Genomic DNA, 56,673 nt, shown 5'->3' on the forward strand with positions numbered 1-56,673 from the left:
AAAGGGCCCCACGCGCCCACAGGACAGCCGCGAAGACGGCTTGCGGTCACATCCAGGCGCAGCGCGGCCGCGTTCCAGACGGGCGTGCAGGACTTCGCGCAGTACATCGAGCGCGAGGGTGGAGGCCTCCCCGGTCGGTGCCACGTCGAGCAGTTCCCCGACGGCAGTGGCTGGGTGGTGGAGCGCGCGTTCGCTCATCTGCACTGGTTTCGCCGTCTACGGATCCGCTGGGAGATACGCGACGACATCCACGAAGCCTTCCTCACCCTCGGGTGCGCACTCATCCGCTGGCGACGCTTGAACTCATCCCGATAGGAATTCTCCGACGCTTCTTGCCCTCCGCTCCTCGGCAGCCTCCCCGGCGTCGGTCCCTTCTCACCAGTCCGGCTGGCAGCGAGTCGACGTCGGGGTAGCCGGGTGAGCCGTTGCCTTTGCCAGCGGGGTTCATCAGGTCGCCTTGGCCTACCCGGCCTGCCGTCGGCCTTCGCTGAGGACTGATTGACACACGCCTTCCCCTACGGCGCAGTGACCTTCACCGGTTCCGTGTCGTCCTCGCTGTGCCGCTCGGCCCAGTTCTCCAACGCCGTGCGGCAGGCGTGGTCGACGTGGTGTAGCCCGGAGAGGTCCAGCTCCACGGGGCGGTTCTGGGGCAGTGCCTCCAGAGTGTCGAGAATTTTCGGCAGCCGCAGGAAGGTCGCGTTGCCCGACAGGTATGCCTGGACGGGACCGGCGCCCTTGTCGATGACCTCCAGCTTGACGTGCGAGGCTTGCCAGGCTGTCTTGGCGACCGACAGCGCCAGACCGATCAGGACGCCTTCGAACATGTTGACCGCGACGATCGCCACGGCCGTGACCACGAGAATCAGCGCTTCACCGCGGTACGCGGTCCACAGCAGCGCGACTTGCCGGAACGGGATCAGCTTCCAGCCGACGTGCAGGAGGATGCCGGCGAGCGCGGGCAGCGGGATGAGTTCCAGGACGGACGGCAGGAGTACCGCGAACAGCAGCAGCCACACGCCGTGCAACACGCGGGAAGCCTTGGTCCTGGCACCGGCCTGTACGTTTGCCGAGCTCCGCACGATCACAGCGGTCATCGGCAGCGCGCCGAGCAGCCCGCACACGGTATTGCCGGCGCCCTGCGCCATGAGTTCCTTGTCGTAATCGGTGCGCGGCCCGTCGTGCATCCGGTCGACGGCCGCCGCGCTGAACAGGCTTTCGGCGGAGGAGATCAGTGCGAACGCGAGGATGGTGCCGAGGATGGCCGGCTGGCCCAGCCGGCCGAAGGCGTCGGCGCCCGGCGGCTGGATCGCGCCGAGCAGCCCCTGTACCTCCACCGTGGCGACGGGCAGCCCGAACGCCTGCGAGGCCAGCGTGGCCAGCAGCACCGCCACGAGCGCACCCGGCAGTGCCCGTACTCGTTTCGGCATCCGCTTCCACAGCACCATCACCGCGATGGTGACTGCGCCCACCCCGAGCGAGGTCAGGGCCTCGGTGCTACCGACGGCGCGGAGAAACGCATCAGGCAAGCCCGCGATTTTGTCGATGCCGGACGCCGGTGCCTTGAGGCCCGCCGCCGCGTACAACTGGCCCGCGATGATCACGAGGCCGATGCCGGCCAGCATGCCCTCGACCACCGAGACCGAGATGGCCCGGAACCAGCGGCCCAACTTGAGCGCGCCCATGAGGAGTTGGAGCAGCCCGGCTGCCAGCACGATCACACCGAGCGCGGTCAGTCCGAACTGGCGGACGGCCTCGAAGACGAGCACGGTCAGACCTGCGGCCGGCCCGGACACCTGCAGGCTGCTGCCCGGCATCAGTCCCACGACGATGCCGCCCACGATGCCGGTGACCAGGCCGAGTTCCGCCGGGACACCGGAGGCTACGGCCACGCCGACGCACAGGGGCAGTGCCACGAGGAAGACGACAAAGGAGGCGGCGAAGTCATGCCTGAGATGGGGGAACTTGATCGCAGCATTCATGGCGCCGCTCACAGGGCCTGGAAGGTGTCGGTGTCCGTGTGGTGCGCAAGTACCGAGCCGGTGTGCACCTCGTAGTACCAGCCGCGCACCCGCAGACGCCCTTCGGCCAACCCCTTCTCCACGCAGGGGTACGAGCGCAGGCGCAGCAGTTGAGCGAGCACGTGGTGCTGCACGGAGACGGCGACCGCCGGGTCGTCCGGGTCGTGCGACTCCGGACGCGTCGCGGCATAAGCGAGCCAGTCCCGAACGGCGGGGACGGGGTCAAGGTCATCGCCGCGCACCAGCGCGCCGACAGCACCACAGTGGGAGTGGCCACAGACGACGATGTCCTGGACCCCGAGCACTTCCACGGCGTACTCGATGGTGGCGGCCTCGGAGGTGGGCCGCTCGGGAGCGTAGGGCGGGACGATGTTGCCCGCGGTGCGCAGCTCGAAAAGCTGACCGGGGGCAGCGCCGGTGATCAGGGCCGGTACGACCCGGGAGTCGGAGCAGGTGATGAACAGGACCTGGGGGGACTGGCCTTCGGCGAGTTTGGTGAACTCCTCAGGGCGCTGTCCGAACGTACGGGCGTTGTCGATGAGGGGCTGCATGCGTGGTTATCCTCCTGGCGCGCCATGAGAGCGCGTCGGACGGGCAGGACGGAGAAAGGCGCTGCTTCAAAACCGGGAGCGTCGCCGGGCCCTGGCGTAGGGGCGCGGGGGGCTACCGGCCCGCCAAGACAGCGTTCGCCGCGGGTAACGGCGCTCGGCGTCTACCTGGATAACTCAATTCCGGACCGAGCTTCGGCGACGAAAGAAGAGATCTCGTGCGCATGTGCGAATGCTGCCGCCTGCGGCGGGAACAGACCGCAAGCAGGACGGCAAGGAGGATCGCAAGCGCAGCCACGGCTGCCACACCAGGCAACATCCAGCCCTCCCGCAAATTCGACACCCCTGGCGTACGCCAAGAACCAGTCAACGGTTGGTCAAGAAACACGTTAACCCAACGAAGTTGTTTGCATGGTTAACGCGGCGTGTCCCACTGAAGAGAGACCGAAAGTGCTGGCCTTGTTGGCGCGATCCCGTCCCGAATCTTGAGCGGTTCATCGTCGGCGAGAGCAACCTCGTTTCTCACTGGGGCAGGACCATGCGGGACCCGGCACCGTGACCAGCCGGCACTCACGCCTCCAACTGGGGATTCGAAGTTCCGCACCCACCGGATTGGTGCGAATTCACCGAAAGCCGACACGGAGCGGTTGCCAGGGACACCTCCCCGCCTTCGACCGAACCGAGGAAGCTCGGGGTGCTCACACCGTCGCGCTGCTCCGCATGCCAGGTGCTGGGCGCCCGTGGTGAAACGACTTCCGGCCGGGTCACAGCTTCTGGTCTTCGCGGCCTTCCTGACTGCCGGCGGGAATCTCCTCCACATGCTGCCCGGCGGCCGGTGACGATGGCGGCAGCGTCGGCGAGCCTGTCGGCGCTCCCCGCCGCGCCCAGCACGAGGAGGCGGACGGCACTGGAACTCGCCGCCTCGCTGCCGCAGGGCGTGCGTCACCGCTGCGGATTCCATCCGGGCTGGGCGGTGCGCGCGTACGAGGACCACCTCGTTTGGCTGGCAGGAAGTGAAGATGCGACGGAAGGACGAGACAGACAGGCAAGCAGCACAGGCACGGCTGGTAGTGCCCGTCATGGACGGGAACCAGGGCGAGGTGGTCAACCACAGCTCCGAACCACTGCTTGAACTGCGGATTATCAGGGCCGACGCCGACCAGCCCAACGGCGGTCCGGTCGCGGGCAGGCTCCCCTGGCCCTCATCCTCCTGGGACCTGTGGGCGTCTCGCTCTTCTTCGTACTCAGCGGCTTCGTGCTGAGCGTCTCGGCGCGGGAGACGGACACGGCCGGCGCGTTCTGGCGCCGGCGGCTGAGGGGGATCCACCCCAACCATCTGGTCATCTGGGCCGCCGGCATGCTGCTCCACCAAGGGGCGGGAATGCCACGCAACGACAACGGCTTCCCTCCCACCACACCCTCGCCTCTCGGTGACTTGACCAACGCTCTCCTGATCAACACGCTCATCCCGCTGCCGCAGTTCGCGACAAGCGGCAACGATGTGACCTGGCCCCTCACCTCGAGCTGCTGTTCTACCTGCTGTTCCCGCGCCTGATCCCGCTCATCTCCCGGCTTCACCGAAAGCAGCTCCTCGCCGCCGCCGCGGGCGCGGTTGCCGCGGCCTGGACAGTCCCGTTGGTCTCGCTGCGACCGGCAGGCCAGCGGCTGACCCACGCCTCCTGGGTGGAGAGCTCACCGACCTGCATATCGGATTCGCATACGCCTTCCCGCCACCACCCCGGCTCCCCGAGTCCATCCTGGGCATGGTGCTGGCCCGACTGCACGCCACCGGGTACACACCCCGGATCGGCGTCCTCCCTGCGTTGCGCTGCTCGGCGCATGCCTGCTGACCGGCATCGGGGTACTCCCCTGCCTTCCTGTACGCCGCGAGCACCGTCATCCCGGTAGCACTGCTCATCTCGAGCACGGCAGCACTGGACACACGGGGCACCAAGTCGCTACTGCGCACGCCGGCCCTTGTGCTCCTGGGCGAGATCTCCTACGCCTTCTACCTCGTCCACCGCCCGTACCGGCAGCCCTCACGCACTACACACCATGGGGAACGGCGGGCACCATCTGCGTCGGCTTGGTACTGGCACTGCTCGCTGCATGGCTGCTGTACGTACTCATCGAGAAACCCTGCTGCGCGCCGCCCCGGGCGCGGCCGTAGTCGACCTCCACCGTCCGCACCCGGCCGCAGCATGCCCAGTCGGGTCAGGTGCACAACGTCGCACCGACACCCAGGCGCACCGCCTTCTGCTCCGGCCCCAACAGCACGTGTCGGTCCAGGAGGACGGGCAGGTCGCGACGGCGGGCAAGTACGGCGAGCTGGTCCCCGTGGACCAGGCCGGCATCCCCCTCGTCGACCAGGCCCTGGCCCTGTACACCCAACGTGCCAACGGATCGTGAGTACCCCACACGTCCGATCCTCCGGTGCGGTCCTCCGCCGGGCCCTGTGCCCATCGCGGCCCCGGTACGGGGGCCGGCTCACTATCGTGGGGGCTGCCGACCCCTGGAGGGACCACCGTGACGACCGCTCCGGGACACCCCTACGGTGTTCCCCCGATGCCCGGGCGCAGCATTCCCGCCCTACGCGCCGCGATCGCCGCGCACGCTCCTGATCTCCTTGCCGATTTCGAGGCCGGGTGGCGAGCCAAGGTGGCCGACACCTACGACATCGGCGCGGCCCCGGCGTTCCTGGCCCGCTGGTGGGCCGAGTACGCTCTCGCCCGCGACCCCGAGCTCGACAGGCACGTCCGCGACCGTGAAGAGCGTGCCGCGCACTCCACGGACCCGGACAAGGCCAAAGCCCTCCTGGAGGAAGCGGCCACGACCCACCAGCGCGCCGCCCAACTCGGACCCGGCGAGTGAGCCAGGAGTTCACCGGACCGCCCTGGGCCGTCGACTGGACCAAGACCGCCTCCGAGTACCGCGAGACTGTCCGGGGCCGTTCCTGGCCCGGCCGGTCAGAATGCCGTTGGTGTCGGTCCAGTAGGACCGCTCGGCGGGCACGGCCCCGCTGTCCGCTCCGAAGACGGGGGTGCCGTCGAAGACCCAGCGGTGGGTGGAGGATCCGCGCGCGGGCCTCGGCGGCGGCCGGTCTGAAGGAGCCGGGGCTGCGCGCCCTCGCCGTCGCGCACGCAGGCTCGGAAAGGCCAGCTCGGTCGGCGGGAGTTCCCGTGCCCGCCAGCTGGGCGGTCGAGACCGTGGGCTGCTCAGGAGCACCGCTGTTGTCGGCGCGGAGTCGACATCGACGGGGCGTCGACAGGGCCGAGGAAGGAGTGGCCGGGTCAGGGTTGTTCCCGGTCCGTGGTGTTGGTGGAGCGCGGGCGGTGGAGTGCTAGGGCCTGTGTGATGTCGTGATCTGTTGCTGTGTTCCGCCCTCTTCGCGGGGTGGAACTCAATGGGACTGTGAGGGTGACGCGCAGGCAACTCACCCCTGCCCGGGCGCGGCCCGTGCGGTGTTCATCGGCGTGTGCAGCCGGGTGAGACGGCCGGCGGTCCAGCTGAGGTAGACGCCGACGGCGCCCAGCGCCTCGGCGATCCAGGCAAGGTTCTCGATCACGGGCCGCGACACTAGCCGCCCGGACGCCACCCCGCTCGCCCCTGCCCGCACGGCACCCCTTCGGGCGCCCCGTAGGCTGCGCCGACGATGTCCTGGGGGAAGGGAACCGCATGAGGATCCACCTACGTGCCCGCGAGCCGCTGGCCGGCCTGCTGCTGCTGCTCTGCGCCGCCTGCGTCGCGGTCATATCGACGCAGGCGATCGATGGCGGCCTTGCCCTGACGATGCGGGCGGGCCGGGACCACGCGTTCCTGCTCAGCTGGCTGGTCCTGGGCACGCTCACCGGCGCCGTCCTGCTCGGCCTGCGCCGAGGCCAACTCCGCGCGGGTCTGCTGCTCGTCCTCGGCCTCGCGTCGGCACTGTACCTGTGCGCCTCCCCGCTCGTCCTGCTGCTCGGCGGCGGCGCGGAGGAGGAGCGGCGGAGCCCCGCGCCCGGCCGGGACGACCGGGTCCTGGTCGTCGAGGACGGCTCGATCATGATCGAGCCGATCCGGTACGTATGGGTCCACGAGGGCGCATGGCCGCTGGAGCGGCGGTGGGCCGTCGCACGGTTCAACGGTGACACCGGTGAGCAGGAACTCCGCGACGTGCGCTGGAGCGGTCCCCACGTGATCCGGATGACGACCGCCGACGGCACGGTCCACCAAGTGGTCATCTCCCCCGACGGCCGCCCGGAACGCAGGATCAACCTCGGCTGACGGCCCACCCGAGGTCGAGGCAGACGCCCTCAAAGAGCGTTTCGTCCCAGCCAGGGTGGTTGGTAACTCGGTCGCAGACACTTGGTACGGGTAGTCCTGCGTGTGAAGGTCGTGCCGTGTGCGCACCCAGGAAGCGGTTTCGCGCGTGGTCGCCCGAGTGGCCAGGGAGGGGTGATGGAAACGTTCGCAGGGAGACCAGCGCGGCTAGTGGTCGGCAACGATGACGAGGTGCCGCTGATTCTGACACTGGAGCCCTGCGGTGACGTCCATCGGATCTTGCCGAAGGAGGAGTGTGTCGTTGTCACACATTCCTCTGCGGGAGATGGATCGTGGCCCGGGACGCAGCTTGGGGACGAGCCGTTCCAGGTTGACCACCGGCGTGACTCGGTCACCGTGTGGGCCAACAGCCACTGCTGTCAGACCCCGACCGCGGGAGGAAGGGCAGCGCGACGCTCCTCAGCGCGCACCCCGGAGAGAGCGGCCACTTTCGAGCCGACTACTGACCTGTAAGTCGTCTTGTCGTAGGGCTGGCGGTCGGTGATCATCGCGGTATGCCGGAGGTATGAGGTATCCGCAGGGTGGTCTGACCGCGGAGAGGCAAGCATTCCGCGAGCGGGTCCGGATGGAAGCGGTTGCGATGCTCGCCGCCGGACGGGGGCAGCACCGAGGTCGCGAAGGGGTTACGGGTCAGTGTGCGGTCGGTCAGAGGTGGCGGCGGGCTTGGAGGGAGGCCGGGCAGGACGCGGTTCGTTCCCGTGGCCCGGCCCCGCGTCCGAAGCTGAGCGATGGGCCGTTCGCGATACTCGAGGAGGAGCTGGCCAAAGGCGCGAGTGCGCACGGCTGGCCGGATCAACGGTGGACGCTGGCCAGGATCCAGACGCTGATCGGCCGACGGTTCCACAAGAGCATGACGTTGTCGGGCATCGCTGTCGGGCGTCTCCCAGATGCTCCGACGCCAGGCTGGAGCCCCCAGGTTCCGGCCCGTCGTGCCGTCGAACGGGACGATGCGGCCGTGGCCGGCTGGGTGAAGGAGGTATGGCCGCACCTGGAACCACCGCGGCGGCGCTCGGGGCCTGGATCGTTTTCGAAGACGAAGCAGGATTCTCGATGACACCGCCGACCACCCGCACCTGGAGTCGGCGCGGATCCACCCACGTCATCCGGGTCCGAGGCCGTTCCCAGCGCCGTTTCCAAAGCCCCGTCCCCGCTTGAACAACCCCAACGAAACGGTCTTCGGGCTCATTCGTGGGGCCTTGAATAAGTCGATCTGAGCGTCCGGGGTGGCGCGGTGGAAGCCATGGAATCCGGAGGGTGGGTTCTGGGCGCAGCCTGTTCATCCGGCGCACGGGATCGCGGGCGTCGGGCCGAGCGGACCGAGGCCGGCGACTGTCCGGTCGCGGCTGCGCGCCCCCTGCCCTGCTTGCTCCGGCAGACCCAACGACTACAACATTGGCATGGGGCCGGACGGATGGATCGAGTGCGATTGGACCGCATGGCCGGTAGGTCCGAGACACGCCCCGAGGCCGTCTGCCCGCAGCAACCGAGCCGTCGGCGAGACCCGGTGCTCCCCCAGCTTCAGTCCCTGCGGTTGCGCCTCCAACCCCGGAGCCTATTCTGCGGGCGGCCGCCGGCGGACTTGGCCTCGATCAGCCGGTTCAACAGGCGGTACGCAATGTCATGCCCGTAATGATCAGCAAGGTCGACCGCGCCCATCAGGTGCGGCCGGGGGTGCGCGAGAGGCTCGGCCCCGTAGGCCAGAAGAATCACCGTGGATCGACTATCGGCAGTGACGCCGGCCCGGAGTGCCGTGTCCCCTTCCACATCGATGGCGTGCATCAGGAGGGTCATCCCGCAACACACCTCGTTGGGGTCGGCGCCCTCGTCGAGTATCCGCGTCAGGCCGGCCTGATCACCCGACTCCACCGCCTGGTGCATGGGCGTGCAGGCACTGTCGGTCACTCGGACTCCTCACCGAACGACTGGGGTTTGCGCTCCCACTTTGCCGGCTCGCGCAGCTTCGCTTCGCCCACTCCCACCCCGTTTCACGGTACACAACGCCCGCTCCGTTGGGATTCTCCCGTCAAATCCCGTGATCGCCTGGCAGATTTTACATCGGGACGGTATGAGCGGAGCTGGCGCGCTCACGCACGTGCGGGCGTCTCGGCTGGGGCAGACGTCAGGCGGCGAGTATGTTCCACTTGCCGTCCACGCTCCAGAACCCCACCTGCGGGAGGCTGGCCGGCAGGCCGCGACCGCGTCATCGGCATCCGTCCGGCGGTCGACGGTGTGTCCCGGCCGGGTACAGCGGAGCCGACGAGTGGGGCCGGCGCCGCCCACGCGTGAGCCGCCGCTCGGGCGTCGTATGCGTACGACCTCGCACCGTCACCCCCGCCGCATCGAGTTCGCCGGCGCCCCGGGCGGGTAGGAGTCAATCGGGGCACCGCTCGGCCGGCCCGGGGCGCGCGCCCTTGAGTAGCGACTGTCGGACCGGGGTCACCGGTCGGTGTGAGTGACCGACACGATGCGAAGGAACGGGACATGCCGGTGACGCGCAGGCAGCCCGAAACCACCTACCCGCTCGCCCCGCTCACGGCGCGGGACGCCGTGGAACCGAGCACGGAGACCCTCGTCCCCCCGGTCGGCTCGCACAACGAGTGGGACCCCTTGGAGGAGGTCGTCGTCGGCCGGCTCGACGGCGCCGCCATCCCCTCCGACCATCCCGTGGTCAGGTGCAACATTCCGACCTGGGCAGCCAGGTTGCAGGGCGTCGCGGCCGGCCGCCGCTACCCGCGACGGCTGATCGAGCCGGCACGACAGGAACTCGACCGCTTCATCGCCCTACTGGAATCGCTCGACGTCACCGTGCGCCGCCCCGACAGCGTCGACCACACGCGGCGCTTCAGCACACCGGACTGGGCCTCGCGCGGCTTCTGCAACACCTGCCCGCGCGACAGCATGCTCGTCATCGGCGACGAGATCATCGAAACCCCCATGGCCTGGCCGTGCCGGTACTTCGAGACGCACTCCTACCGCACCCTCCTCAAGGACTACTTCAGGCGCGGGGCCCGCTGGACGGCCGCCCCCAAACCGCAGCTGACCGACGAACTCTTCGAGCCCGACTTCCGGCCCCCCGAACCCGGCGAGCCCATGCGGTACGTCCTCACCGAGTTCGAGCCGGTCTTCGACGCGGCGGACTTCGTTCGCGCCGGACGCGACCTGTTCGTCACGCGCAGCAACGTCACCAACCGGACCGGCATCGAGTGGCTGCGCCGTCACCTCGGACCCGGGTACCGCATCCACGAGATCGAGAGCCGCTGCCGCACCCCCATGCACATCGACACGACCTTCATGCCGCTCGCACCCGGGAAGGTGCTGGTCAACCCCGACTACGTGGACGTCGACCAGCTGCCCGGCATCCTGGACGGCTGGGACGTCCTGACCGCTCCCGAGCCCGACCCGATCGGGGAGACCGTGCTCAAGCTGACCTCCCTGTGCGGGAAGTGGCTGAGCATGAACGTCCTCATGATCGACGAGAAGCGCGTGATCGTGGAACGGCACCACACGGCCATGCTGCGCGCCATGGAGGGCTGGGGGTTCGAGCCCATCCCGTGCGACCTGCTGCACTACGCGCCGTTCGGCGGGTCCTTCCACTGCGCCACGCTCGACGTCCGCCGCCGCGGCGCACTCGCCTCGTACTTCGACTGAACGACCACGGGACCGCCCGCCACCCGCCTCCACGTCGGGAAGCGGCCCCAGTCCGTCCAGAAACGTGGGCCGCCGGTGGTCAGCGCACCACGACAGGTCCCTCCGGTAGGCCCGGGCCGCCGACAGGCGGCGGCCCGGGCGAGGACCCGGTACGAGGAGCCGGGGGAGGCGCGCGTGACGGCTTCGACGCCGTGATCACACCGGTCATTGTGTGATCATCCACTGCTTCAGGTGCTCCCTGCCCGAACGCGAGGCGGCAGCGTTCAACCTGCTCGGCCACCTGCTCCACGAAACAGCACATGATCTTGTGGGGGATGACGTGCTCGTCTTGGCTGTGGACGAGAACGGCTTGCTCCAGGCTACGAGTTCACAGACTGCTTCCAGCGCAGATCGAGCAGCATCACGTCATGGAGGTCCGCGCTTTCGCCCCATGGCCGCGCCTCGCCGACCTTGCGGTATCCCCACGCCCGGTAAGCAGCCGACGCGGCCTTGCCCGCCGGGTGGACGTTCAACAGCACCCGCTCGGCTCCGATGCCGTCGAGCAGCGTCTTGTGCAGACACCGCGCAACACCCTGTCCGCGCCACGGTCCGCGCACGGCGAGTTCCATGAGCCCGAAGGTGCGGTGCCCGTCCTCGCGCCGCATGTCGTCGGGCACGGGTTCGGTCAGTTCGTCCCACCACACGGTGTCGGGCCCGAGCGGGTAGCCGTATGCCATGCCGATCGGCTCGGCCTCCGAGGTACGGGCCAAGACAGCGCGAAAGGTGCGGTTGCGAGCCTGTACGGGGAAGCGGCGGAAGGCTGCGGCGACGTCGTCCGCGGTCTCGTTGTACGGAGGCTCCGCGAACGCTTCGCCGTAGATCAGCTTGAACGCGTCCTCGGCCTTCACTGCGGCCGATCCATCCATGCGCCCTATCGCGATGATCCCTTGCTGCGTCATGTGGTCCCCCTCGAACCCTCACGCAAATGCGTTCGCCGCGCACTCGTGGCCGCTGAAACTTCCGGATCTTACCCAGCAAGGGCAGTGCGACGGTGCTGGGCCAGTATGGGCAGACGGTTGGGGAAGGTACAGACGTCGATCACTCGGCTGATCGTGAGCAAGACGCAGCCGGCGCCGGGACGGCCTCACTCAGCTCCACACGCCCGGCGTCGTCCACCGAGGCGTAGTGGCACTGGATGGCGTAGTGGCGGCCTGCATGAACGCGCAGCTCGGGCATGTCCGCAGACTGCCCCAGCTGCCACGTCGGAGTCTCGCGAGTACCCGCTCAGCGCTCGATGCGCGCCCCAACCGGCATTTGCGGGACAACGCTTACGAGCTCGTGCATGGTTGGCGTTGCGACGCTGGATCTTGATCCCTGACCATGTTCATGTGGTGGGGACAGCGACTCGTGCAGCTGTCATCAGCGATCGGCGGATTACAGGTCTGTCGGCCGATGTGATCGCCGAACTCGTCGCCGAGGTAGGTCCGTTATGGCACGAACGGCACCAGGCGAGACTGGAGTCCAGGCCACGCAAGCGAGCCGTTGGCGCCGGCGCAAGTCGTCGTCTCCATGACGTGAACCCAGGGCAACGGCCCTGCCGGCCACCGAGAACGCCGCCCGCCACAACGAGAAGAACCCGCCCCACGCTCCTATCTCCCACACCGCCTGCCCAGGGGTGTCCGGGGTCGGCCGGGGTCAGGTGCTCGGCAACGCGGCGAGCCAGGTCGAGGCACAGGGTGACGGTGCGGCCGACCGTGCGCAGCTGGCCCGCCGCGTCGTGGCGGCCCAGGACCAGGAGCTGCGGGCGCGCGAGGGCGCCTGCCGTGCGGCCGGTGTCCCCCGCACCCCCCGCACGACCACCCTGCGGTGGGGCCCTGCCCCGGACACCCACCGCAGGGCCCCACACCCCCGGCGTCGCTCGATTCGTCAGGGCATTCTTGGCCGAGACGTTCCCACCGGTCTCGTCCCCCACCGGCCCACCCACAGCTCCGAGGCATCGTTCCACCATCCGCATGAGCCCCCGCGTCAGCGCGTTGATCCGTGGACTGGTCGGAGGCACAGGGTCGGCAGCGTGCGCGGCAGCGGACATGCCGAGGGCTGTACCGGCGAGGACGAGAGCGGCGAGTGCGCGCCGAGCGGTGTTGTTCATGTACTGGGCATCCTCGACTCACCACCGCGGCCTACCCTGAAAGGGGCGGCCGGCCGGTGAGCGGCCCCGGCCGTCACCCGGTGGGCACCTGCTCCTCCCCCACTGTGCAGGTGCCCACCACCGTCACGTCAGCGGGTCCCACACCTCAGGACCCCCGCCGCGCCACTCCGCAACCTCCGGGTCGGTCAGGTCGAGGGCGAAGCGGAAGCGGTCATCGTGAAGCTCGGCGTATGGATCACCAACACAAAAACCCGACACGCCAAACTCACCAAGGAGCCGCTCGGCGCCCTCGCGAAGCTGGGCGTGGACTGGGCGCGGTAACGGGGGCAGCGCGCGGGCCCGGATGGAGGTGCCAGGACTGGGCCACCAAGCCGTGAAGCGTACATATCGCGTACGTGAGGCGTTGCTACGGCGTACGGATGGCGGACGGCGGACGGCGTCCGAGTAGGGCGGCTCCGGGAGCGAGGGGCGCACCGAGGCGGCCGCACTGGTTGGCGGGAATACGCAAGAGACAACCGCGGTGGCCACCGGGGCCGCCGAACCACCAGGGGGCATGGCTCGGCTTACGGCCCACACTTGGAAGGCAGAAGCCCCTGCGTCACAATCGCCGACCGCGGTCCACTTCAGCCGCGATGGTCGCCATCTCGTAAAGGCACGCAAAATAGGCGCTACCTACACCGTCGTCACTAATGAGAGGGAGGATTCTACCGAGAGTCTCGATCTTTCCGGGAAAGATGCGGCGGCACCTGTCATCGAGTTGACCGCTCAGGACTGAGGACACACAACCCGCGAGAAAGTCGTCCATGAGCACCATGCATTCCCCCTCCGGCTCCCGGCTATAGAAACCCTGAGGGAAGGGGACAGTCCGGAATTCCTCCCACATGAGCGACAGTTGCCCCAATGACGCTTTCGCCACTTCGGCTCCCATTTTTCCCTATCTGTGGATCTCACAAGCGATTGCAAGACAGTAGATTATACGCGGGGGTGGATTAAGCCACCACCCACCCCCGCCTGTACCGTGTTCATGCGACTGTTGCTCAGCCAGTCGAACCACAAGTAGACAGCAAGTCGCGGCTAACCAGCTGGCCGCCCGCGCGCACTGGTCCCCGCAGCGCTGGGCGTACTCCTCGTTCGACAGGATCAGTGGACCTTGTGGCGAACGCCGAGACGAGCAGTTGTCAATTGCCTTTTGAGCTCGGCTCCTCCGCCTCGGCCTTGGTCTTGGCGAGGTAGAGCACCGCGTAGGGGGGATTGAACCACCTCGCATGCGGATGCCCGATGTGAACCTGCGTGGTGATCGTCGAGTGCTGTTCCGGGCCGCCGGCTAGAAACACCTCAAGTTCGAAGACGATGTCGTCGAGGTCTTCCTCCACGTCGGCAGTCAGTGCGGCGACAGCGAAGTGCAGCACGATCGCACCCGGCCGCGGCTCGACGGCGATACCGAGAAAACCCGGTCCAATGAGTCTCAACGAGGCCTGCCCTGCTTGAATCAGCAGATAATTCCGCCGCAGCAGGTCACGTTCTTCGTCCGCCGTGATCTGCGGGTTGTAGTACTGCTTGGCGGGATGATCCATTCCCGCAGCGTACCGACCCGGCCGAACAGGGTGGACACGAGGAGGAGCCCGGCCTTCGGGTTTACATCAAGGCCGCGCGCAGGATAACCCGCCCCTCCCCCGATATGCAGTTTGCTGCCAAGGACTCAGGCGGCCAGGTGTTATGACCCTCTTTCCCCCTTCCTGACGCTCGCCGAAGGCTAGGTTCGGCTGTGACCGACCAACCCCGCCCGGGAGAAAGAAGGACCATGATGGCCGACGAAATCTGCGACATCGACGAACTGGCGAAGGCCATCGGCGCCGGCATCGCCGAACCGCCCGGCCGCGCCGGGCTGGTGGGCATCGACGGACCGGGCGCCTCCGGGAAGAGCACGCTCGCGGCGCTCCTCGCCGACCGGCTCGACGGCGCGGCGGTCGTCCACATCGACGACTTCTATCGCCCCTCCGCCGAACGCCCGGCGGACACCGACCAGATCGCCGGCAATTTCGACCTCACCCGACTGCTCGACCAGGTCCTGCGGCCCGCCTCCGCCGGCACCATCGTCCGCTACCAGCGCTACGATTGGGACCACGACCGCCTCGCGGAGTGGACCGAACTGGCCCCTGGTACGCCGCTAATCGTCGAGGGTGTACACGCCCTGCACCCGAACCTGGCCGAGGCCTACACCTACCGGATCTTCTGCGACGCCCAGCGAGACCTGCGGCTGCACCGGGGCCTGGACCGAGATGGCGAGGAGGCCCGTCCGCTCTGGGAAGACGAGTGGATGCCGGCCGAGGACCGCTATCTGGCCACGCACATCCCGCAGTCGCGCGCGGACCTCGTACTGGAGAGCTCGGCCCCCGAGGCGACGGAAGGCCCCTCCTTCACCGTCGCCACGCACAACGTCGCTTCTTAGCATCCGAGCTGTCGTCGGCTGTGGCCCCGCCTCCGAACCGGGCCACAGCCGGCCCCAGAGCCTGCCCCACTACCCGGGCGTGCCCCAGCACTTCGGAGGCAATCATGAGCGCAGCCGCGCGCTCCCCCGCCTCACCCCGCGCCGCGCACCCGCACACCGCGCACGCCCGCCCTGCACGCCGTGCCGTGCTGCTCGGGCCAGCCTTCGTCGCCGCCATCGCCTACGTCGACCCGGGCAACTTCGCCACCAACTTCGCGGCCGGATCCTCCCTCGGCAACCAGCTGCTCCGGGTCGTCGCCGGCGCCTCCGCATTGGCGGTCCTCGTTCAGTTCCTCTCTGCGAAACTCGGCCTTGCGACCGGACGCGACCTCGCCTCCCTCTGCCGGGGCCGCTAGCCGCGGCCTGTCGTCGCCGGCCTCTGGGTGACCGCCGAACTGGTGCTCCTGGCAACGGATCTGGCCGAGGTCGTCGGGGGCGTCATCGCGCTCGGGCTGCTCTTCGGTACCCCGCCGTTGCCGGCCGCCCTGATCACCTGTGCGGTGTCCTTCGCCCTGCTGGCCCTGCACTCCCAAGGCATCCGGACCTTCACCCGTGCCATCACCGGACTGCTTGCGGTGATCACCCTCGGTTCCTGTTCAGCATCGTCCGGGCGGGTGTCGACCCCGGCGCCGTCGCGGGCGGGCTGGTCCCGGGCCACCCCGGGCCAGACGGCGTGCTGCTCGCCTCGGGCATCCTCGGCGCCACCGTCATGCCGCACGCGATCTTCCTGCACAGCGGCCTCGCCGCGGCCAACCGCTCGGGCGACCCGCGAGCCGCCCTCACCCGCACGCGCCGCGAGATCCTCGTCGCGCTCGGCCTCGCGGGACTGGTCAACGCCGCCATGGTGATGCTGGCCGCCCGGGTGTTCCACAACGATGCCCTCAGCGGCAGCCAGGGGGTGGCCACGATGGAGGAGATCCACGCGGGCCTCGCCCCGCGCCTCGGCGAAGCCGCCTCCCTCGCGTTCGCCCTCGCCCTGCTGGCCTCCGGCTTCGCCTCCCCGGCCGTCGGTACGCTGGCCGGCCAGATCGTGATGGAAGGCTTCCTCCGGCGCAGGATCCCCCTGCTGGTCCGCCGTACCGCGACCATGGCTCCGGCCTTGGCCGTCGTCGCCCTGGGCGTCAGCACCACGTCCGCCCTGGCCTGGTCACGGGTACACTCGGCCTGCCCTTCGTCCTGGTACCGCTCATCGCACTCACCCGCGACCGCTCCCTCATGGGCCCACTCGCCAACCGGCCCGCCACGACGACCTGCGCCGCGCTCGCCGCCGCTCTGGTCGTCCTCCTGAACCTGATGCTCCTGAGCCCCTGACCCAACTCCCACCCCCGGCACGGAGGAGAAGCCGGACCGACCCGACCCTGATGGGTGAACCGTGGTCGCCGTGCTGGGTGGCCCTGCGTCACATAGGGAGCGAGAACAGCCGTATTGGCCCTGAGGGCCGGCGGGCGTCGTCGCGCAGGGGCGTCACCATGGTCCGCAGCGGCATGGTCACCAGGCGGCCTTCGGGTTGTTCGACGAGTACGTCGTTGTCGAGCGGGTGCCATCCGAGGCGCTTGTAGAGCGACACGAGAGGCGGCCGGCAGAACAGGAGTGCGTGCTCAGGACCCATCGTGCGGGCGTGCTCCAGGGCAGCTTTGACGACGCGCCGAGCCAGGCCATGGCCTCGCACGCTGGGTGCGACGGCCACCCCGCCGACGCCCACCACCTCTGTCGCGGCGCCGCCGATCGCGACAGCCAGTCGCAGCAGGCCGGCGTGTGCCACGAGCCGGTCTTCAAGTCTGATGCCGAAATGTTCTTCTTTCGGCAGCCAGGTCAGACCGGTCGAGGCGACGCCGAAGGGATCATCGCTGTTGCCAAGGATCTCCTCCTGGTCCGCCTTGGTGTACTGGGGGAGCCGCATCACGGTCGGTGCCACAGAAGATCGGTTCTCAGACATTGCTACATGATGATCTCTCCGCCGAGCACTGGCCAAGCGATTCTCCGCCGACATTGCAGGGGCTCGCGTTAGCCAAGGGCTGTCCTGTAAAGGATCTCCAGTGGCGGGCTCAGCCCGGGGCGGCGCCTCCGTCATGCGTTCTGCTCGTGGTTGCGCCACTTCAGGCACTTCGGGGGAAATCAGAGTGGTCGTTGTAGGGCGACGCGAGGTCGAGCAGGTCGTCACAAGGCCCGGGGTCTCCGTCGAGAACTGGCAGTCATCGCGGTCGTCCCACGGAAGTTCCGGGTCGCCCACGGCCGGACTGAGGGCGTGACGAGCCAGGATGCGCCGCTCGGCCTCGACCTCACGTAGAACGCGGGCCGGGTCGTGCAGGGCCACATGCAAGGCAGTCGTGGGGTGGAAACCTGCGAGCTTCACCTGACAGAAATCGACCGTGTGCCCGTCGGCAGACCACCGACCGCATCCGTCACCGTCGCAGCGCCGGGCCAGGTCGGCCTCTTCGTCCAGCCGCGCCTTTAGGGACGTCACCAGGTCTTCGCTCATCGGGACATCCTCGCTGGCGCGCCTGGTTGCATCGCCTGATTTCCATCGTGCGAGCACGCTGTCTCTCGCCCGTCGGCGCTGAAATGATCTTGCTGTGCTGGTGTGATCACGGCGTCGGAGCCGTCTTGGGCAGCCCCGCTCGCGGGGCTGAGCCCGCGCTGCTTCGGGAAGCTGGTAGCGATGCTGCGGCGCGAGGGTGCGGACTCGGTCCGCAAGGGCCGGCGATGGAGCCTTCCGTTGGAGGACCGGGTACTGCTGGTCGCGGTCTACTGGCGCACGCACTTGACGATGCGCCAGCTCGGCCCGTGTTCGGGGTCTCGAAGTCCGCCGCCGACCGCATCATCGACCACATCGGGCCCATGCTCGCGCTCCAGCCCCGCAAGAGGTTCGCCAAGAACACCCTGCTCATCATCGACGGCACGCTGGTACCCACCCGCGACCACACCATCGCCGAGCAATCGAAGAACTACAGATACTCCACCAACCACCAGGTGGTCATCGACGCCGACACCCGACTCGTCGTGATGATCGGCCGCCCGCTCCTCGGAAACCGCAACGACTGCAAGACATGGGAGGAACCAAAGCTGCTGTCGGCGAAACCACCACGATTGCCGACGGCGGCTATCCCGGCACCGCACTCGTCATGCCCCACCGCCGGCGCGACGGCGAAGGTCTGCCCGAGTGGAAGGAAGCGCACAACCGGTCCCACAAACGGGTCCGCGCCCGAGTCGAGCACGTCTTCGCCCGCATGAAGACCTGGAAGATCCTCCGTGACTGCCGCCTTGAAGGCGACGGCGTCCACCACGCCGTGCTCGGCATCGCCCGGATGCACAACCTCGCTCCCGCCGTATAGGCAAGCGGGCCGCACGGCGGCCCACCATGCCCGAGGCCACTTCAAGATCTTTACGGGACAGCCCTTAGCCTGTCCGCGCGGGCTGATCGCTCCTCCGGAGCGCGGTCCGAGCACATGTTCCAGGACCTGCCGACGGCCGGACTCAGCGACCCCGACGCCGACGTCGGTAGTAGGCCACCGTGGCTACCGCGAGCAGCGGCCCCCAGGCCGGCAGTGGCAGATAGCAGGCGGTCATCAGCCAGTAACGGCCGCCGTCGGGGGATCCGATGGCGCCCATGTTGTCCGCATCGTTCCAGCCGAACGCACCGGTGAACGTGATGAGGGTGACGAGCGCCGCACCGAGCGAGGCAGGGATCACCGCGGCCGATACGGGAATTCTCCGGCCGCCCAGGACCGGTACCCAGCGCGGAAGTTCCTCGCCCCATCTGTGGACTAGGCCCAGGGTGAGCAGCCCGAGCGCCTCGGCGAACAGGCTGAGTCCGATCAGATGGGGGGACCCCTTGCCCGGGAAGTTCTCCGGGCGAAGGACCTCATCAGTGAATCCGGAGTCCCAGCCCAGAGCGACGGCGATACGCCACAGCCCGGACGGCACCAGGGTCAGCGCGGCGGCGTGCGCCACCAGGCGGACCGAACGGGGGACCTACGGGCGTCCCGGCCAGGGTCTCAGCCACGGCGGATCGCCGCCTCGGGCTGCGCGGGAGACTTGGTGATCTCGGCGTGGACCACCTTGAAGCCGCCCTTGATCACGGTCGTGAACGGTGCGGGGGCCATGCACGTACCGGCCTGCGGCCTTACAGGCCGGCCGTTCTCGTCGACGTGCTCGGGGTCGACGTTCACCACACCCCAGGAGAAGCCGAGCCGGTCCGGCTCGCCCTTCCCGCCCTGCTGGACGCTGATGCCCAGCCGGGCGCCGACCTCCTCTACGTTCGACTTCGTCACGACTGCGGTCAGGGTCGCCGTCCGGCCGCTGGTGACCAGGCAGTCCACCCGGGCCTCCGCCCACCCCGTGGCTCCGCCCCGGGGGGTGTGGGAGAACTTCAGCGTGCCCCGGGCATCTGTGGGCAGCCCCTCGGGGGCATTGGGGGGCACCGGCCGGGTGAACGGCGTCTGTTCGGCGTGGATGGTGAAGCGGATGTCGTCGTTGATCGACTCGATGTAGGAGATTCGCGCTTCCCCATGGACGCTCGCGGTCTTCGCCGGGTTCTTCTCGACGGACGCAGCCGGGGCTGCAGGAGCGGGACCGGCAGCGACCAGCCCGGCGAGGACGGCGATGGCTGCTGTAGCGCCGATCGCGGTGACGCGCATGATGAACTCCCGTGCGTTGGAGGGTGTTTGTGTTTCCGTGGTCGGTTGAACGGCTCAAGCTTCATCCCTGAAGTTCCTTGATCCCATCCGCCGATCGGCATAAAGATCGCGCCGCCGCCCGGCCCTCCTATGCCGTTCGGCAGAGAGCCCCGCCGCATCGCACACCCGTACGCTGATCATCATGTGGGAATCAACCGGCTCGGCCGTCAAGGTGCTGGGCGCGCTGCCGTCGCTCGCGGCCGCAGGCACGCTGGTGTGGGCCGTTGCCCGCCCCCGTGCCGCAGTTCGTCAGCGGCTCGGCCGCCTCGCCCGCCCGACCACGGTCTGCGCAGCCCTCTCCCTGATCACCAGCTTCGCCCTGCCGAAGGCCGGTTTCGGCTCCGGCTGGAAGCTGGCGGAGACCGCCGTCCTGCTCCTCCTCCTGGCCGTGGTCAGCCGCTGGTCACCCCTGCGCGAACTCAAGTCGGCCCTCCCGCTGACCGCCCTCGCGGTGACCCTCTGGCCGCTGCCGCTGGTCACCGGTGAGTCCTTCCTGGAATACATCGGAATCGCCACCTTTTGGCTGCTTCCCGTAGCCGCCGCGGTGGCGGCCGGCGCCTACCCCCGCCGCCAGGAACTGCGTCGCCGGAGCGCGGTGGCCGAAGCCCGCAGCGCCCAGCGTCTGCAGCTGTCCCGCGACTTGCACGACTTCGTCGCCCATGACATCAGCGGGATCGTCGTCCAGGCCCAGGCGGCCCGCTTCGTCGCCACCACCGACCCCTCCCAGGCGGTGCTCGCCCTGGAACGCATCGAGAAGGCGGGCCTGAGCGCACTGGCCGCGATGGACCGGACCGTACAGATGCTGCACGGTCCGGAGGCACCCGCCACCGAGCCGCTCCCCGATGTGTCCCAACTGCCCTGGCTGATAGAGAACTTCACCTCAGCGGGAGCCACCGAGGCGCATTTGGACCTGCCTCCCCTGGTTACGGAGGCGCTCTCCCGCGAGGCGGGCTCAGCCGCGTACCGCATCGTCGTCGAGGCGCTGACCAACATCCGCAGGCACGCCCCCGACGCCTCCCGCGCCACCGTCGCGTTCACCCCCACGGCCACCACTGTGGAGATCCGGGTCACCAACGACCGCGGTGCCCGCTCCGCCCCGGCCCGCCGCCGCGTCTCCCGGGGCGGCCTCGGCCTCCCCGCCCTCACCGAGCACGCCCAGGCCCTCGGTGGAACCCTCTCGGCGGGGCCGCACGGCGACGGCGGCTGCCAGCTCACCGCCGTCCTGCCTGCCACGCTCCCGAAAGAGACCCCGTGACGACGCCCCTCGGCCCGACCCGCATCCTGATCGCCGAAGACCAGGAGGACGTACGCAGCGGCTTCCGCCTGATTCTCGGTTCGCAGCCCGACATGACCGTGGTCGGCGAGGCGGCGGACGGCCTCACCGCCGTTGACCTCGCCCGCACCCTGCGCCCTGACCTGATCCTCGCCGACATCCGCATGCCGGGCCTGGACGGCCTCGAACTCACCCGGCGCCTCGCGGGCCCCGGCGTACCCGACCCGATGCGCGTCCTCGTCGTCACCACCTTCGACCACGACGACTACGTACGTACGGCACTGCACGACGGCGCCTGCGGGTTCCTGCTCAAGCGCTCGGGTCCCGGGCTGCTGATCGAGGGGGTCAGGGCGGCGATGGCCGGGGACATCCTCATCAGCCCCCAGATCACGGTCCGGCTGCTCCAGACCCTCGCCCCCGCCCCGGCAGCGCCCACGACCCTGTCACCTCTCACCGCCCGGGAAGGCGAGATCGCCCGGCTGGTCGCCGAGGGCCTCACCAACGCCGAGATCGGCGAGAAGCTCTTCATCTCGGCGGGCACCGCCAAGACCCACATCGCCAACGTCCAGGCGAAGCTGAAGGTCCGTAACCGGGTGGGCATCGCCGCCTGGGCCTGGGAGAACGGCCTGGCCGGCCCAGTCCCACGGGAGTAGCCCGCAGGCCCGGGGCGCCTGACCCCTCGACCGAGGCGTTCTTGCAGAAACGCGCGGGTGAGATGGGCGTATGGAAAGACCGTCCGGCTGAGTACCGTGCATCCGGACGGGTCTCCGCATGTGACACCCGTCTGGGTCATCTGCTTGCAGGCAGTTGGTGGATCGGTGCGGACGGAGGTTCAGTCAGGCGCGAAGCACAGTGACGCGTCCTTCCCGGGGCGCCGTGCGCGGTGGCGGTCGGAGGACCGACCGGGTGGTCGGGCGGGAGCGCGAGGGCGGGGTCCTCAGGGTTGGGCGCCGCCCGTTTCCGCGTGGTGCACGAGCCGGGAGAGTTCCGTCCGCGAGCGCACTCCCAGCAGCGCGAAGACATTGCGCAGGTGGTGGTCGACGGTGCGGGGGCTGACCGAGAGGCAGAGCGCCACCTCACGGTTGGTGGCGCCCTCGGCGACGCTGCGCGCGATGCGCAGTTGCTGCGGTGTCAGCCGGGCCAGGCCGCCTGCCGCTGCGGGGGCGGAGGCGTCACCGGTGGCCCGCAGCTCGGCGCGCGTCTGCTCGGCCCAGGCCGGGGCCCCGCAGCGCTCGAAGGCGACCAGCGCGTCCCGCAGCCGGTTCCTCGCCTCCGCGGGACGGCGTCGGCGGCGCAGCCACTTTCCGTACAGCAACTGGGTGCGGGCCCGCTCGAAGTCGCCGTGCGCCGTGTCGTGCCGGGTCAGCGCCAGAGCGTAGTGGGCGTCGGCGGTGTCGTCCGACGTGGCGACCAGGGCGCGGCACCGGTCCAGTTGCGCCGGTGCTTGCGGGTCGGCGCCCTGGGCGGCCCAGCGGGCGAACTCCTCGACTGCCGCGCCGGCTTCCGTCGTGGCCCCGGACATCACGGCGGCCTCGACGAAGCAGGGCAGGGCGAGCATGCGTACGGCGAAGTGGCCGCGTCCGGGCCCCGGTCGGGTCAGGGGGCCGAGCCGGGCGGCGGCCTCGAAGGGCCTGCCGCGGCACAGGTCCGCGCGCGCCGAGGCCCATTCGGCCAGGGTGACGGTCTGGAGGAGGCCGTGCGGGCGGGCGATCTCCACGGCGGCACCGGCGTGCCCGGCGACGGCGGCCGCGTCGTCCTCGACCGAGGCGACCAGGGCGAGGATGGCGTGCTGACCGGCGGCCACGTTGCGCTGGCCGGCCCGGTGGGCGGCGCGGAGGCCCTCCTGCGCGTGAGCCCGGGCCCCCGCGTGCCGACCGGCGCGCAGCTCGGCGTACGCGAGGTGTTCGAGGATCCGGGGGGTGAGGGCGGCCAGCCCTCTGGCTCGCGAGACGGCCAGGGCCCGGGCGTTGGCCCGACATGCTGCCGGGATGTCGCCGAGTACCAGCGCGGCCACGCCGGCCCGCAGCAGGCGGGTGGGGTCGTCGTCGTGGAGCGCACGGTCGACCACCCGGCGCAGCGCCGGCGCGGCTTCGGTCAGGTGTCCGGCGAGCGCGGTGCGCAGGCCCGTTCGGTAGTCGCGCCGGGGATCGTGCGAGGGGGGCGGGACCGGTGGGTCCGACCGTACGTGCGTCCCGTGTCGGGCCGGGGCGTACGGGACAGCCGCAGACGGCGGCGCCTCGGTGACGGTGAGGTCGTCGGGGAGGGCCGGGAGGGGTGTCTCGGCGAGGGCGGAGAGGCAGGCGTCGGCGTCGCCCGCGGCCCACGCCGCGTCCATCGCTTCCATCCTGGCCTCCAGGGCGGCTTCCGCGTCGGACGGGCCGAGCCGCTCCGCGGCCATGAGCAGCGCCTGGTAGGCGTCCCCGACCGGTCCGTCCCTCAGGACGAGGCTGCCCCGGACGAGTTCCGTGCGCCCGTGCACCGTGTCGGGGGACGTGCCGTCCCGAGTGGCTGCCAGCAGCCGTCGTGCCGTGCGGGAGTGTCCCGCGAGGCGGGCGTACTCCGCCGCGGCGGTCAGGCGTGTGGTACGGGCCTCCTCGTGGGCGGTGAGTTCGGCGGCTCGGGAGAGGGCGGCCGAGCGTTCCATCCCGGACGTCGGCGTGCCGGGAGCGGCCGCTGCGACGAGGTCGGCGGCGAGGGGGGTGTCGGGGCCTTGCGCGGCCAGGGCGAGGTGGAGGAGGTGGCGCAGTCGGTACCGGTCGGCGTCGATGACGGTGGCGAGCAGGGCATGAGCGGCCCGGCGCTGGGAGGACGGCACGCCGGTGTAGGCGGTCCGCCGGAGCAGGGAGCTGCCGAACGTGACGCGGTGGCCATCGTGGTGTACGAGTCTCGCCGTCTCGGCGGGGTCCAGTGCGGCGGGGTCCAGTCCGGCCTCGCGGGCGGCGCGCAGGAGCAGCGCGGCGTCCGCGCCGGCGGCTTCGGGGTCGGTTTCGTGGGCGGCGGCCGCCAGGAGCAGGAGGTGTCGCGTAGACGCCGGCAGGGGGGCGAGGCGGCTGCCGAAGGTGGCCCACAGGGCGGCTCCGTCCACGAGGGGGCGGGGCAGCGGGCGGTGGCCGCCGAGTTCGTCCGGGGTGAGGCGCTGGGCGAGGGCAACGAGGACGGCGGGGTTCCCTTCGGCTTCGGACAGCAGCTCCGCGCGTACGGTCGTGTCCACGGCCGCACCGGTGAGGTCGTGCAGCAGAGTGGTTGCCGCGCTGTCATCGAGGGGGCCGAGGCGGACCAGGGGCAGCCCCGTGAAGTCGGGGTCGTCCGCCCGGTGTTCCGTGATCGTGAGCAGGAGCCCGAGCGGACGGTCCGGGTCGGGGTGTCGCGCCGCCGCGCCGAGGACGGCGCGTGAGGGCGCGTCCCACAGGTGTACGTCGTCCACGCAGACGAGCGGTGGCTCGTCTCCGGGGGCGTACTGCCGTAGCAGTTCGGGCAGGTCGGCCGCCGACGAGCCTCGTCCGAACGCATAGTGTGGCGGCGCCCCGTCCCACTCCTCGGCTGCCGCGCACAGCAGCGCGTGGATGCCGCCGTAGGGGCGGGGGTTGTGCGGGAGGGGGCGGGGGCGCAGCACGGGTCCGACCGTGAACTCGTCGGCGGCCCGGGTCAGAAGAGCGCTGCGGCCCAGTCCCGGCTCCGCGGCGAGGAGCAGTGCCCCTCCGCGTCGGGACCGGAGTTGGTCCGACAGGGCTTCCACGGCTGCCGTTTCGGTCGTCCGGCCGTATATCCGGCAAGGACTTCCCACGGTCGTCTGTCCGGTCACGCCGGTGAGGTTACTTCTGTGTAAACGATGGCGGAAGCCTTGACGCAGCCGGTGGAGGGCCCGAGAGGGCACTGCCTCCACCGGCCGGGGGGGCGTTCAGGAGGTATGGGGGCAGTTTCCCCTGTACTCCTCGATGGTCGGGCCGGGGCTCGGCAGCGGGCAGAGGAACTGTTCGTAGCGGGTGTCGTTGTCGATGAACCGCTTGAGCCACGCGACGCTGTACTTGGCGATGGGGGTGTTGGAGGTGTTCGGAGTGAAGTGCGTGGCGTTGTTGAGTTCCACGTACGCCTTGTCGAGCGAGCTCGGCAGGCTCGTGTAGAAGGGTTCCGAGTGCGTGAGCACGGGTGCGATGGTGTCACCGTCGGCCCCGACCACGAGGGTCGGTGTCTGGATCTCGGGCCAGGACTTGTCGAGGTTCCAGCCGGTGAGCGCGATGGCCGCCTGCAGCGAGGGACGGGACTTGGCGGCTTCCAGCGTTCCGCCGCCGCCCATGGAGTGGCCCATCACCCCGAGTCGGCTGCTGTCGATCCTGGCGCGGACGGCACTGCGCTGGGTCAAGTAGTCGAGGGCGGACAGGAGCTGCCGGCCTCTGCTGTCGGGCCGATCGAGGGTGGTGAGCGTGTCGATGGTCATGACGACGAAGCCCTGGGAGGCCAGTCGTGGGCCGAGCCAGGCCATGGACGACTGGCCGGCGGTGTAGCCGGGTGAGATCGTCACGGCGCCGAAGGTGCCGTCAGCCGTGGTGGTGGGGTAGTAGATGGTGCCGCCGCCGAAGCCCGTGACGCCCAGGGAGGAGACGCTGGTCTGGGACACCGCGTAGGGTCCGCGGACGGCCTCGATGCTCGACGTGGTCGGCGCGGGGCCCCGCTCGTACGGATTGGTGGCGGCCTGGGCACCGGATGCCGTGAACGAGGCGAGCCCGGCGATGGTCACGAGGGCGGCCAGGGCGGACACGAGCGGCCGGAGCCGCGCGCTCCCGACGCCGGTGGGGTCGGCGGACCGGCCCTTCGAGGCGGTGGCGTCGCCGCCGCGGCGGGGTCGGAGCGCGTTCTCGGTGTGTTGCTGATGCACGACGGAGTCGTCCTCTCGGTCGTGGCGGAGCCCGCCCGCCGGTCCCCGGCGACGCGCCGAAGGGGGTGAGGTCCGCCGCTTTCGTTGGCGGGACCACTGTCACGGCGCGTTCGGGAGGAGCACATCGGTGGAATCACCGGTCCCGGCGGCGGGTGCGGTCAGCCGCCGGGCAACCGTTTGCTCAGCAAGGCCTCGCCCGAAGGGGGCTGCGGGGTCGGCTCTCAAGCGAGGTGCTCGGACGCCGGACCCCTCGGCAAGCCGAACACACACCTGCGCATCCGTCATCCGTCCGCAGTACCGGTGCAACTGAACGTGACCGTAGATCAGTTGCACGGTCCCTGAAGCACGAACGGTCAACTCATTTTCGATCACCGGACAGAAAATCATCAGCCTCAGGACTCCGGGGCCGTGAGTGCGAACCGTTTGCCAGGGCGCCGTCCAGCAGGGGCAGCAGGCAGTGCCAATGACGCTGCAAGGCAGCAGGGTTGAATGCATCGGTGTCGAACAGGGTGAACCCGTGGATGGTGCCGGGATAGATCTCGGAGGTATGGCTGACCCCCGCCGGTCTTCGCAGCCCCTACAACCTGGTCACAGACTCCGCCGTCGACTTGGAGCCGGGGCGCCGGGGCGCCGGGGCGCCGGGGCGCCGGGGCGGGAACGGGGACGGAGGCCCGGCTCGTACCGGCCGGGCGCCCAGGCACAGCAGTACGGCCGCCAACCGGGCGAAGACAGACGGTCGAAAGGGAGGAGCGCGGCCAGGGAGACGGCCAACACACAAACCAACAGTTCACAGACTTATTGACGGCACACCGTCACGGAGCGGCGCCCCACCCTCCGAACCGTACATATCGCGTACGAAGGGCGCACAGGGGGCTGCACGGCCGGCACATAGTCGGAGCGGGCCAGGCCCGCTGCCCACTGGTCCCGGGGACGGCAGAGTACTGGCGAACGGATGCGGTACCGCTTCAGGTCAACGGCGTATCCCCGCGGGTGCGGGGAGCAGGCTTCCTGAGCTGGGAGTCTATGTGCGCGGTGGGCTCATATTCGGCACTTTCAGCGACTCCACCAAACTCGGCAAATGCGTCACTTCTTGGCACGAGGCACTCCACGGAACAGCTTCGCCTTCCCTTCCCCAAGAGGTCCGAGGTCGCCGCCACCCCGGTCGGCTCCCCCTGCGGTGCCCGGCCGACGGGAGGCGTCCTCTGGGGGGCGCGTCACCGTCGAGGACAAGCCAGGCGGTCATCCACTTCGCCCGAAGACGCTGAAGGGGTCACCTCCCCAGGCTAGGAACCTGGTCGCCGCTCGTACAGTTCCCCGAAGCACGGTCGAAGCGCCCGACGTCGAGTGGGCAAGGGACCGGCGGATCTCCTGGCCCGCTGGTGCTGTCCCATGGCGGCCTCCCTGGTGTCAGGTGGCGGTGATGGTCTTGCGGGCGAGGGCGCGCAGCGGCGCGATCCGGCGGCGGGCTTCGCCGTGGTAGACGGCGTTCGTCAGGACGGCCAGGTAGCGGCCCGCGCCCGGGTTGAGGTAGAGGCTGGTGCCGGTGAAGCCGTGGTGGTAGGCCACGTTGCCGGGGGCACTGATCCATGACAGCCCTCGGTCGAGGCCGGTCTCAATCGGCGCGAACGGGAGCATGGAGGCGCGGAGCCAGCCGTGGAGTCGGCCGGCGGGGTCGATGAGGTGCTCGGCGTAGCGGGCGAGGTCGCGGGCGGTGGAGAAGACGCCCGCGTGGCCGGCGACGCCGCCGAGCAGGGCGGCGTTGTCGTCGTGGGCCTGCCCCCAGATCCGGGGGGCGCCGGGGATGCGGCGTTCGGTGGGAGCGACGTGAGGGCCGGGGGCGACGGGGCCGTAGGTGGTGTTGGTCATGCCGAGGTCGTCCCACAGGGCGCGGCCGAGTTCGTCGAGGGGGCGGCCGTTGGCGTGGGTGAGGGCCAGGCCTAGGAGGATGTAGCCGCGGTTGATGTACCGGTGGACCCCGGGCTCACCTTCGAGGCCTTCGCGGCAGAGGAGTTCGTGGAGGGGCTGGTCGGCGCCGCGGTAGTGGTCCAGGCGGGTCGAGGCCTTCAACCCGGCGGTGTGGGTGAGGAGCTGCTCGATCGTGGCCTCGCCGCTGGGCGCCGGTCCTTCGATCGGAGGCAGGAAGGCGCGCACCGGGGCGGTCCGGGAGAGGACGCCTGCGTCGAGGGCCTGGCAGACCAGAGGCCAGGTGGCGGCCACCTTCGTGAGGGACGCGATGTCGTAGACCGTGTCCGGGCCGGGGGCGGTGTCGCCGAGTTCGTCGGCGACGTGGCCGGCCGTCAGGAAGCGCGGGGGTTCGCCGAGGGTGCCGAGGGCGATGACGCCACCGGGGGTGGCGCCGTCGGTGACGGCTTGGTCGAGGGCTTCGGTGAGGCGGGCGGTGTCGGTGGACGTGAACGGGACGAGCGTCATCGGCTTCGTGCCTCCGCGGCGGTGGTGGTGATGTCGGCACCGAGCGCAGCCAGGTTGGGCAGCAGGCGGCCGTAGCCTCGGGCCAGGTGGTACATGCCGCCGATCGTAGAGGTGCCGTCGGCCGCGAGGGCGGCAATCAGCAGGGCCGTCACCGCGCGGATGTCCGCCGCCCGCACGTGGGCCGCCCGCAGCCGGGCCGGGCCGTGGATGCGGAAGTCCTGGCCGTCGGCGGTGATGTCGGCGCCGAAGGCGCGCAGGGGTGCGACGTGGGTGTCGCGCCGGGGGTAGACGGCCTCGAAGACGTGGCTGGTGCCGGCCGCTCGGGTGAGCAGGGCGGCGAGTTGCGGGGCGGGGTCGGTGGGCAGACCGGGGTGCGGGCCGGTACGGGCCGCACCGCGCGCAGGCCGCCCGGTCCGACGGCGGTCCGGATGCTGCCGTCATGGGAGGTGAGGATCAGGCCCGCGTCGGAGAGGACTTGGCGCTGGGCCTCAGGGAGTTCGGGCAGGGCGATGCCGTCGAGTTCGATGACGCCGCCGGTCACCGCCGTCGCCATGATCATGGTCGCGGCCTCGGTCCGGTCCCCGGTGACCGTGAACCGGCCGCCCTCGATCCGGTCGGCGCCGTGGACCTGGAGGCCTTCGTCGCCCCAGGTCGCCCGTACGCCGCGTTCGGTGAGGAAGCGAAAGGTTTTGGTGACCTCCGGTTCGATGCTCGGGCTCGCGATCAGGGACTCCCCCGGGATCCGGGCAGCCAGGAGCAGCGCGCTGACCGTGGCGCCGAGGAAGGGCCCGTAGGGAGTGGAGACGTCCACGCGGAACGGGCGCGGCGCGCGGCCCGCGGGGAGGGCGGCGTGAATGCTGCGGCCGTGCTCGTCGACGGTGACCTCGGCGTCGGCGGCCTCCATGGCGGCGAGGTGGCGGTCGATCAGGCGCGGGCAGAAGGCGTCCCCGCCCGGGACGGGGAAGTCCACCTGCCCGGCGCGGGCGAGGACCGCGGCGGCCAGTACCGCGGTCGTGCGGACCTTCACACCGAGGCAATCTCCCAGCAGGCCACGGCACTCGCGGACCGACTGCGCCCCCGTCTGCCCTCAGCCGAAGCGCTCCTGAAGCTTTCCGACGCCACCCTCACCTACAGCACCGCCGCATCCGCCGAGCCCGCCCCGGCACCGGCCCAGCAGGCGCCCGCAACGGCCCCCGAGCCGAGCATGCAGCGCCTCGTCGGCCGGGACGCCCCGCCCCCGTACGCGACCCGCGAGGACGCGATGAGGGCCGCGCAGGACGTGGCGGCACGCTTCCAGGAATGGATCAAGAGTCCGATGGGCGAAGCCGTCGTCGCATCCAGTCACATCCGGGTGGCCGAGTTCCGGCACGCCTGAATGCAACTCCCGCCGCACGACGGCCCGCCCGGCCCGGCCGTCGGCACCTACGGGAAGGTCGGCGAGCGGGCCCAAGCACTCCTCAGGGTCGCCGTGAGCTCCGCCCGTCACGCCCCGGGTGACCTCAAGGCCCTCCAAGGCCTGGCCCAGGCGGCCGAGCAGCACTCCGCCCGCCTGTCGACGACCCTGCCGCCGGGCGCCACCAGGCCGACTCCGGCGGCGGCCACGTCCACCCCGCAGGTCGCGGTGCCCGCTGCCGCGCCCGCCCGTACCTCCCACACGTCGGTGTAGACGTCGCGACCCTCACGGGCACCCCGCGGTACGCCGCAGCTGCCAGCCCACCCGCTCCGCCGGCGTCCGCGAGGATGTCGACCGCAGGCCGGGCCTGCCCCGGGGGTTGCTCCGGTGTCCACTGCGGGCCGAACAGCATCTGGCCCAGCCGCACCGTGCTCGTTCGGGAGATCACCACGGCGGGGTGCGGGTCGGGTGAGGGCATCCGCACGGCCGTCCCCTGCTGGACCTGTGCGTAGTTCGAGGGCGGAAGGTGTGGGTGCTCGCGAGGATCGCCTGTGTCCACGATCGGCCGCCAGCCCTGCGCGGAACTGGTCCAGGACTTCGAGGACTTTCTCAGTGCCATGGCGGCGGCCGTGAGGGAGTTGCGCGCCGTTTCGTCGGCGACGTCCTGCGCGGCGTGCAGCAGGGCGCGTCCGGCCAGCAGGCGTCCCATCTGGTTCCAACGTGAGATCTGGTGCAGGTCCGACCCGCTCATCCGCTGCTCCGCACGATCATGCAGGGCTACGTAGGCGGCGCGGGACAGTCGCTCGCAGTCCTCGGCGAGACGGGCGGTGATCATGTTGCTCGGATCCGCCGCAGAAGCCTGAACCGGTACCACGGGCAGGGCGGCGGGGAACGACTCCAGAGCGGGGTCGACCTCATGCGTCGCACGCCGCGCGTACACGGCCGCGTGATCGAGGGACTCCCTGGCCCGGTCGAAGGCCTCGCGGGCGCCGGGATGTTCGGATCCATGGGTGAGACGCAGTACGACCTGGCTCGACGCCCAGGCGACCTCCGAGTACCGCCGGGCCAGGTAGTCGACCGCCCGATGGTTGCGCAGCAGGTAGGCGTACGGGGTGAGCGGGGCGCGGTCGACACCGAGGTGACTGTTGATGGTGTCGCGCACCGCGCCCAACGCCTGCGCCACCGACGTGATCTGTTCGGCCGCCGGTCCGCCCGTGGCCGGCCCGGCCGGCTCTTCGTGCGGGGCCAGGTAGCGGCGGGCGGTGCCCAGTGCGTCCCGCGCATGCCCCAAGCGGTCGCGAAGGCCTCGTTCGGCCGGGGTCAGATCCCGTTCCTCCGAGGTCGGGGTCGGGGTGTAGGCGCGCGGACCGAGCCCCTTCTGGACCTGTAACAGCACACCGTCGACTTCGCCGACCAGGACGGCCCGGGCGTCGGCGGGGATGGCGAGCGGGGTTCGCGCGACCTCCTGGAGTCTCGCGACACTCACGTCGAAGAGCTCTCCCAACGTCGTCACCTCAGGCCTCCCGGATCCGGGCCGTGGCGGTGGCCGCGCCGGCCGACAGGCCCGCGGCCCGGCGCAGGGATGCCGGATCCGCGTTGGGAGGACAGCCCGCCGACAGGTGCGTCAGCGTTTCACTGACGCGTTCCAGGAGGCGTGCGTACGGGGCAAGGCCGGCGGGTCCGGGCGCCGCCGGCGAGGGAGTGGCCGTCTCGCCGGACGTCGGCAGGGGAAGGAGGTCGCGGGCCTCCATGCACTTCTGCGCGGCGATCATCGCCTGCAGTTCATCGCACCCCTCGTCGAAGGCGATGCGGTCGCAGAGCTCGGCCACCAGGTCCAGGGCATCCCAGACCGCAGCCAGAGCTACGGACACCTCCCCGGAGTCCAGCCGTGAATCGAGCTCCACCAGTACGGACGCGGACATTGACATCCCCTTCCACGGATATGAACGCTTTGATCGTCGCACCCCCGCGACGGCCGGCCGGTGGGCCTGTGGACAAGTTGGACCCTGTGGATAACCCGGTCGTTGTCGAAGCCCGACGCGGAGTCGTTCCCCTCACCGACCAAGATCGAGCACCGCGCCGAGGACGGCAGTGGCGTCGCATTCAGGGCACGCCCGAACGCCGGCCGGCCAAGAGCACTCACTGGCCGCGTCCGAACCGTCCTGTCCGAGGCTGTGCGGCGGCCTCACCGGCCGGTCAGGAACGCCGGCAGGGCGGCATCGGTCTCGCTCGGATGGGTTTCTTAGGCGATCCGCACCCCGTTCACCCTCACCGACTCCACGCCCTGCCTCCTCCGCAACTGCCTGCCGTTCAGGGCAGGGTGCCCGCCCCCACCCCCAGAGTCCATGGTTTCCTGAATCCAGAAATTCCTGTACTGTCGAGGTGTGCTGACAGTCGCCCCTGACATCGAGGTGCTGGCCCGCTTCGGCCGCGCCCTCGCCGATCCGATCCGCTGCCGGATCCTGCTCGCCCTGCGCGAGGCGCCGGCCTACCCCTCCGATCTCGCGACAAGCATCGGCGTCTCCCGGACGCGGCTTTCCAACCACCTCACCTGCCTGCGGGACTGCGGCCTGGTCGTCGCGGTGCCCGACGGCCGGCGCACCCGTTACGAACTGGCCGACGCCCGCCTCGGCCACGCGCTGGACGACCTGCGCCAGGCCGTCGTGGCGGTCGAGCACGACAAAACCTGCCCGGACGCGGACACGAAGGGCTGTTGCTGATGGCCTCCATATCCCTGGGACCGTCCCCGGCACGCCGCGAGGCCCTCACCCGCCGGATACGGCTCCTGGTCGCCGCGACGATCACCTACAACGTCGTCGAGGCGATCGTCGCGATCACCGCCGGGACGATCGCCTCCTCCACCGCGCTGATCGGCTTCGGCCTCGACTCGATCATCGAGGTCTCCTCCGCCGCCGCGGTCGCCTGGCAGTTCTCCGCCCGCGACCCCGCCCTGCGCGAGGAACGGGAGGGGACCACCCTGCGGATCATCGCGGTGTCCTTCTTCGTCCTCGCCGCCTACGTCGCCTTCGACGCCGTCCGCGCCCTGGCCGGCGCGGGCGAAGCGCGGCCCTCGTTCCCCGGCATCGCCCTGGCCGTCCTGTCGCTGGCGGTCATGCCGTTCCTGTCCGCGGCCCAGCGCCGCGCCGGGCGTGAACTCGGCTCCGCCTCCGCGGTCGCGGACTCCAAGCAGACCCTGCTGTGCACCTACCTCTCCGCCGTCCTCCTGGTGGGCCTGATCCTCAACGCCACCCTCGGCTGGTCCTGGGCAGATCCCCTCGCTGCTCTCGTCATCGCCGCAATCGCCATCAAGGAAGGCCGCGACGCCTGGCAGGGCAAGGGCTGTTGCGCCCCTTCCCCTGGCTCCTCGGGTTCCGGCTCGGTCCCGGCCGGAGGCGACGCGTGCGGCTGCCGGCCGGGCTGTGCCTGCTGCGCCCCGAACGCGGAAGGCGGCAAGTGAACGGCTGGGCCTGGGCGGCGTTCGCCCTCTACCTCGCCTGGGCGGGAACGGCCTTCGGGATCCGGGCGGTCCTCCAGCGGCGTCGTACCGGCGACGCGGGCTACCGCGGGATCTCCGGCCGCCCGGGCACGGCCCCCTGGTGGGCCGGGATTCTCTTCGCCGCCTCCCTGCTCGGAGGCGCGGCGGCCCCGGTTGCGACCCTGACCGGGCTGCCCGCCCTCGTCGGCATCGAAGAGCCGGCTGTGCACTGGACGGGGTTGCTGATCACCTTGGCCGGGATGGCACTGACTCTGGCCTCCCAGACGAACATGGGTGCCTCCTGGCGGGTCGGAGTGGACGCGGGCGAGCGCACCGCGCTGGTCACCGGCGGCCTTTTCGCCCACGTCCGTAACCCGGTCTTCACCGCCATGGTCTTCACCGCCGCGGGCCTGGCGTTGATGGTGCCGAACTGGATCGCCGTCCTCGCGCTGGGCGCCTTGGTGGCCTCGGTGCAGTTGCAGGTCCGCGTTGTCGAGGAGCCCTACCTGTCGACCGTCCACGCGGAGGCCTATGACGCCTACACGGTCCGGACCGGCCGGTTCCTCCCCGGCATCGGCACACGAACGGTCTGACCCGGCAGCGAGTGGAGTTTGGACGGGGCAGCCACCAAGGCCACCCGCTGCCGCTCACTGCGGGTCGGCCGCGTCCCGGTCGTGCAGCGGCCTCACGCCACCGGGCAGGTCTTCCTCGAGCCTCGCACACGAATCGTGGTGGTCAACGGGTGCGGCGGGAGCGGGTCAGCGCCCGCCCGCCCAACGCTGTGCCGGCCAGCCCCAGCAGCAGGGCCACATAGGCTCCGCCCAGCCCGTTGCCGGTACCGAGACCACCGTCGGCGGTGGCCGCGACCAGCCCGCCGAGAGCTATGGCGATCAGCCCCGCGACCACGGACACCGAGGCCCCGAGCGACCCGTTGGCGGTGCCGAGACGACCGGCGGGCCGGGCCAGCGCCAGTACGGCGACGACCACGGCGACCAACCCCAACAGCCCGCCGGTGGTGGCTCCGAGCCTCCCGAGGCTGAAGTCGGTGACACCGGCGGCGACCGGCTGGACCGAAGCGTGCGCCGCCGCCGGTGTGGCAAGACCGAGGCCTGCGAGCAGGGCGGCAGGGGCGGCGGCGATCAGGCGACGAGCGGACATCAGGATGCTCCTTCTCTTCCCACGACTGGATGTGGTCCGAGCATGTCGGCCGGGCCCCAGGCCGGTCGTCCAGCAGCCGCAGGCACTTCGCACTACCACGGACGCGGCAGGCACCGCGGAACTACTGCGGGCGCGGTAGTCGGGCGCTCGTCCGCGAGCGGGATTCGTCCCCGACGGCCTCCGGCTACGGTGCGCGCATGAGTAATCGACGGTTCCACGTTCGAGCCGGTGTCAGAGACTGGCTGATCGCCGTCGGTGTGGCGGGGGCGCTGCTGGTCACCGGGGTGTCCGGGCAGGAGCATTCCGCCGGGGGCCTTGACCTGTTCGGCTACGCGTTGCTGGTGGTCGGCGGCTTGGCGCTGGTGGCCGGGCGCCGGGCTCCGGTTGCCGTACTGGCGGTCACCGGGCTGTGCGCGGTGGGCTATCGGGCGGCAGGGTTCGACGTGGCTGCCGTCGCGTTCCTCTTCGCGGTGTACGCGGCCATGCGGGCGGGGCAACGCGGCGTCACGGTGGCAGCGAGCGTGGCCGTGCTGGCCGCGCTTCCCCTCGCGGCCCTTGCCTCGGGCCTGCAGGACACGGGCGAGGCGTTCGCGCAGGCCCGCGGCGCCCTTGAAATAGCCTGGCTGGTCGCGGCCGGGGCGGCCGGTGAAGCCCTCCGGCAGGCCGAGCGGCGCGCGGACGAAGCCGAGCGCACCCGGGAGGAGACCGCACGGCGCCGGGCCGACGACGAGCGGCTGCACATCGCGCGGGAGTTGCACGATTCGCTCACGCACCAGATCTCGGTAATCAAGGTGCAGTCCGAAGCCGCCGTCCACGTGGCCAGGAAGCGGGGGGAACCGGTCCCGGAGGCCCTGCTGGCGATTCGGGAGGCCGGCCGGGAGGCGTCCCGGGAGCTGCGCGCCACCCTGGAGGCGCTCCGCGACGACGACACCAGCCCACCGCACGGCCTCGACCACGTCTCCGAACTGGTGGAACGGGCCGGCAAGAGCGGTCTGCGGGCGACGCTGACGATCCAGGGCCATCGGCACGACGTTCCGGCCGCGGTGGGCCGCACCGTCTACCGGATCGTCCAGGAGTCGCTGACCAACATCGCCCGGCACGCGGACGCCACCACGGCATCGGTTCGCATCGACTACCGCCCCGACGTCGTCGCCCTCCGGGTCGATGATGACGGCAAGGCCCTGCTGAACACCGCCCCTGTGCCCGGCATCGGCCTGCTTGGGATGCGCGAACGCGTTACCGCCCTCGGCGGCCGGCTCCGGGCAGCACCGCGCGACGAGGGCGGCTTCACCGTCCAGGCCGAACTCCCCGTGGAGCGAACCTCGTGATCCGTGTCCTGCTGGTCGACGACCAGCCCCTCATCCGCAGCGGATTCCGAGCGCTCCTCGACCTCGAAGACGACATCGAGGTCGTGGCCGAGGCCGCCAACGGGCTGGAGGGCCTGGAGCTCGCCAGAGTGCATCTACCGGACATCGCGCTCATCGACATCCAGATGCCGGTCCTCGACGGCATCGAGACGACCCGGCGCATCGCGGCCGACCCGGCGCTGACCGGCATCCACGTCGTCATCCTCACCAACTACGGCCTGGACGAATACGTCTTCGACGCCCTGTCCGCCGGCGCCGCCGGATTCCTCGTCAAGGACATCGAGCCGGAGGACTTCCTGCACGCAGTACGGGTTGCCGCGCGCGGCGATGCCCTGCTTGCGCCCTCGATCACCCGCAAGCTCATTCACCGGTACGTCAGCCGGCCGCTCCCCACCACCACTCAGCCGGCACTGGAAGAACTGACCAGCCGCGAATATGAAGCCGTCGTACTGGTAGCACAGGGCCTGTCCAACGACGAGATCGCCGAGCGCATGGTGATCAGCCCGCTGACCGCGAAAACCCACGTCAACCGGGCCATGACCAAGCTCCACGCCCGCGACCGCGCCCAGCTCGTGGTCCTCGCCTACGAATCCGGGCTGGTAACCCCGGGCTCCTGACATCCAGTCAGTAATACCCGGGGACCGCATACGGCGGCTGCCGTTGTCACGAAGGCGCGTGAGGCTGGGGGTCACGGGCAGCGAGGTAATGGGTCCAGCTCTCGTTGGCATAGCCGGCCCAGCGGTTGGCGCTCCAAGGCCTGGCCCCGGCGGCCGAGCGGCACTCCGCCCGCCTGTCGACGACCCTGCCGCCGGGCGCGACCAAGCCGACTCCGGCGGCGGCCACGTCCACCCCGCAGGTCGCGGTGCCCGCTGCCGCGCCCGCCCGTACCCGGTCGCATATTTGATCATCTGGTCGTACTGCTGCATCACAGAGCTTCTTCGGCGTTGCAGCTTCAATGTGAGGACGGCCGTGGCGATTGACGTCACGCGGTCGGGACCGCATGGGGACCTGCGGAAGATCCGCCAGGACTTCAGGCGGGCGACGCCGCGCTCGACGGGTGCCAGAGTGGCGGCCAGGGCGCGGTTGCGGCTCTTCGCAGTGGGGGTCAGTTCTTACAGGGGCCTGCGTTTGATGCCCGTGGTCAGCCACGGACCGGCGCCCTGGTAGGCGAGATCGGCCACGATGGGAACGCCCTGGCGCTTGCGGATGCGGATGATCCGGTGGGTGCGGGTGGCGGTCAGGTGGTGGGTGCGGCCTGGCAGGGCGGGCGAGAGCCACAGCAGCCGGCCTGAGACGTCAGACATCTCGATCAACGGCCCGGGGGCCTCTCTCGCCTCGCTTCACGGACCGTCACTCGATCGGTGGCCACATCGAGGAAGCTCACTGCCGCATGCCCGGCCGGCGCCCGGTAAGCAAATTCGGTGGGGACGTGGGCTCGGGGCACGGGCCGTGACGGAGCCCGCACCTGACCGGCTGACACCCACTTCAGCTCCTGCACGAGCGCCTGGTGGGCTGACGCATCGAGCAGGGCACGCGGAACAGGCGTGTTCGTACGTCGGGCCACCTCGATCAGCTTGCCCGCGGAATCCTGCTCGGCGCCCATCACGGTCTCGTAGGCGGAGACGAGCGCCTCCACCTGCCGCGGGTGTACCGGGTAGAACTGCCGGGCACGGTCCAGTTGTCCCGGGCGGTGCTCGGCAGCATTGGTCACCAGGCCGGCGCCCGCCCGTTTGACCGTCCACGGAGCAGCGACAGCCATCTGCCATCCGGACGCGGGAAGCCGGTACAGGGAGGCCGCCATCGCGCCCAGTCCGTTCGCGTCGGCAAGGATGTCCGGGGCGGGCCGAGCCGCCCCGGGCGGCTGATCCGGCGTCCACTGTGCACCGAACAGCAGCCTCCCCACACGGACCGACGCCGTATGCGAGATGACCACAGCGGGGTGCGGATCCGTCGCCGGGATGCGCGACGCCTGACCGGACCGGACGAAGGCGAGGCCCGGCGGTGGCAGCGGCGGATGTGCGCGCGGATCGGAGATGTCGACGACCCGGTTCCAGTTGCGGGCCGCAGAGTCCCAGGCGCGGGCCGAAGTGCGCAGCGCCCCCGCCGCCTCGACCAGTCCCGCAGCCACGTGGCCGTCGGGGACGCTGTCCGCCACGTGACGCAGTAGCCGACCCGTGAGCATGCGCGTCATCGCCGTCCACTCAGACAGCTGCTTGAGGTCGGACCCGCCCAGCCTCTGCTCCGCACGGTCGTGCAGCGCCTCGTAGGCCACGCGGGAGAGCCTCTCGCTGTCCTCCTCCAGCCGAGCCGTGACCGCACTGGTCAAGGTCGGAAGGCGACGTCTGTACGGGCTTCACGGCGGGGGCCAGGGGGAAGGAAGCCAGAGCCTGATCGGCCGAGGGTGCGGCGGTGCGCGCGTGTACGGAGGCCCGACTCAACGAGGCACGGGCCGCCTCGAAGGCCTCGGCGGCGCCGGGATGCTCAACCCCTTGGGCGAGCCTCGACACGAGCTGCCCGCCGGCCCAGGCCACCTCGGAGTACCGGTGTGTCAGGTAGTCGAACGCCGCCTGGTGGCGCAGCAGATAGGCGTACGCGGGAGACGCGTCGCCCGCAGCAGACCCGCATGGCAGAAGCCGCCGGCCCGCCGTGCGGACTTCTGGGACCGACCCGACGGGGACTGGGGCATGGAGCCTCTGGCCGGCAAGGAGGCCCTGGAGCGCCGCCGGCACGCGAACCTCTGTTACCTGATGGGCTCGCAGGCATTGGCCCGAGGAGACCTGGACATCGCTGAGAGCCGGCTCGGAGTGGCAACCGGAGAGCAGCACCCCGGCGCGTGGTTCCGCTACGCGGTCGTGGTGCTCAGGATGGGGCCGCGCGTCTTCGGGGGTGATGGGGCGCACGCCTGGCTGTGCTTCCTCGTCAACTCGGCGGCGGACGCCGGGCACAAGGACGCGGAGCGCCTGCTGCCGCTGCTACGTGACCCCTCCGCCGAACTCCATTCCTGCGGAGACGGGGATGGGGACTGGGACGACCCGGAGTTCGGGCCGGAGATCCTTGCGGCCCTGCGGCAACCGGTCACCTGGCGGAGCCCCGAACCTCCGGTCGGCGAGGCTTTTTCTGGGGCGACAAGGTAGGAGGTATCCCGAGCGCGGGATTGCCGACCGACGTATTCCAAGCGCGGCAGCCGACATCGAGCAAGCCGACGTCGGCGCCAATCTCCCCGGCCGCTTGAGGAGGCCGGATCGCTCAGAACAGGGCGTCCCAGTCGAGAGTGTCCTGCGGCGACCTGGTGAGGGCGGTGTCCCGCTCATGGCCCCGACGAGCGATGCCGGCTACGTCCGGCCCGCGCTTGCGGCCGCCCGCGCGGGCACCCTCGCGCGGGCGGCCGGGTTGAGCCGCGACTTCGATGGGATCGTCGCGGCGAACGCACTGATCGCCCCGGATGACGACCACGACCCCGAAGGAGGTAGCACCGCCTTCGAACGGGCCCAGGTGGCCGCCCTGCTGGCCCAGGCACACGAACACCTTGAGGGCTGGATCAGGCTCCGCTGCCATCCACGACGAACCACGGCCGACCGGCTGAGGTACGTGGCTTTGACCAGAAATAGGAGTTTCAGCGAAGGTGAGTAAAACCAAGGCTTGCTCCACATAAACTCGCAGCTCAGCAAGCCTGCTCCCCGCACCCGCGGGGATGGTCCCGGTGACTTCTACCTCGACACCACAGCATGGAACTGCTCCCCGCACCCGCGGGGATGGTCCCAGCCGTCCCCCACCACGGTGCTGGACCTTCTGCTGCTCCCCGCACCCGCGGGGATGGTCCACGAGCGTGTACCGCTCCGCCAGCACCACCGTCCTGCTCCCCGCACCCGCGGGGATGATCCCGGCGCCCTGCTGAAGGCCGCGCCAGAAGGCGGCTATTCCCCGTATGGCTTTGCTGGTGAGTTTCAAGAACGTCTGATGCTCAGCGGCAGGGACGCCCGGTTTCAGGGAGAGCCGAGTTTCGAACGAGCGCGCGTGCTGAACAACAGCCGGTCAGCTGAACCGCCCACGATGCGGTCGCCTCAGGCAGGATCACCATATGACGTTCCGTAGAGGATGGGCTCGGCGTCAGCGTCCCGGGCCGATGTCTAGAGGTAGTAGAAGAAGCGGACCCACCAAGTCGGCTCGCCCGTCCATACCCAATCGGTGTGAACTCCGTCGTAGCGACGCTGGAGGGGACGCTGCTGAACCAGGACGTATCCGAGGTCGGACAGTGCGGTTTCCACACGGATGCGGTCCGCTTGGGAGATCGCGCCATCGGCAACTGCTTCGTCCAGGTCCCCATGCAGGTCGTCATTCAGCCCGCCCGATGCCAGCGTCGTGATGCTGGCGAGATCGCCGTAGTTGCTGAGCCGGATACCGAGGTGGCCCCCCGCTTCAGTCGCCTGCGCGTCTATACCCGTGCTGAAGTAACTGGAGGCGTCCTGAGCTGGGCTGACGGGGCAGGGAAAGCCGAACTCGCGTGTCAATCGCTCGGACAGCTTGCCGGCTCGGGCCTCCGCCCGGGCGTAGTCGAACCCGTCTGGAAACTCCATATGGTGCGGGCCTGGCATCCGGTCCAGCCGCCGCAGAAGGTCCAAAGTGCGCTGATCCCCATCGCTCATGTGTCCGGTATACATCTCTCCGGCTGTGCGGCGGAAACCCGCCCCTGTCATGCGCGGCTCAGGAACAGGTACTGAACAGGAACCGCAGCTCGGCGGCCCGAAGCTCGTACCCGAATCCAGTCGGCAGGCATGCAGAAGCGTGCTGCGTCGGCAAAGTAGTCGGTGCAGCCCACCACGACGAGGCGACCCGAAGCAAGGTGGAGACTGGCTTCGACGACGTGGTCGAAGTCCTCCCTGTCATCGGCGGGCTGTTCCGCGAGGACAAGGAAGCTGACTGTCACGGTGACGTTGACGGCGGTGTCTATGGCCAGGGCGCCGTCGGTGACGCCGAGCCCGTCCCAGGACGGTCTGTTCGGTCCATGCATCGCCGAAGTCGCCTTCGGATTCCTTGTCCATGACGTGGATCTGGTGGTAGTCCGCGAAGAGTTCAAGGTTTGTCGCCACGGGTGCATCATGGCTGCTGCCCGAGGAAGGCAGGGTGGCGGGGCGGGGTGTCGGCATGCTGAGGGAGAAGTGACTCAGGCATGTACGGACGGACGAAAATTGTGCTCGGTCGCGGGGCCGGGACGGCGACCCTGCGGCGGTGGGGTGTCCGCAAGGTCCATGACTCATCGGCGGTCTGAACCTGGAGGCCGCCGACGTAGGCTCTCAAGGATGCGGATAGGCGAGTTGTCACAGCGCACGGGCGCGAGTCCGCGCTCACTGCGGTACTACGAAGACCAGGGACTGCTGACCAGCTCACGCTCCGATGCGGGGCAGCGTCACTATTCCGATGCCGCGGTCCAGCGCGTGTCGCTCATCCGCCAGTTGTTCGACGCGGGGTTGTCCAGCCGGGTGATCGCGACGGTGCTGCCGTGTGTGGACATCCCGGATGACCTGGACGTCGCCGAGGAGACGTTCACGGCGATGACGCGCGAGCGCGACAGGATCGACGCCGACATCGCGCACCTGCTCGAGACCCGGAACGCACTCGACGTGCTGATCGGGGCCAACAGCCGGCACCGGGCGGAGCTTTCCACGGCCCCGGAACCGGCGGCGCGGTCGACCTGACGCTGTGACCTGCGTCTCAGCCGGTTGCCCCTGCCACCAATGTCAGCGGTGAGGATGGCGACAGCGCCCGGAGGCACCGGGTTGGTCATACGAGAGGCGGCGGACGATGGGGCAGGCATGGGGTTTTGGCAGGTACGGCGGGCCCGAGGTGCAGGAGTTCTTCGGTCGACCCGATCCCGTACCCGGTCGCGGTGAGGTACTGATCCGGGTCGACGTCGCCGGCGTGAATCCCCTCGACCACGTTCTGCGCTCAGGTCTGGTCGACGGGCTCGACGGCGGGCGTCCGTTTCCCCGCGTGCTGGGCATGGAGGCAGCCGGAACCGTTCTCGCCCTGGGCGAGGACATCGACGGGCTCGAGGTGGGCGACGCGGTCTTCGGCTTCGCACTGACCGGTGGCGGCACCTACGCCGAGACGACGGTGCTGTCCGCGCCGAACACCGCGCGCATCCCGGCGGGTCTGTCGGCGACCGTGGCGGCAACGCTGCCGGTGGCCGGGACGACCGCGGTGGATGCGCTCGAACAACTCGGCCTCCCGGCCGGCGCCACGGTCCTGGTCAACGGGGTCGGGGGCGGGGTCGGCCTCGCCGTCGCCCGGCTGGCCATCGGGCGCGAGCTGCGCGTGATCGGGACCGGGAGTACCGGCAAACGCGAGCACGCCGAGGGCATCGGGGTGCGGTTCATCGACTACACCGCCGAGGACGTCGCCGCCGCGGCACGCGAGCTGGTGCCGGACGGCTTCGACGGGATCGTCGACCTGGTCGGAGGCACCTCGCTGCGGACGGTCGCTCCGCTGGCCCGGGATCCCCGCAACGTCATCGCTGTGGGTGATGCGTCCGTGCCCGATCTCGGTGGGCGCTTCGTCGAGCGTCGCATCGACCGCGAGAACCTGGAGCGGTCGGCCCGGCTGGCCCTCGACGGAGTCCTCGCACCCGTCGTCACCGCGGTCCATCCGCTCTCCGACGCGCCGGCCGCCCTCGCCGCCGTCGAGAACGGTCACGCCTCGGGGAAGGTCGTCATCAAGGTGGCATGAGAAGTACCGGTTGCCTGCGACGTCCGACGGTCCTTTGAGGGCCGACGAGAGTCCTTGGCCAGCGCATCATCGAGCGACCACGTTGACCTGTACGGGGTTGAACCGTTCAGGCGTACGCCGACACGGGGTTGTCGTACGGGCGGGCCGCCTGCCGGGTGATCCGAAGGCGAATGCCCGCCGGCTTGGAGGGGTTCCGGCTGATTGCTGCAGTTCAGGCGGAGGTGCCGGAGCTGATCGTGGAATCGGAAGCGGCGAAGCGATGAAGCGACGGCGACGAGTATCCCGGGCCGGCGTCCTGGAGTGCCTCACGCCGGTTGATCCGGCATCGCGGCTACGCCGCTTCGGCCGTTTGGGGGGCTTCGGTGTCTTCGGTGGGGCGGGCTTGCCGCTTCAGCCGCATGCGGCACTCCACCAGGGTGTCGGCAGAGACGCTCTTCCAGTGGGGGTGGTCGACCACTTTGATCGACAGTTCCCGGATCTCAGCCCACATGCGGTCGACCGTCGCCTTCTGCTCGTCACTCCACCCGGGGCTGTCGGGCACGTCCCCGCGGTGAGAGTAGCGCTCACCCCGCGCCCAGCCCTTCATCGGCTCCACGCTCCATGGCAGGGCCGCCAGATAGGTGCGGTGCTCGGCGTGGGCGCGGTGGAGGCGCTCCTGCAGTTGGAGGAGGTCGTTGGGGAAGGAGCTCTGGGCGGTCACTCTTGAATCGTAATTCTGTTCGATTATGAAAGGGAAGTCGACGCTCCGGTCAGTGCCCCGTTCGGCTGACCGACCTGCGGCGGACAGCACCGGCGGATTCGGTCGGATGCAGCGGACCGCGGACCGGGTAGGCGCCGTGCACGGGAAGAGGGGGCGACTGGAGGAGGTGGCGGCCGTGGCGCGTCCCGTCTGGGCCGGAAACTTGTCGTTCGGGCTGGTCAGCCTGCCGGTGGGCCTCTACACGGCTACCGACAGCCACACCATCCACTTCCATCAGCTCCAGCGCGGCACGTCCGACCGGATCCGCAACAAACGGATCAACGAGCGCACCGGCGACGAGGTGGAACTGACGGAGATCGTGAAGGGCTACGACGCCGGCGACGAGTACGTCCTGGTCGAGCCCAAGGAATTGGACGAGATCGCGCCGGGCCGCTCCCAGGCCCTGGAGATCAACGGGTTCGTCGACCTGGACGAGATCGACCCGATCTTCTTCGACAAGACCTACTACCTCGGACCGCGCGGCAAGGAGTTCGGGAAGGTCTACAGCTTGCTGGAGCAGGCCCTGACCAAGGCCGGCAAGGCGGGCATCGCCACCTTCGTGATGCGCCAGCACGAGTACCTCGTCGCCCTCAAGGCCGAGAACGGACTCCTCACCCTGCACACCCTGCACTGGGCGGACGAGATCCGGGACCCGCGAAAGGAGATCGACACGCTCCCGGGGAAGGCGAAGGCTTCGAGCAAGGAGCTGACGATGGCCGAGCAGCTCATCGTCGCCATGAGCATGGACTGGGATCCGGGCGAGTTCCACGACACGTTCCAGGAGAAGGTCGCAGCCCTCATCGAGGCCAAGAAGACCGGCGAGAGCGTGGAGAAGGCCGAACCCGCCGCGGAACCGACCGGCGTCGTGGACCTCATGGAAGCCCTGCGTGCCAGCGTCGAGCGTGCCGGCAGACCGAAGACCGCCGCGGGCAAGGCCACGGCCTCGGGGAAGACCCGGCCCGGGAAGACGCCCGCGGCGAAGAAGCGGATCCGTACCGCCCCGAAGGAGGACCTGAGCGGCCTGTCGAAGGCGGACCTCTACAAGAAGGCTGCCGCCGCCCACCTCCCCGGCCGCTCGAACATGACCCGCGACGACCTGATGAAGGCACTGTCCCGCTCATGACCTCGACGAACGATGCCGAGCCCGTCCGGCCCGCGCTGGTAGCGGCCCGGGCCCGCCTCGCGGCCGACCGCGCGGCCACCCTCGCGCGGGCGGCCGCGTTGAGCCGCGACTTCGACGGGATCGTCGCGGCGAACGCCCTGATCGCGGTGGACGACGAACACGACCCCGAAGGAGGCAGCACCGCCTTCGAACGGGCCCACGTGGCCGCCCTGCTGGCACAGGCACACGAACACACCTGGAGGAACTGGATGAGGCGCTGGAGCGGCTCGAACAAGGCCGGTACGGACAGTGCGAGACCTGTGGCGCGGCCATTCCCCCCGAACGCCTGGACATCCGCCCGGCCACGACCACCTGCGTCCGCTGCGCGGCGGGCGGATAGGCGCGGCCTTTGCGCCGAAATGGGAATTTCAGCGAAAGTGAGTAAAACCGGGGCTTGCCCCACATAAACTCGCAGCTCAGCAAGCCTGCTCCCCGCACCTGCAGGGATGGTCCCAAGTTGACGGCTGGCCTTCTCCAGGTCGCGGCCTGCTCCCCGCACCTGTGGGGATGGTCCCGATCGCGCCGGGTACGGGACGCGCACGGGGGACCTGCTCCCCGCACCCGCAGCGATGGTCCCGGAGACGAGTTCCTCAAGTTGCCCCGAGCCCTCGCCCGGCGGCTGGTCGGGCGGCAGCCGTCGGCGGTCAGATGCGGCGGGGTTCGATCGTCACCTCCGGGGAGGTGGATCGGACCACGCTCGCGTCGGGGACGATGCTGCTGCCGAGGCAGACGCTCGCCGCGATGGCCGAGTGTCGGCCAACAGCGATGCCCGGACCGAGCGTGATCACGCTGCCCGTCTGCACGTGATCCCCGATCAGGCCCCCGAACTGCGGCGTCGTGCACCGGTAGGCCGGTTCGTCGTCCGAGTCGCCGTGGAGAACGATCTCCTTGACGGGGCGGCGCATGTCGTAGTTCCAGAGGCTGATCGCCGCGATGACGAGGTTCGCGGACAGGTGGACGTCGGCCCCGATGACGGAGTGGCCGATGCCGACCTGGTGGCCGAGCACGGTGTTCTCCCCCACGAAGGAATGGGTCACCTCGCAGCCGAAGCCGACCGAGACGCCGGCGCACAGGACGGAGCGCTTGCGGACAGTGGAGAACTCGTGGACGCGGACCCCGGGTCCGATGATCGCGTCGTCGCCGATGATCGCGGTCGGGTGGATCCGGGCGGTGGGGTGAATCCGCTCGGGCAGGATGTGCAGGGCTTCGTCGTGGAGGGCGTCCCAACGGGTGAGGAAGTCGGACAGCTCGAACCCGCCGATCCCAGCATAGCCGGTGGCGTGCAGGCCGGACTCGACGGGGCTGCGGACGTAGTCACCGATACGGATGGAATCCGGCACCTGCTCGCTCCTGTTCGTAGTGGGGTTCGGGGTTCGGGGATCGGGGATCATCAAGCGACTTCGGCCGCTTCGCGGCGCAGGAAGTCGGGCAGGGCGCCGGGGGTGTTGTCGAGCCAGGCGACGTAGCGGGCCACCCCCTCGGCCACCGTGATCGTGGGTTCCCAATCGAGGGCGGCGGTCATGCGGGACGTGTCGGCCGTCCCGCCGAGGGGGTCGCCCTCGGGCAGCGGCCGGTCCTGAAACTCGGCGTCGGGGTAGTGGTTGCGGATGAGCCGGGCCACGTCGGCGATGGAGGTGGCCCGGCCCGTGCCGACGTTGAGGGTCTGTCGGTCGGCGCCGGGCGCGAGCAGGGCGTGGACGGTGGCCGCGGCGATGTCCTCGACGTGGACGAAGTCGCGGACCTGCCGGCCGCCGCCGTTCAGGTGCAGGGGCAGGGGCAGGGGCAGGGGCAGGCCGAGCTTGGCGCGCATCGCCATCCAGGAGACGACCCAGGAGTGCGAGCCCTCCTTGACGGTCTGGGGCTCACCGTAGACGGAGAAGTAGCGGACCGAGGTGTGGGACACGTTGGCCTTGTTCAGCACGACCGCGGTCTGTGCTTCACCCCATGCCTTGGTGTTCGCGTAGACGGACAGGGGTGCCAGGGGCTGTTCCTCGTTCCAGCGCTGCACGTCGTGGCGCTTGGGGTCGCCGTTGCCGTAGACGGCGGCCGAGGAGACGAACACGAACCGGCGTACGCGGGCGTTGCGTCGGCGGACCGCGTCCAGGAGGACCTGCGTGCCGGTGACGTTGGTTCGGATCGCGGCCAGGGGGTTGCGGGTGCAGGCGGCTACGTCGGCGACGGCGGCCGCGTGCACGACGTAGTCGGCTTCCCGAACGACGCGGTCCATCAGGGCGGCGTCAGCGATGTCGCCCACGATGGTGTCCCTGTCGCTCGTGTGCACGCCGAACAGGTCGGCGTAGACGGTGGCGGGGTAGGCGTCGAGCTTGCCCACGGCCAGGACTCGGGCCCCGGCCGTGCGAAGACGGGCGGTGACGCGGGAGCCGACCAGGCCGCCGCCCCCGGTGACCACGACGGTCGATCCGGTGAGTGCGGCGGACAGGTCGGCGTCGGTGAGTGGCATGGCGGCTCCTTCGAGCTCGGCGAAAACGGGCGGTGCGGTGAGCGGGTGATCAGGGGGGGTGGCGGGGAGGTTGCGACCGGGCCGGTTCGGGACCGCCTCCCCGCCACCCCGGCGGGCGCCACCCGGGGCAGGGGTGGGCCCCGTCGGACGGAGCCTTGCGCGGTCCCGGGCGGCGTGATGAACAGTGAACTCGTCGGCACGGTAAGTGAGTACGGTGGTGACGGCAGGAACCCGTTCAAGCCGTTCAAGACCGTCCGCAGGAGGGTTCGCATTGGCAGGTGACCGGACGCCGAACAGCGCGCTGGCGGCGGTGATAGCCGAATCCGGGGCTACGTACTACGCCCTGGCCAGGGAGATTCGCTCCGTGGCGGCCGAGGCCGGACGGCGCTTGGGTACGGGTCCTTCGGCCGTGGCCTACTGGGTCGCCGGCGGTACGCCGTCCGGGCAGACGCCGTCCTACATCGCCGAAGCGTTGACGAGACGGACCAAGCGGCGGGTGACGGTCGCCGAGATCGGTCTAGGCTCCGCTGTCATCGGTGGGGCCCTGGAAGCCGATCCGTTGGCCGCCATCGCCGATCTCGGGAGAGCCGTCATGCAACGACGCCGTGACTTCCTTGGCGCAGCGTTCACCGCCGCTTCCGTCGGTCTGCCCCTGACCTACGACCACGAAGCGGTCGCCGCGACGCTCGGAGCGGCCGAGGGCGGCGGTCTGGTCGGACCGGCCGAGGTGACCGCGGTCAGACAGCTCACCGAGACGTTCCGCAGCGTGGACGAACGGATGGGCGGCGGGCACGGCCTGACCACCGTCACGGCCTACCTCACCGACACCGTCGCACCGATGCTCACCGCCCGGTTCCCCACCGCCGAGGTCCGCTCGGAGGCGTTCGGGGCGGCGGCCCAGCTGGCCTGCCTGGTCGGCTGGAAACACCACAACCTCGGGCGGGAGGGCGCCGCCCAGCGCTACTACCTGCTGGGCTATCAGCTTGCCTGCGAGGCCGACCCGCGGGGCCACGCCGCGTGGATGATGCGGGCCCTCACGCACCAGGCCCTCGACCTGGGGCACCCCCACGCTTGCCCGGAGCTCGCCGAAGCCGCCCTGAACCGGGCGGTGGGCAAGGTCGACCGACAGACCGAGGCCCTGCTGCTGGTCACCTGCGCCCGGGCGTACGGGGCCGGCGGGCAGGGCGCCCGAGCGGCGCGTGCCCTGCTCGCGGCCGAGGACGCGGTGACGGACACTCGGGACCCGGTCCCCGAGTATGCCGCCGCCTCGGGGCCGGTGGCGGCCACGGTCGCCTCGCACATGGGCAAGACCCTGACCGCGATGAAGGACCACCCGGCGGCCGAACGGCACTACCGACGGGCCCTGGCGGGCCGGCTGCCGGGCACGTACCAACTCAAGCACGGCCTGACCCTGACCGACCTGGGACGGTCGGTGGCCGGTCAACACCGGTACGAGGAAGCCGTCGGACTCTGGTACCGGTCCCTGGACTTCATGGGAGGCGTGGTGTCCGACCGCAACAGACAGGCGGTCAAGGAAATCCAGGCGGCCGCCGCCCGCTACCGCAAGCGCGGTGTGAGCGGCGCGGGGAACCTGGAACAGCGCGCCACCGAACTGCTCAAGACCCAGCGGTGAAAGGAACAAGCAGCGACATGTCGAAGATCGGGGTTGTCATCCTGACCATGGGCGACCGGCCCGCGGAACTGCGGGCCCTGCTCGACTCCGTGGCGAGGCAGGAGGGCGATCCCGCCACCGTCGTGGTCCTGGGGCAGGGCGTGAAACTCGCCCCGCTGCCGGACGACGTGACGGGCGTGGAACTGCCGGAGAACCTCGGTATCCCCGGCGGCCGGAACGCCGGCGTGCGGTGGCTGCGCGAGCAGGGCGGCACGGACATCGTGGTCGTCCTCGACGACGACGGCCTCCTCCCCCGCACCGACACCTTCACGCTGGTGCGGGAAGCCTTCGCAGAGAACCACCGGCTGGGCATCGCCGGGTTCCGCATCGCGGACGAGACCGGCTTGAGCCAGCGCCGGCACGTCCCCCGCCTCGGCGGCAAGAACCCGATGGTGTCCGGACCGGTGACGACGTTCCTCGGCGGCGGTCACGCCATCCGCATGAGCGTCATCGACGAGGTGGGCGAGTTCCCCACCCCGTTCTTCTACGCCCACGAGGAAACCGACTTCGCCTGGCGGGCCCTGGACGCCGGCTGGGACATCGACTACCGGGCCGACATGGTGCTCCAGCACCCGCGTACGGAGGCGTCCCGGCACGCGGTGTACTACCACCACACCGGCCGGAACCGCGTCTGGCTGGCCAAGCGCCACCTGCCCGCCGTCCTGGTGCCGATCTACCTCGCGACCTGGGCCGCGTACACGCTCGCGCAACGCCCCCCGCTCTCCGGCCTGACGGCCTGGTGGTCCGGGTTCTTCGAAGGCGTACGGGTCCCGTGCCCGCCGCGCCGCCCCATGCGCTGGCGAACGGTATGGCGCATGACCCGCCTGGGCCGGCCCCCGATCATCTGACACCCGGCGCTCCTTCGGCGGGGCCTGGCGGACGAGGGGGCGGTGAGCACCTGCTCCCACCTCTCGGAGGCAGAGCACGCGCCGTGGGGCAGGCCGCTGGTCGCAACCGTGAGCAGGCGCATGACGAAGGTCAGCGTCGAGGCAACCGGTTCAGCGCTGAGGACCACTGTCGGCGATACGCGGGAGAACCACGACCGCGCGCCGGCCGCCGACCTTGTTCCCCTCGCTCCCGTGGTAGCGCTAGTGCTGTGCCTCCTCCAACTTTGCCGCCACAGGTGAACCAGGCCCACAAGGGCCCCATTTGGCCTTCTTGTTCAGATAAGGGAGTTTCAGCGAAAGTGAGTAAAACCAGGCCTCGGTCCCCATAAAATCGCAGCTCAGCAAGCCTGCTCCCCGCACCCTTGGGGGTGCTCCGCACGATTCGGGACCTCATCCTCTGGGCGACTCGCCGCGGTCGTGTCCGCACCCTGATGGGCCTCGGTGAATCGCCCCACGCTCGGGGCGGGACAGACCTGTTCACCAAGTCTCCCCACCCCTCGCGCCTCTGACCTGCAATCAGGCAGGTAGAGAGACCGGCCGATAGCCGGCCAGGTCCACGGTCCGACCCCTCCTGCGGACCCCATCCGGCTCGCGCGCTCTGGACCGGCGCATGCGGGACTGGCTGCGGCCAGTCGGGCGAGCACGCAGTGCGCAAGGTGCTTTCGGAGGCGTCGGCTAGGGTGCCGGGATGATATTCGGACGTGGGCGGTTTCCAGCCGCCGTCGAGACCTTCGAAGCGGCTGTACGAGCCCAGGACGCGGACGCGGCGGAGCGTGCCTTCGGGCGGCTGACACATGGTTTCGACAAGGCGGCGGACGCCGACCTGCGGGCGGCGGGGCCTCGGCTGGCCGCTCTGCTGGAGCAGGTTCCGCCCGGGCCGCGAGCAGTCGTAGCCGTGCTGAGCGGGGCGTGCGTCGAGCGGGGCGCCGACCCGTTGGCCTGCGCGCCCGCCGTGTTCGCGAGCGCCCTGGATGCCTTCGAGCAGGCCGCCGTGTTCTGCGAGCGGTGGGCGGCTTCGGAGAGGGGCGAGCTGCCCGATCACGAGGGCGAGGGCCTGGAGGAGGCCGACTTCGAGCGGATCGGCTTCGAGCCCGTCATGGCCTGGCAGGCGCTTCCCCAGTTCGAGATGGCCTGCGTGGCCATGCTCAACTCCCCGCAGGTGCGCCGAGAGGTAGCCGGTCGCGAGGGATTGGCGGCCGCCGTCGCACGGGTGGCGGAGCTGTCGGGCGAGCCGTTCAAGTGTCTCGCGTACGCACTCGCCGTCCTCGACGACGAGCCATTCATCGTGCTCGACCGCGCTACGGGCGCCGGTTTCGCGCTGCGCGTCTCCGGTGTCGGCGACAACTTTCAGCTGCACACGCTCCTCGCCGACGCCCTGATCGGCCGGGGCCTCGTGGGGGGGCAGGCGCCGTCGGCGGACGCTGTCGCCTGCTGTCGCGACCAGGCCGGAATGGTGCCGACCACCGGCTCCTTCAACCTGGTCGGCGCCGACGGCGAGTGGATCTGGAACGAAGGCAACCCGGCGGACATCCCCGTCGTGGACGGTGTCCGGCTCGTGGTCCTCGACCCGCCCGCGTACCGGAGGAACTGGCCCGCCGGCCGGTTCTTCCCCGGGATGACGGGCGAGGTCGTGTACGACCACGCCCTCGCGCCGGAGGAGTCGGCCGCCCTGCTCGCCCGAGTGGCCAAGCCCATCGGCTGACGTGGGGGCGGCGGCGGGTCTCACGCCATCGTGGCCTGGTGGTCATCGAGGTGATCCGAAGGAAGCGGCTGGGGCGGGTCGAGCTGTCCAGGGCGGCCGAAGCCGGCAAGCAAGGCCGTGGAAGGCGCCCTCGACCGCGCGCGTGGCCGCCCGACCAGTCTGCGGTCAGGGGACGGCCCCAACCCCTCCTGCAATCCTGATCAGTCGACTTGCGACCGGTCTCAGGCGGCCGTCGTGGCGGCTCCGCGAGGAAAAGGGGAGGCGGAAGCCCTGTCCGTGTTGGCAGGATGTCCGCGTTCCGTGCCCAATACGAAGGGACCGACGACTGTGGCTCGTGCCGTCACCTTGATCCGCTCCGCCTCCCTGTCCGATGTCGCCGAGTACGCCTACGCGGCCACCGCGCCCGCCGAGGCGCGCCTGATCTTTCTCGCTGGAGCGTGTCCACTGAACGACGATGGCTCCACGGCAGCGATCGGGGACTACGCGGGCCAGGCAGCCAAAGCCATCGAGAACATGCAAGCTGCTCTTGCTGCTTCCGGTGCGTCCCTCCTGGACGTCATCAGTACACGGGTGCTCGTGGCATCCGCCCGGCGAGAGGACCTGGTGGCTGCCTGGGAGGTGGTCCGGGACTCGTTCGGTGACCATGACGTCCCCAGCACCTTGATGGGCGTCACCGTGCTCGGCTATCGGGACCAACTCGTAGAAATCGAGGCTGTCGCCGCCGTTCTCGATTCTTGAGATCCACTGACGTAACCGCGGGGGCGGCTGACCGCGGCCGCAGACCGGACCGTCCCTCCGGCCAGAGGTCTGCTGAAATGCGTGGACACCGCCCTGTCCGAGCGGATGCTGGAGGGACGTGAGGAGTAGGCGGCCGAGCGGCTGCGTACGGCCGAGCCGTCACTGGCCGGTGTCAGGCACGCATACGCCCACGCCCTTTTTAATCCTTCGCCGACAGCAGCAGCAGCCTCCTCCCCGACCTGCCGCGCACGCGCGGGACCAGGCCATTGGAGCGAGGCGCCCACACCATCAGCGAGCTCCACCGCCTCCTGCTCGACGCGGCGATGCCCTCCATCGACGGGTTCCGCCGTTCCCGGCCGCAGGACGCACTCGACACTGCGGCCCGGGCCCTCCTCGGCGCCTGTTTCCACACTCGTCCGTCCCGATCCCGCCATCTCCGAAGCAGCCAGGAGCCGGTACGCGAACGCTCGCAGACGTGGCCGCTCCGGGGCCGCGGTCGCCGCCGGTGCGGCCACCGCCTGCGCGGTCGGCGCGGAGCAGGCCGGGCACCGGCGGATCGATCGGATCGGATCGGGCCGGGGCGCGACCGGCAGAAGTACGCGGCAGCCATTCCTGCCGGTGCTTTTTCCTGTTCCCGGCCCCGCGCCCGGTGATGGACTGGCCGAGCACCGGGGGAAGGGCGCGGGAGGCGGAGCCGAGCCGCCGTCGCCGTGGCGGACCCGTCCGCATGGCGGATGCCCCGGAGACGGCCACCCCTGGCTCCACCGCACCCGTCTCCCGCGCTCTTCCCCCCGCTGCGCAGACCGACCGGCACCGCCGGTACGGCAGCCCTTCCGCTCAAGCCCGGCCCGGTACAGGAGATCCATGTCCCACCCCCTCGCCCACGGTTCCCGCCCCGGACCAGGACGCCGGCCGCGCCTGCTGGCCGCGCTGGCTGCCGGCTGCATCGCCGTGGGCTCCCTCGTCTCCGCCACGGCCCCCGCCGCGGCGGCCGGGTCCGTCAAAGCCGACGCCTTCCGCTCCCTCAAGAACGCCCCGCTCCAGCAGGACTGGATGAAGGGCCTCGACGGAGGCACCTCGCTGGCCCGGGTGTCCATGCCCGGCACCCACGACACGCTCTCCATCCACGGCGGCCACTTCGCCCAGACCCAGGAGGACCTCGGCGACAGCGCGGACACCCTGACCGCACAGCTGGACAAGGGGATCCGCGCCCTGGACCTGCGGGTCCGGGTCACCGAGAACGAGTTCTTCGCGATCCACCACGGCGCGATCTACCAGAACGCCAACTTCGACGACGTCCTGGGCAAGGCGAGGACCTTCCTCAACCAGCACCCGGGCGAGACGCTCGTGATGCGCCTGAAGGCCGAGTGCCCGATCGGCAGCGGAGGCGGTGCCACCGGTTGCACGAACGACCCGTCGAACGTCTCCGCCGGCGTGATCGCGGCGATCTTCGACCGGTACGCGAAGAAGTACGACGGCCTCTTCTACAAGCCGTCGATCACCCGCAACAGCCTGACCCAGACGCCCACCCTGGCCCAGGCCCGCGGCAAGATCGTCCTCGGCACCTTCGGCGTCTCCGACAGCACCTCCAGCGCCTCCTACGGCACGCTCGGCTTCCACGACAAGCTGGCGGACGACTGGAAGCCCAAGAGCGCCGACACCAAGTGGAACGGTGTCAAGGCGAACATCGACCGGGCCAGCGCGGACACGGGCAACTCCTGGTACGTGACGTACACCTCCGCCACCTCGGCGCTGGCCGAACCCAGCCCGGAGGAGTACGCGGGCGGCTACATGGACAACTCCGGGGGCGTCGTCAGCTACGTCACCGGCCAGAACCAGCTGCTCATGAACTACCTGAACAGCAACGCGACCCGGGGCCGCATCGGGATCGTCATGACGGACTTCCCCGGCTGGGCCCTGATCCAGAACATCATCGACCGGAACAAGGACGTCGTGGTCAAGGGCAGCCACCCGGCGCTCTGGCTGGTCAACGACGCCAACAAGACCTATGTGAACACCAAGTACAGCAGCCGCTGCATGGTGCGCGGACCGGAGTTCGACAGCTCCAAGACCGGCGGCCTGGTCACCCAGCGCGAATGCCAGTCGACCCCGCCCAGCAGCCACCAGTGGTCGGCCGAGATGCCCGCGAACAGCCAGGGCCACTTCTGGGTCAAGGCCGCCAACGGCAAGTGCCTGACCGTCCCGTACAACGACGGAGTCCGGCCCGGCGCCGGTACCCAACTGTTCTGGTGGGAGTGCGAGACCCGCTGGTTCTCGGGCAGCCAGATGTGGAACATCGTCCCCACCAAGGTCGAGGTCTCCGGCGGCTCCCGCACGGCCTACGCCTTCATCAACAACTGGACCGGCCAGTGCCTGTCCGTCGACCCGGCCACCGCCTCCGTCGCGGGCGGCAAGGTCACCCAGGACGCCTGCCCGAAGTAACCGGTCCGGGAACGGGCCCGCTTCCCCGAATGCGGAGGAGGCGGGCCCGTGAAACCCGTTGCGACAGAGGTCGAGCCTGCGGCCGTCCCTTGCGGATCCTGCCGCGCCCGCGCCGCTTCGCCACCTGCCGCGGTGCACCGCCGCGGGCACCGTACCTCGCCGCGTCCTCGGGCCCGCGCGAACACGGCTTCATCACCGGGGGCGCGCCGTGGGCGTCAGCGACTGGTGAGTTCGCCGTGGAGGTCGGCGCTGGGGCCGTTCAGGCCGATGACGACTTTGTCGGGGTCGGCGGCGTAGCCGGACCGGCCGACGAGGCCACCGCTACGAGGCCATGGAGGCCTGCCTGGACCGCACCGGACCGGGCGGCCGGGCCATGATGATGTGCTGGGCGCGGTCCTGGCTTCGGCCTTCGTCAACTCCCCCAGAAATCGGTGGCCAGAGCTGGGATGAATTCGATGGCTCTCAGGCCGTCGGCACCGGAAACCACGAAAAGAGTGACGCTTTCCGCAGGCTGGCCCTGTCAGTGCCCTCGTGCCGCTAGACAGAGGCATTGCCCGCCGGAGTGGGCGTCAAGGAAGAAAGCTGCATAGCCGTCCCGGTCTTCGTCAGCTTCAGTCATCACTACGAAACGGTAGTTTCCTGTGCGTTTTGCACGAAGATCTCCATTTTTGCCGCTAGCCATGCCGACGCCGAGGAGGCAGGGGTTCGCGTCCTGGCGGGTGTCGACAGCGGTGACCTGCGTGCTGGCACTCCTCATGGGCCTGGCCACCGTGATCGCCGCGGCATCGCCGGCCTCCGCTGCTCCGCCGGACCGCAAGAAGTTCATGGCGACGTTCAACATGCTGCACTCCACTGCCGGTGGTGATATGTGGGGAGCGGTCGCCGAGATTTCCCGCAGTTTCGGTGTCGTTGCCCTTCAGGAGGTCCCGCGCGACGGCCAACTTGTTCCGGTCGCACCCAACTTTCCGTACGGGAGCACCCTCCAGCGGCAGATAGGCCCGGAAATCTGGGAGTACGAGTGGCGAATAGGCAGAGGTGCGGACGACGTCCGGTACATATATCTGGCGAGAAATGCCACCCAGCCCTTGGGTATCATCACCACCCAACGGGCAGACCATGTAGAACTCGTTCAGCATCCGACCATTCCGAACTCTCGTCCGGCACTGCTCATAGTGCACAATGACATTCGGATGGTGTACGCCTCGATCCACGCCTTCTCCGGGAACGGCAACGATGGGGTGGGCTTGGTCACGGCCGTACGTGACGCGACAGAAGCCTATGGGGCTGCCAATCTCCCGACTCAAGGGGGAGACCCGTGGGACTGGGCGGTGCTGGGGGATTACAACCGCGCCCCGTCACTGATGCGAGACGACCCCAACCGGCCAGCGAATTCGACTGTCGTGAGTCCTACGCAGAGTTCGCAGCTGCAGGGGGGAAACACGCTCGACTACATGGTGACGTCGCTGGGTGCGAACTTCTTCAATGCGTCCACTCCCGCTCCGTGGAGCCCTATCCGCAATAGCGGAAGCGACCATCTCCCCGTGCTGTTCAGCCCGATGGAAGCCGGCGGAGCGAACCAGGGGTGGACCTACCGCTTCACCAACCGCACCGGGCCCAAGCACTCGGTCATCTCCATCCCCAACGGCACCGCGGTGGATGGCACCGCCGCGGCGCGGGAGGAATGGAAGCACGAACTGAGTCAGGTCTGGAGGGCGGAGGAACTCGTTTCCAACGGAACCGACATCGCACATAAGTTGATCAACGCGCAGACCAATAAGTGCCTCACCCTCGATGAGTCACGCAACGTTCTCAGTCAGGCGGAATGCCGCGACAGGGACGCCCGGAACCAGCTGTGGCAGTACAGCGCCATGGGTGCAGGTCTCCGGAGCATGGCAGATGACAATGGCCCAGGCTTTGTATTCCGGTCCATGGAGCCGGCCAACAGTTCTCTCTCTACCGGCACCTATACATCCACAACAATTCCTGATGAATTCCAATGGGCCATGGAGCCCCTTGATCTTCGGAACTGGAATACGGGCGGCTTCCCCGCCGGTGACCAAGGGTCAAATCCCGTATACATCAAGGACGGTGAGGCGGACCAGCACCTGAGAGCAGGCGCCGACCACGTCACGGGCGGGCATGCGGACCATCACGTCAACGACTACCACGGCGACGAACTGTGGAACCACCAGCCATCAGGTGTTCCCGGCGGGCGCCAACTGGTCAATGAGACCACCAAGGAATGCCTCACCAGCCCAATCGGAGGTCAAGGCAAGCCCACCATGGAGCCTTGCCAGGCCGGGAACAAGCACCAGGCGTGGGAGTACGTCCACGGACATCTCGTAGCCATGG

48 protein-coding genes and 9 pseudogenes (1 of these 57 only partly in view) are annotated in these 56,673 nt (G+C 69.9%); 31 read left to right on the forward strand and 26 right to left on the reverse strand.

What is annotated here, in order from left to right; all coding sequences use genetic code 11:
* A pseudogene (locus ACZ4XJ_RS24320) lies at positions 1-315 on the forward strand (hypothetical protein); the annotation flags it as partial.
* Between the two features lie 200 nt (positions 316-515).
* On the opposite strand, the gene ACZ4XJ_RS24325 reads toward ACZ4XJ_RS24320, so the two are convergent.
* Entirely contained in the window at positions 516-1,979 is a 1,464-nt protein-coding gene (locus tag ACZ4XJ_RS24325) for a SulP family inorganic anion transporter (protein ID WP_468497533.1), read from the reverse strand.
* 8 nt (positions 1,980-1,987) lie between these two features.
* Complete coding sequence (locus ACZ4XJ_RS24330; RefSeq protein WP_468497332.1) at positions 1,988-2,569, reverse strand: carbonic anhydrase; 582 nt, start codon at positions 2,567-2,569, stop codon at positions 1,988-1,990.
* A 1,216-nt stretch (positions 2,570-3,785) separates the two neighbouring features.
* Between ACZ4XJ_RS24330 and ACZ4XJ_RS24335 the strand changes: the two genes are divergently transcribed.
* From ACZ4XJ_RS24335 to ACZ4XJ_RS24345, 3 genes are all read left to right on the forward strand, one after another.
* A complete protein-coding gene (locus ACZ4XJ_RS24335; protein ID WP_468497333.1) occupies positions 3,786-4,121 on the forward strand; it encodes a hypothetical protein in 336 nt (111 codons plus the stop codon).
* Between the two features lie 722 nt (positions 4,122-4,843).
* Complete coding sequence (locus ACZ4XJ_RS24340) at positions 4,844-4,975, forward strand: hypothetical protein (RefSeq protein WP_468497334.1); 132 nt, start codon at positions 4,844-4,846, stop codon at positions 4,973-4,975.
* A gap of 156 nt (positions 4,976-5,131) precedes the next feature.
* Positions 5,132-5,437: a hypothetical protein gene (locus ACZ4XJ_RS24345; protein WP_468497335.1), complete on the forward strand. Its 306-nt coding sequence runs from the start codon at positions 5,132-5,134 to the stop codon at positions 5,435-5,437.
* A 562-nt stretch (positions 5,438-5,999) separates the two neighbouring features.
* On the opposite strand, the gene ACZ4XJ_RS24350 is transcribed toward ACZ4XJ_RS24345, so the two are convergent.
* Positions 6,000-6,131, reverse strand: a complete 132-nt coding sequence (locus ACZ4XJ_RS24350) for a hypothetical protein (protein ID WP_468497336.1) — start codon at positions 6,129-6,131, stop codon at positions 6,000-6,002.
* Positions 6,132-6,241: 110 nt separating this feature from the next.
* Here ACZ4XJ_RS24350 and ACZ4XJ_RS24355 point away from each other — a divergent pair, with 110 nt between their 5' ends.
* Positions 6,242-6,829: a hypothetical protein gene (locus tag ACZ4XJ_RS24355; RefSeq protein ID WP_468497337.1), complete on the forward strand. Its 588-nt coding sequence runs from the start codon at positions 6,242-6,244 to the stop codon at positions 6,827-6,829.
* 562 nt (positions 6,830-7,391) lie between these two features.
* Positions 7,392-8,020 (forward strand): annotated as a pseudogene (locus tag ACZ4XJ_RS24360) (winged helix-turn-helix domain-containing protein); the annotation flags it as partial.
* Between the two features lie 384 nt (positions 8,021-8,404).
* On the opposite strand, the gene ACZ4XJ_RS24365 reads toward ACZ4XJ_RS24360, so the two are convergent.
* Entirely contained in the window at positions 8,405-8,788 is a 384-nt protein-coding gene (locus tag ACZ4XJ_RS24365; protein WP_468497338.1) for an ankyrin repeat domain-containing protein, read from the reverse strand.
* Positions 8,789-9,367: 579 nt separating this feature from the next.
* On the opposite strand from ACZ4XJ_RS24365, the gene ACZ4XJ_RS24370 reads away from it, so the two are divergent.
* On the forward strand, positions 9,368-10,534 hold the full coding sequence (locus ACZ4XJ_RS24370) for an amidinotransferase (RefSeq protein ID WP_468497339.1): 1,167 nt from the start codon (positions 9,368-9,370) through the stop codon (positions 10,532-10,534).
* A 359-nt stretch (positions 10,535-10,893) separates the two neighbouring features.
* Here the strand turns inward: ACZ4XJ_RS24370 and ACZ4XJ_RS24375 are convergent, their stop codons facing one another.
* The gene (locus tag ACZ4XJ_RS24375) at positions 10,894-11,472 is read right to left on the reverse strand and encodes a GNAT family N-acetyltransferase (protein ID WP_468497340.1); all 579 of its coding nucleotides are present in this window, start codon (positions 11,470-11,472) and stop codon (positions 10,894-10,896) included.
* 2,368 nt (positions 11,473-13,840) lie between these two features.
* On the reverse strand, positions 13,841-14,236 hold the full coding sequence (locus ACZ4XJ_RS24380; protein ID WP_468497341.1) for a hypothetical protein: 396 nt from the start codon (positions 14,234-14,236) through the stop codon (positions 13,841-13,843).
* 227 nt (positions 14,237-14,463) lie between these two features.
* Here ACZ4XJ_RS24380 and ACZ4XJ_RS24385 point away from each other — a divergent pair, with 227 nt between their 5' ends.
* The 3 genes and pseudogenes from ACZ4XJ_RS24385 to ACZ4XJ_RS24395 all read left to right on the forward strand — a co-directional run bounded on the left by ACZ4XJ_RS24385 (position 14,464) and on the right by ACZ4XJ_RS24395 (position 16,438).
* Positions 14,464-15,111 carry a uridine kinase family protein gene (locus tag ACZ4XJ_RS24385; protein ID WP_468497342.1) on the forward strand — a complete coding sequence of 216 codons (648 nt, stop codon included), beginning with the start codon at positions 14,464-14,466 and terminating at the stop codon, positions 15,109-15,111.
* A gap of 104 nt (positions 15,112-15,215) precedes the next feature.
* Positions 15,216-15,677: pseudogene (locus ACZ4XJ_RS24390) on the forward strand (Nramp family divalent metal transporter); the annotation flags it as partial.
* A 116-nt stretch (positions 15,678-15,793) separates the two neighbouring features.
* The gene (locus ACZ4XJ_RS24395; RefSeq protein WP_468497534.1) at positions 15,794-16,438 is read left to right on the forward strand and encodes an Nramp family divalent metal transporter; all 645 of its coding nucleotides are present in this window, start codon (positions 15,794-15,796) and stop codon (positions 16,436-16,438) included.
* A gap of 111 nt (positions 16,439-16,549) precedes the next feature.
* Here the strand turns inward: ACZ4XJ_RS24395 and ACZ4XJ_RS24400 are convergent, their stop codons facing one another.
* Both ACZ4XJ_RS24400 and ACZ4XJ_RS24405 read right to left on the reverse strand, forming a co-directional pair.
* Positions 16,550-17,086: a GNAT family N-acetyltransferase gene (locus ACZ4XJ_RS24400; protein ID WP_468497535.1), complete on the reverse strand. Its 537-nt coding sequence runs from the start codon at positions 17,084-17,086 to the stop codon at positions 16,550-16,552.
* A gap of 309 nt (positions 17,087-17,395) precedes the next feature.
* Positions 17,396-17,629: pseudogene (locus ACZ4XJ_RS24405) on the reverse strand (DUF6221 family protein); the annotation flags it as partial.
* A 102-nt stretch (positions 17,630-17,731) separates the two neighbouring features.
* On the opposite strand from ACZ4XJ_RS24405, the pseudogene ACZ4XJ_RS24410 reads away from it, so the two are divergent.
* Positions 17,732-18,482 (forward strand): annotated as a pseudogene (locus ACZ4XJ_RS24410) (transposase).
* Positions 18,483-18,624: 142 nt separating this feature from the next.
* On the opposite strand, the gene ACZ4XJ_RS24415 reads toward ACZ4XJ_RS24410, so the two are convergent.
* Together ACZ4XJ_RS24415 and ACZ4XJ_RS24420 are read right to left on the reverse strand one after the other, a co-directional pair.
* Positions 18,625-19,101 carry a hypothetical protein gene (locus ACZ4XJ_RS24415; protein WP_468497343.1) on the reverse strand — a complete coding sequence of 159 codons (477 nt, stop codon included), beginning with the start codon at positions 19,099-19,101 and terminating at the stop codon, positions 18,625-18,627.
* A 44-nt stretch (positions 19,102-19,145) separates the two neighbouring features.
* A complete protein-coding gene (locus ACZ4XJ_RS24420; protein WP_362877616.1) occupies positions 19,146-19,787 on the reverse strand; it encodes a hypothetical protein in 642 nt (213 codons plus the stop codon).
* Positions 19,788-19,968: 181 nt separating this feature from the next.
* Between ACZ4XJ_RS24420 and ACZ4XJ_RS24425 the strand changes: the two genes are divergently transcribed.
* Entirely contained in the window at positions 19,969-21,081 is a 1,113-nt protein-coding gene (locus tag ACZ4XJ_RS24425) for a sensor histidine kinase (RefSeq protein ID WP_468497344.1), read from the forward strand.
* A complete protein-coding gene (locus ACZ4XJ_RS24430; protein WP_468497345.1) occupies positions 21,078-21,752 on the forward strand; it encodes a response regulator in 675 nt (224 codons plus the stop codon). Before ACZ4XJ_RS24425 ends, ACZ4XJ_RS24430 begins: the two co-directional genes overlap by 4 nt.
* Positions 21,753-22,036: 284 nt before the next feature.
* Here ACZ4XJ_RS24430 and ACZ4XJ_RS24435 read toward each other — a convergent pair whose 3' ends face one another.
* From ACZ4XJ_RS24435 to ACZ4XJ_RS24460, 6 genes and pseudogenes are all read right to left on the reverse strand, one after another.
* Complete coding sequence (locus ACZ4XJ_RS24435) at positions 22,037-24,901, reverse strand: helix-turn-helix transcriptional regulator (protein ID WP_468497346.1); 2,865 nt, start codon at positions 24,899-24,901, stop codon at positions 22,037-22,039.
* Positions 24,902-24,997: 96 nt separating this feature from the next.
* The gene (gene bdeA, locus ACZ4XJ_RS24440) at positions 24,998-25,855 is read right to left on the reverse strand and encodes a bis(hydroxyethyl) terephthalate hydrolase (protein ID WP_468497536.1); all 858 of its coding nucleotides are present in this window, start codon (positions 25,853-25,855) and stop codon (positions 24,998-25,000) included.
* A gap of 475 nt (positions 25,856-26,330) precedes the next feature.
* Positions 26,331-26,534: pseudogene (locus tag ACZ4XJ_RS24445) on the reverse strand (hypothetical protein); the annotation flags it as partial.
* An 845-nt stretch (positions 26,535-27,379) separates the two neighbouring features.
* Positions 27,380-28,402: a serine hydrolase domain-containing protein gene (locus ACZ4XJ_RS24450; RefSeq protein WP_468497347.1), complete on the reverse strand. Its 1,023-nt coding sequence runs from the start codon at positions 28,400-28,402 to the stop codon at positions 27,380-27,382.
* Positions 28,399-28,767, reverse strand: a complete 369-nt coding sequence (locus ACZ4XJ_RS24455; RefSeq protein ID WP_468497537.1) for a hypothetical protein — start codon at positions 28,765-28,767, stop codon at positions 28,399-28,401. The genes ACZ4XJ_RS24450 and ACZ4XJ_RS24455 overlap by 4 nt, the downstream gene beginning before the upstream one ends.
* A 74-nt stretch (positions 28,768-28,841) precedes the next feature.
* Positions 28,842-29,429, reverse strand: a pseudogene (locus tag ACZ4XJ_RS24460) (hypothetical protein); the annotation flags it as partial.
* 177 nt (positions 29,430-29,606) lie between these two features.
* Between ACZ4XJ_RS24460 and ACZ4XJ_RS24465 the strand changes: the two are divergent.
* Positions 29,607-29,777, forward strand: coding sequence for a hypothetical protein (locus ACZ4XJ_RS24465; RefSeq protein ID WP_468497348.1), 171 nt, complete (start codon positions 29,607-29,609; stop codon positions 29,775-29,777).
* 124 nt (positions 29,778-29,901) lie between these two features.
* Here the strand turns inward: ACZ4XJ_RS24465 and ACZ4XJ_RS24470 are convergent, their stop codons facing one another.
* Entirely contained in the window at positions 29,902-31,308 is a 1,407-nt protein-coding gene (locus ACZ4XJ_RS24470) for a hypothetical protein (RefSeq protein WP_468497349.1), read from the reverse strand.
* Position 31,309: 1 nt separating this feature from the next.
* Entirely contained in the window at positions 31,310-31,717 is a 408-nt protein-coding gene (locus ACZ4XJ_RS24475) for a hypothetical protein (RefSeq protein WP_468497350.1), read from the reverse strand.
* Between the two features lie 462 nt (positions 31,718-32,179).
* Here ACZ4XJ_RS24475 and ACZ4XJ_RS24480 point away from each other — a divergent pair, with 462 nt between their 5' ends.
* Genes ACZ4XJ_RS24480 through ACZ4XJ_RS24490 form a run of 3 tightly spaced genes read left to right on the forward strand, consistent with a single transcriptional unit; the run spans position 32,180 to position 33,863 of the window.
* A complete protein-coding gene (locus ACZ4XJ_RS24480; RefSeq protein ID WP_319197162.1) occupies positions 32,180-32,515 on the forward strand; it encodes an ArsR/SmtB family transcription factor in 336 nt (111 codons plus the stop codon).
* The gene (locus tag ACZ4XJ_RS24485; protein ID WP_468497351.1) at positions 32,515-33,252 is read left to right on the forward strand and encodes a cation efflux transmembrane domain-containing protein; all 738 of its coding nucleotides are present in this window, start codon (positions 32,515-32,517) and stop codon (positions 33,250-33,252) included. Before ACZ4XJ_RS24480 ends, ACZ4XJ_RS24485 begins: the two co-directional genes overlap by 1 nt.
* Positions 33,249-33,863 (forward strand): methyltransferase family protein, encoded by a 615-nt coding sequence (locus tag ACZ4XJ_RS24490; RefSeq protein ID WP_468497352.1) that lies wholly within the window; start codon positions 33,249-33,251, stop codon positions 33,861-33,863. Before ACZ4XJ_RS24485 ends, ACZ4XJ_RS24490 begins: the two co-directional genes overlap by 4 nt.
* A gap of 142 nt (positions 33,864-34,005) precedes the next feature.
* Here ACZ4XJ_RS24490 and ACZ4XJ_RS24495 read toward each other — a convergent pair whose 3' ends face one another.
* A complete protein-coding gene (locus ACZ4XJ_RS24495; RefSeq protein WP_468497353.1) occupies positions 34,006-34,428 on the reverse strand; it encodes a DUF6223 family protein in 423 nt (140 codons plus the stop codon).
* A 197-nt stretch (positions 34,429-34,625) separates the two neighbouring features.
* Between ACZ4XJ_RS24495 and ACZ4XJ_RS24500 the strand changes: the two genes are divergently transcribed.
* Positions 34,626-35,756: a sensor histidine kinase gene (locus ACZ4XJ_RS24500; protein ID WP_468497354.1), complete on the forward strand. Its 1,131-nt coding sequence runs from the start codon at positions 34,626-34,628 to the stop codon at positions 35,754-35,756.
* Entirely contained in the window at positions 35,753-36,412 is a 660-nt protein-coding gene (locus ACZ4XJ_RS24505) for a response regulator (RefSeq protein WP_468497355.1), read from the forward strand. The genes ACZ4XJ_RS24500 and ACZ4XJ_RS24505 overlap by 4 nt, the downstream gene beginning before the upstream one ends.
* Positions 36,413-36,736: 324 nt before the next feature.
* Here the strand turns inward: ACZ4XJ_RS24505 and ACZ4XJ_RS24510 are convergent.
* Together ACZ4XJ_RS24510 and ACZ4XJ_RS24515 are read right to left on the reverse strand one after the other, a co-directional pair.
* Positions 36,737-37,099, reverse strand: a pseudogene (locus ACZ4XJ_RS24510) (transposase family protein); the annotation flags it as partial.
* A 5-nt stretch (positions 37,100-37,104) separates the two neighbouring features.
* The gene (locus ACZ4XJ_RS24515; protein ID WP_468497356.1) at positions 37,105-38,067 is read right to left on the reverse strand and encodes a hypothetical protein; all 963 of its coding nucleotides are present in this window, start codon (positions 38,065-38,067) and stop codon (positions 37,105-37,107) included.
* Between the two features lie 271 nt (positions 38,068-38,338).
* On the opposite strand from ACZ4XJ_RS24515, the gene ACZ4XJ_RS24520 reads away from it, so the two are divergent.
* Positions 38,339-38,929 carry a hypothetical protein gene (locus ACZ4XJ_RS24520; protein WP_468497357.1) on the forward strand — a complete coding sequence of 197 codons (591 nt, stop codon included), beginning with the start codon at positions 38,339-38,341 and terminating at the stop codon, positions 38,927-38,929.
* 175 nt (positions 38,930-39,104) lie between these two features.
* A complete protein-coding gene (locus ACZ4XJ_RS24525) occupies positions 39,105-39,425 on the forward strand; it encodes a hypothetical protein (protein WP_468497358.1) in 321 nt (106 codons plus the stop codon).
* 497 nt (positions 39,426-39,922) lie between these two features.
* Here ACZ4XJ_RS24525 and ACZ4XJ_RS24530 read toward each other — a convergent pair whose 3' ends face one another.
* Entirely contained in the window at positions 39,923-40,438 is a 516-nt protein-coding gene (locus tag ACZ4XJ_RS24530) for a hypothetical protein (protein WP_468497359.1), read from the reverse strand.
* A 47-nt stretch (positions 40,439-40,485) separates the two neighbouring features.
* Positions 40,486-40,803 carry a hypothetical protein gene (locus tag ACZ4XJ_RS24535; protein WP_468497360.1) on the reverse strand — a complete coding sequence of 106 codons (318 nt, stop codon included), beginning with the start codon at positions 40,801-40,803 and terminating at the stop codon, positions 40,486-40,488.
* Positions 40,804-41,092: 289 nt separating this feature from the next.
* On the opposite strand from ACZ4XJ_RS24535, the gene ACZ4XJ_RS24540 reads away from it, so the two are divergent.
* Both ACZ4XJ_RS24540 and ACZ4XJ_RS24545 read left to right on the forward strand, forming a co-directional pair.
* A complete protein-coding gene (locus ACZ4XJ_RS24540) occupies positions 41,093-41,488 on the forward strand; it encodes a MerR family transcriptional regulator (RefSeq protein WP_468497361.1) in 396 nt (131 codons plus the stop codon).
* Positions 41,489-41,594: 106 nt separating this feature from the next.
* Positions 41,595-42,518, forward strand: coding sequence for an NADP-dependent oxidoreductase (locus ACZ4XJ_RS24545; RefSeq protein ID WP_468497362.1), 924 nt, complete (start codon positions 41,595-41,597; stop codon positions 42,516-42,518).
* A gap of 331 nt (positions 42,519-42,849) precedes the next feature.
* Here the strand turns inward: ACZ4XJ_RS24545 and ACZ4XJ_RS24550 are convergent, their stop codons facing one another.
* On the reverse strand, positions 42,850-43,218 hold the full coding sequence (locus ACZ4XJ_RS24550; protein ID WP_468497363.1) for a hypothetical protein: 369 nt from the start codon (positions 43,216-43,218) through the stop codon (positions 42,850-42,852).
* Between the two features lie 175 nt (positions 43,219-43,393).
* Here ACZ4XJ_RS24550 and ku point away from each other — a divergent pair, with 175 nt between their 5' ends.
* The gene (gene ku, locus ACZ4XJ_RS24555) at positions 43,394-44,380 is read left to right on the forward strand and encodes a non-homologous end joining protein Ku (RefSeq protein ID WP_468497364.1); all 987 of its coding nucleotides are present in this window, start codon (positions 43,394-43,396) and stop codon (positions 44,378-44,380) included.
* A pseudogene (locus tag ACZ4XJ_RS24560) lies at positions 44,377-44,759 on the forward strand (TraR/DksA family transcriptional regulator). Before ku ends, ACZ4XJ_RS24560 begins: the two are co-directional and overlap by 4 nt.
* A 304-nt stretch (positions 44,760-45,063) precedes the next feature.
* On the opposite strand, the gene ACZ4XJ_RS24565 reads toward ACZ4XJ_RS24560, so the two are convergent.
* Positions 45,064-45,759, reverse strand: a complete 696-nt coding sequence (locus ACZ4XJ_RS24565) for an LbetaH domain-containing protein (RefSeq protein ID WP_468497365.1) — start codon at positions 45,757-45,759, stop codon at positions 45,064-45,066.
* A gap of 50 nt (positions 45,760-45,809) precedes the next feature.
* Positions 45,810-46,880 carry an NAD-dependent epimerase/dehydratase family protein gene (locus ACZ4XJ_RS24570; protein WP_468497366.1) on the reverse strand — a complete coding sequence of 357 codons (1,071 nt, stop codon included), beginning with the start codon at positions 46,878-46,880 and terminating at the stop codon, positions 45,810-45,812.
* A gap of 271 nt (positions 46,881-47,151) precedes the next feature.
* Between ACZ4XJ_RS24570 and ACZ4XJ_RS24575 the strand changes: the two genes are divergently transcribed.
* From ACZ4XJ_RS24575 to ACZ4XJ_RS24600, 6 genes are all read left to right on the forward strand, one after another.
* The gene (locus ACZ4XJ_RS24575) at positions 47,152-48,513 is read left to right on the forward strand and encodes a tetratricopeptide repeat protein (protein WP_468497367.1); all 1,362 of its coding nucleotides are present in this window, start codon (positions 47,152-47,154) and stop codon (positions 48,511-48,513) included.
* A 17-nt stretch (positions 48,514-48,530) separates the two neighbouring features.
* Complete coding sequence (locus ACZ4XJ_RS24580) at positions 48,531-49,400, forward strand: glycosyltransferase family 2 protein (protein WP_468497368.1); 870 nt, start codon at positions 48,531-48,533, stop codon at positions 49,398-49,400.
* A 727-nt stretch (positions 49,401-50,127) separates the two neighbouring features.
* Positions 50,128-51,141, forward strand: a complete 1,014-nt coding sequence (locus tag ACZ4XJ_RS24585) for a hypothetical protein (protein WP_468497369.1) — start codon at positions 50,128-50,130, stop codon at positions 51,139-51,141.
* 327 nt (positions 51,142-51,468) lie between these two features.
* Complete coding sequence (locus ACZ4XJ_RS24590; RefSeq protein ID WP_362880858.1) at positions 51,469-51,879, forward strand: RidA family protein; 411 nt, start codon at positions 51,469-51,471, stop codon at positions 51,877-51,879.
* Between the two features lie 864 nt (positions 51,880-52,743).
* Positions 52,744-54,321, forward strand: coding sequence for a phosphatidylinositol-specific phospholipase C domain-containing protein (locus tag ACZ4XJ_RS24595; protein ID WP_362880761.1), 1,578 nt, complete (start codon positions 52,744-52,746; stop codon positions 54,319-54,321).
* Between the two features lie 740 nt (positions 54,322-55,061).
* On the forward strand, positions 55,062-56,673 hold the 5' portion of the coding sequence (locus tag ACZ4XJ_RS24600) for a GDSL-type esterase/lipase family protein (RefSeq protein ID WP_468497370.1). The gene runs 1,598 nt beyond the window's last position; only the first 1,612 of its 3,210 coding nucleotides appear in the window; it begins with the start codon at positions 55,062-55,064; its stop codon lies off the right edge, out of view.

The organism is Streptomyces sp. NPDC029836 (genome assembly GCF_055574495.1).

Coding starts and splice junctions, on each gene's coding strand:
- ACZ4XJ_RS24580 (WP_468497368.1), top strand. CDS start 48,531: ATGTCGAAGATCGGGGTTGTCATCCTGACCATGGGCGACCGGCCCGCG.
- ACZ4XJ_RS24355 (WP_468497337.1), top strand. CDS start 6,242: ATGAGGATCCACCTACGTGCCCGCGAGCCGCTGGCCGGCCTGCTGCTG.
- ACZ4XJ_RS24585 (WP_468497369.1), top strand. CDS start 50,128: ATGATATTCGGACGTGGGCGGTTTCCAGCCGCCGTCGAGACCTTCGAA.
- ACZ4XJ_RS24370 (WP_468497339.1), top strand. CDS start 9,368: ATGCCGGTGACGCGCAGGCAGCCCGAAACCACCTACCCGCTCGCCCCG.
- ACZ4XJ_RS24425 (WP_468497344.1), top strand. CDS start 19,969: ATGTGGGAATCAACCGGCTCGGCCGTCAAGGTGCTGGGCGCGCTGCCG.
- ACZ4XJ_RS24380 (WP_468497341.1), bottom strand. CDS start 14,236: ATGGATCATCCCGCCAAGCAGTACTACAACCCGCAGATCACGGCGGAC.
- ACZ4XJ_RS24570 (WP_468497366.1), bottom strand. CDS start 46,880: ATGCCACTCACCGACGCCGACCTGTCCGCCGCACTCACCGGATCGACC.
- ACZ4XJ_RS24420 (WP_362877616.1), bottom strand. CDS start 19,787: ATGCGCGTCACCGCGATCGGCGCTACAGCAGCCATCGCCGTCCTCGCC.
- ACZ4XJ_RS24475 (WP_468497350.1), bottom strand. CDS start 31,717: ATGTCCGCGTCCGTACTGGTGGAGCTCGATTCACGGCTGGACTCCGGG.
- ACZ4XJ_RS24595 (WP_362880761.1), top strand. CDS start 52,744: ATGTCCCACCCCCTCGCCCACGGTTCCCGCCCCGGACCAGGACGCCGG.
- ACZ4XJ_RS24385 (WP_468497342.1), top strand. CDS start 14,464: ATGATGGCCGACGAAATCTGCGACATCGACGAACTGGCGAAGGCCATC.
- ACZ4XJ_RS24465 (WP_468497348.1), top strand. CDS start 29,607: ATGCAGCGCCTCGTCGGCCGGGACGCCCCGCCCCCGTACGCGACCCGC.
- ACZ4XJ_RS24325 (WP_468497533.1), bottom strand. CDS start 1,979: ATGAATGCTGCGATCAAGTTCCCCCATCTCAGGCATGACTTCGCCGCC.
- ACZ4XJ_RS24495 (WP_468497353.1), bottom strand. CDS start 34,428: ATGTCCGCTCGTCGCCTGATCGCCGCCGCCCCTGCCGCCCTGCTCGCA.
- ACZ4XJ_RS24345 (WP_468497335.1), top strand. CDS start 5,132: ATGCCCGGGCGCAGCATTCCCGCCCTACGCGCCGCGATCGCCGCGCAC.
- ACZ4XJ_RS24540 (WP_468497361.1), top strand. CDS start 41,093: ATGCGGATAGGCGAGTTGTCACAGCGCACGGGCGCGAGTCCGCGCTCA.
- ACZ4XJ_RS24450 (WP_468497347.1), bottom strand. CDS start 28,402: ATGACGCTCGTCCCGTTCACGTCCACCGACACCGCCCGCCTCACCGAA.
- ACZ4XJ_RS24525 (WP_468497358.1), top strand. CDS start 39,105: ATGGCCCCGACGAGCGATGCCGGCTACGTCCGGCCCGCGCTTGCGGCC.
- ACZ4XJ_RS24330 (WP_468497332.1), bottom strand. CDS start 2,569: ATGCAGCCCCTCATCGACAACGCCCGTACGTTCGGACAGCGCCCTGAG.
- ACZ4XJ_RS24530 (WP_468497359.1), bottom strand. CDS start 40,438: ATGAGCGATGGGGATCAGCGCACTTTGGACCTTCTGCGGCGGCTGGAC.
- ACZ4XJ_RS24535 (WP_468497360.1), bottom strand. CDS start 40,803: ATGCATGGACCGAACAGACCGTCCTGGGACGGGCTCGGCGTCACCGAC.
- ACZ4XJ_RS24400 (WP_468497535.1), bottom strand. CDS start 17,086: ATGTCTGAGAACCGATCTTCTGTGGCACCGACCGTGATGCGGCTCCCC.
- ACZ4XJ_RS24545 (WP_468497362.1), top strand. CDS start 41,595: ATGGGGCAGGCATGGGGTTTTGGCAGGTACGGCGGGCCCGAGGTGCAG.
- ACZ4XJ_RS24485 (WP_468497351.1), top strand. CDS start 32,515: ATGGCCTCCATATCCCTGGGACCGTCCCCGGCACGCCGCGAGGCCCTC.
- ACZ4XJ_RS24375 (WP_468497340.1), bottom strand. CDS start 11,472: ATGACGCAGCAAGGGATCATCGCGATAGGGCGCATGGATGGATCGGCC.
- ACZ4XJ_RS24500 (WP_468497354.1), top strand. CDS start 34,626: ATGAGTAATCGACGGTTCCACGTTCGAGCCGGTGTCAGAGACTGGCTG.